The following is a 57,671-nucleotide window of genomic DNA, read 5'->3' on the forward strand; positions in this document are numbered from 1 at the left end:
CAGCTTGTCTGCACCTCTTTGCGCAATTGTGTTAGCTGGTACCATTGATCCACGCAGCTCCACCACTTCTTCAGCAGTATAAGGACGCTTTACATTTTTCCAGCGTGGGTTTGTTTCCCAATCTTTTTCTAAAGCTTCGATTTGTTGGCGGCGAGTTAGTCTCATGTTCATTCCCTCATTCTGTTAGTGGCTTACGCCCAGCTTTCCTTGTCACTCATGCTTTCCATGAAATTGTGTTGTGTGAAATCTCGTTGTTTTTAATCCAAATAGTTATAACCGGGTATGGTTAAAAAGTTGGTTAGCTCACTGCTGGTCGTTAGATCTGCCATCAACTTAGCAGCTTCCTCGAAACGACCAGTGTTAAACCTCGCTTCTCCTAACTCTTGCTTAACCACTTCAATTTCTTCAGTAAGATATTGGCTAAATAGCGCTTTGGTCACTATCTCTCCGTTGTCTAGACTCTTACCGTGTTTAATCCATTGCCAGATAGATGCGCGTGAAATTTCTGCGGTTGCCGCATCTTCCATCATTCCGTAGATTGGCACGCAGCCATTTCCTGAAATCCACGCTTCGATATATTGCAGCGCAACGCGAATATTGTGGCGCATCCCCTGCTCTGTGCGATCGCCTTCACAAGGCTCTAATAGATCGGCTGCTGTAATTTCATTGTCACTGGCACGAGAAATATCTAACTGATTGATACGATCTCCCAAAACCTGATCGAATACATTTCTCGCTGTGTCAGCCAGTCCCGGGTGAGCGACCCAAGTACCATCATGACCATTGTTGGCTTCAAGTGATTTATCTTTGTTGATCTTGTCGAGAACCTGTTGGTTCACCGTAGGATCTTTGGAAGGGATAAAGGCTGCCATTCCTCCCATCGCAAATGCGCCTCGTCTATGACAAGTTTTGACAAGCAATCTTGAATAAGCATTTAAAAACGGCTTGTCCATAGTCACAACTTGTCTATCAGGTAGAACTCGTTCAGGATAATTTCTCAATGTTTTGATATAGCTAAATATATAATCCCAACGACCACAATTTAGACCTACAATATGTTCTTTCAATGAGAATAGAATTTCATCCATCTCAAATACTGCGGGCAAGGTTTCAATTAAAACTGTCGCTTTAATGGTGCCAGTATCAAGACCAAAATAAGTTTCCGTGAAATGAAATACCTCACTCCACCATTTTGCTTCATGGTGAGACTGAAGTTTAGGTATATAAAAATAAGGTCCACTACCTTTCGCTAATAATGCTTTGTAGTTATTAAAGAAATAGACAGCAAAATCAAACAAGGCGCCAGGAATTATATTCCCTTCAAAAGTCACGTGCTTTTCTTTTAGATGTAAACCTCGAACACGGCAAATTAGCACGGCGGGGTCAGATGAAAGTTGGTATTGTTTACCGTTACTCGGGTTGGTGTAACTAATTGTCCCCTTAACTGCGTCCCTCAAGTTAATTTGACCATCGAGCACCTTATCCCAAGCTGGCGACAGTGAATCTTCAAAGTCAGCCATAAACACTTTTACGTTCGCGTTCAGAGCATTAATAACCATTTTTCTATCAGTTGGTCCGGTTATTTCTACTCGACGGTCTTTTAAATCATTTGGAATGCCCAAAATTTTCCAACTGCCTTCGCGGATATCTTGGGTCTCTTCTAGGAAGTTCGGTAGCTCTCCATTGTCAATTCGATGTTGACGCTCTTCTCTGGCCAAAAGTAATTCATCAACCTTACTGGCAAATTGCTCACACAGCTTAGTTAGGAAAGCTTGCGCCTCGGTAGGAAAGATAGCTGACTGTTCGCTCGTCAACTCCCCTTGTAGGGCCAGTTTACCTTGAGACAAGGTGTTTTTCTCAGAGGTTTGTGCAAGCATAATTCTCTTCCTTCGAAATAATTTCAAAACTACATTTGTAACAATCAAACCACAAATGCCCAGACTGACAGATTTCAGAATAATTGCACTATTAGAGATTAATAATTCAAATCACTATCAATGACATTTAATAAAATAATTCCAAAATTCCACTTAACTCTCTAATTAGCATTACTTAAACTACATCAACATTGCTGGATATAAAAGGTGAGAAATAATAAAAATCAGAAATTCAAAGTTTTATTCCGTTTGGTATATTTTCCTCAATTTAGCCAACAAAATAACTAAAATTACGTAATTAAATTACATGAAAGATTTTTAAATAAGTAAGAAGAAAACTAAATTCAAACGGTCATGAACAAAGATTAACCATCTAAAGCATTGCTATTGCATGCCTGACAGGTAAAGGTTAATCAGAAGAAGAGAGCTATTAGTGTAAAATTAGCTGTGTGAAGTTATGAAAAGTTATGAAAGGTTCAGTAATTAAAACTTGTGAAATTTTACAAGTCAAAAAATACTAACAAATAAATATTCCAATATTTTTATTAATAGCAGAATAAATCACTAGTTAAATTTCCGTTTCTTGGAGCTGATAAGCAAAAGTCCTACTTTAAGCACTAATTTACTAAAGTAAGCCACACACCACATCTGCAAGTCGATTAAATGTATCAACCCGAGACGAACTGGGACGCCAGACAAGCCCGATATCTCGATATGCTTGTTTTCCGGGCGGATCAATGATTGCAAGGTTTTGATTATCCAGCAGACCATGCTCAATCGCCATCTGCGGAATAAAGGTAGTACCCAGCCCGTTAGCCACCATTTGTACGAGTGTATGTAAGCTAGTCGCACTAAACGGGTTAATTTTCTCTTTTGCTGTCAACTGGCAGGCCGAAACGGCATGTTCAGTTAAACAATGCTCTTTCTCTAGCAGAAACACAGATTCGTCGGGCAAGTCTGCATACTTTATAGGAGTCGGGACACTTTTCGCCTGATCGTGGCTAATCACCATACGAAATGGATCTTGCCCAACCACTCGACTATCCATTTCACCAATATCAACCGGTAAAGCTAGGATAAGCACATCGAGTTCACCATGGCGAAGCGCAGCCAGTAAGTTGGTGGTGGTATCCTCTCGTAGCAATAAATTTAATTGCGGAAAGCGTGTGTTCACATCTTGAACTAGGTCACCTAACAAGAAAGGCGCAATAGTAGGAATACAGCCAACTCTCAGCTGCCCTTGCATACTGTCCCCTTTACATATGTTGCCAAGTTCAACGAGATCTTGCGCTTTGGCCAATAACTCTCTGCCTTGCAAAACCACTAACTCACCAGCTTGAGTAAATACCAGCGGGCTTTTCTTATCTTTCTTTTCATAAAGCGGACAACCTACAATTTCTTCTAGATTTTGAATCCCTTTACTCAAAGTCGATTGACTGACAAAACAGCGCTCAGCTGCATCACTAAAATGACGAGTTTCATGTAAAGTGATCAAGTAATGAAGTTGTTTTAAGCTAGGCCATTTAATCATATTTATTAACAAGTTGTTGCAAATTCATTATGGTTTCTAAGCAAGGAAAACAGGTAAAGTGTTTGAGCAATTTAATAATCGCTTTTTTCGATTAACTTAATCTATTTAATTCGCTTTTTTCTATACTACATTCTGTACTATAGTTTGTCTCGAATTAAAACGGACCAAGCAGAAAGCTCAGTTCTCTTGCTTGGAACTAACCATACTTTTTAGGAGCAAAAAAATGGTACTAGTAGGTCGTCAAGCCCCTGACTTTACTGCAGCGGCAGTTCTAGGTAACGGTGAAATCGTTGATAACTTCAACTTCGCAGAGTTCACTAAAGGTAAAAAAGCGGTTGTATTTTTCTACCCACTAGACTTCACGTTCGTTTGCCCATCTGAACTAATCGCATTCGACAACCGTTACGAAGACTTCAAAGCGAAAGGTGTTGAAGTAATCGGTGTTTCTATCGATTCTCAATTCTCTCACAATGCATGGCGTAACACTGCTATCGAAGATGGTGGCATCGGTCAAGTTAAGTACCCACTAATTGCTGACGTTAAGCACGAAATCTGTCAAGCATACGACGTTGAGCACCCAGAAGCTGGCGTTGCTTTCCGTGGTTCTTTCCTAATTGACGAAGAAGGTCTAGTTCGTCACCAAGTAGTTAACGATCTTCCTCTAGGTCGTAACATCGACGAAATGCTACGTATGGTTGACGCTCTAAACTTCCACACTAAGCACGGCGAAGTTTGCCCTGCACAATGGGAAGAAGGTAAAGCAGGTATGGACGCATCACCAAAAGGTGTTGCAGCGTTCCTATCTGAGCACGCTGAAGACCTAAGCAAGTAATTGCCACTTTAACTGCGCCCGCTCAACGGTTGCATTAAGGTTGGAAAATAATAAAGCAAATCATGCTAAAGCCAATCTGTTAAAGTAAAGTCTTAAAAGCCCGAAGCTAATAACGCTTCGGGCTTTTTATTTCTTTCCTTGAATAAAAATCATTTTCTTACGTTAGAGAAATATCTCTAAAAAGACAAAGCATATCATTTGACAGACTTTCTAATCGATCACACTTTAAACGTGACTCACGAGTCTCTATGATAAAAACCAATCGGATTTACCCAAACAATGGGTGCACAACATAATTTAAGTACGGGGATACATTATGGCCTTTTTCTCTCTAGCCTTTGGCACAGCAACTAAGAATCGTGATGGAAAAATCATTGAAGCATTTTTCCCTAACCCTGTTTTGCACCCAAGCGACACTCTTGTAGAGCAGCTTACCCAAGTAAGTGGTTATGAAGGTGGCAATCAGGTTATTGAAATTTCACCCTCTCAATGTGGTGATATCGCCTCTGCATTTGAAGCAAACGGTGACAGCACAAGTGCTTCATTTGCCAACAAAGCAGCAAGTTCTGTACAGCCATTAGTTTTAGTACTTTTGGCGACTGATGAAAAACCGCAGAATGTTGCTGAAGGATTTTTGAAACTACAGCTTATTTCTAACCGCTTAGTTAAGCCTCACGGCACGGTCCTCGATGGCATTTTTGGTCTATTACACAATATTGCTTGGACAAGCGAAGGCCCAATTGATTTACCAGAGCTAGCTGATCGCCAAATCGAAGCTCGTCTAGCTGGTCGTGCTCTTTCTGTAGATTGCGTTGATAAGTTCCCGAAAATGGTCGACTACGTTGTGCCTAACGGTGTTCGCATTGCGGATACTTCTCGCGTTCGCCTTGGTGCCCACGTTGGTGAAGGCACGACTGTTATGCACGAAGGCTTCATCAACTTTAACGCAGGTACTACAGGTGTCAGCATGGTTGAAGGTCGTATTTCCGCAGGCGTTGTTGTGGGCGATGGATCTGATATTGGTGGCGGTGCATCTATCATGGGTACGCTTTCTGGTGGCGGTACAGTCATCGTTTCTATCGGTGAAAACTCTCTGTTAGGAGCAAACGCAGGTCTAGGCTTCCCACTAGGCGATCGTTGTACTGTTGAGTCAGGCCTCTACGTAACAGCTGGCTCAAAAGTTCGTATGCTAGATTCTGATGGTAACGAAGTGGAAGTTGTTAAAGCTCGCGACCTTGCTGGTGTGTCTGATTTGCTATTCCGCCGCAACTCAGTAACAGGCCAAATTGAATGTTTAGCAAACAAAACTGCAGTTGAACTTAACAGCGAGCTACATAGCAATAACTAATTGTTCTATATAAGCTAAATCTTATAGGCCAGATAGATATCTGGCCTTTTTTGTCTCTATTTTTTTGTGATCTGACCGATTTGCTGTCTATGATTATATTACTCAATATAAAAATAATAAGTCAGGATCGGCCATGAAAAACTTCATAACAAACCTCCCTAAAGTAGAACTTCACCTACACATTGAAGGCTCCCTTGAGCCAGAATTAATGTTCGAACTAGCAAAAAGAAACAAGGTCAATATCCCATTTAACACCCCAGAAGAAGTCAGACGGGCTTACGAGTTTAATGACCTACAATCCTTTTTAGATATTTACTATAAAGGAGCGGAAGTCCTTATTCATGAGCAAGACTTTTTTGATCTTACTTGGGCTTACATGCTGCGCTGCCAAGAAGACAACGTTGTCCATACTGAAATCTTTTTTGACCCTCAGACTCATACTGAACGTGGTATCGCTTTTGAGACGGTGATTAATGGTATTTCAAGAGCATTGGATAAAGCCAACAAAGAAATGAATATAAGCAGTCAGCTCATCATGTGCTTTTTACGCCACTTAGATGAAGCGTCTGCGTTTGAAACCCTAGAGCAGGCTATGCCTTTTAAAGATAAAATTATTGCGATTGGACTCGATTCTTCAGAGCAAGGCCATCCACCAGAAAAGTTTGCCCGTGTATTTGCCAAAGCCTTAGATGAAGGGTTTCTTACCGTCGCTCATGCAGGGGAAGAAGGGCCCGCGCAAAATATATGGGATGCACTCGAGCTTCTAAAAACGTCTCGAATCGACCATGGCGTTCGGTGTGTTGAAGATCCTCACTTAGTAGAAACATTGGCCCAGCAGCAGATGCCTCTTACCGTTTGCCCACTCTCTAACATCAAGCTTAAAGTGTTTGAGAACATGCAACAGCACAACATAGTTTCACTGCTTCATTCTGGGGTATGCGTTACCATCAATTCGGATGACCCTGCCTATTTTGGTGGTTACATGAATGATAACTTTTGTGCCGTTGCAGACGCACATGAATTGACGAAACAAGATATCGCGCAATTTAGTATCAATGCAATCAACGCTAGCTTCATTGCGCCTATGGTAAAAGAAGATCTGATATCAGCAGTAAGGCTATACACAGCCAATAACTAGAGCACTCCCTAATATCGGGAGCCTAACGTCTTGCGCTAGACTCCCATTACTCTCATCCCGGATGTCCATCAGCCCTAGCGCTCACCAACATGTGTGTGAAATTAAATACAAATAAACCAAAAGCTAACACCCAAAAAACAGCACTGACGTCAATCCATATCATCATATAGCTAGGAAACAAAGGAACGCCTAGGCTTCGAATACATGCGGCGATAACGATGGAAGCAAACGCTACACCCATTCTCGGGCCTTTGTAAATATCTCGACCGGTGTGCCCCATAGTCACTCTCGCGATCATCGCTAAAATTACGCCGGCGAGTGCTCCGATAGCAAACAAATGCAGCAAATTATGTTGAGCAAAAGAATTATGCCAAACAGCGCGAAGAATCAGACTAGCAGGCAAACAAAAGTAGGCTAAATGCAGTGCCCAGACTAGCGGTTCTTTAACCGAACACTGTGGTTTCCATCGAACAACTCGAATGACCTGAAATACTCCAGCTACTAGCATCAGCATATTGCCGACCTGTGCCATCAGAGTAGTAGTAAAGCTGGCAACGAATAACGCGACTAAAGATCCGTTTGCCACCCACTCTACCCAAATAATCGGTTGAGATTTCTCAACTTGAAATCGTTTTGCAGTAAAAAACGGTATAACCCGTCCACCCATCACTGATATTAGCAAAGCAAACCACCAGAGCATGGCCTGCCAAACAGCGCTAGAGCTAAAAGGCACCACGCCCTTAAGTGCCGCGTAGCTCGCCAAGTTCGATAACAACGCTACCAGAAGCAAAGGAACAAAAAATAAATTACGCCACTTCTTCGCTTGAATAACACGCTTACCAAGCTCGAAAGCAACGAATAAATAAAACAAAGCTTCAATACAAGCTATCAAGGAAATTGGAGTAGAAGTCCAAAATAATACTCGTGGCACAAACCATAGTAAAACCAGTAGCAAGAGCCGCCAATGTTTTGTGCCAGAAATACCTGTCCAGTTTTGCACTGCGGTCAGCAAAAAGCCGACAACAATCGCCATTGCAAAGCCAAATAACATTTCATGGACATGCCACCAAAGACCCGGAACATGCAGCGCTGAAAATTGCCCATTTTGAAACATGTATACCCATAATGGGATTGCTACCAGTGCATATAGACTGCCCAAAAGAAAAAAAGGCCGAAAGGCCAACCTAAGATAAGGAGGAATCGACTCTTCCTTACTTTTATCCGTTATATTAAGCAAAATGTCACCCAGATCTTAATTTATAAATCAAAGACTCTCGGCAATTTTCATTCCAAAATTTAATTATTTATTTTTCATAAAGTTAGACTCATACAAGCCATCTATCGATGTAAAAAATACAACTTCATATTGTCATTTTTACATCAAACCCTTTTAAGTAGATGGTTTAATATTGGCTTACATTTGGCCATTGGCAAAAAATTTGATAATAATAACAATTGAGCAGTAACAGAAATTAGGTGCACTATGTATATATTTGGTTATGGCAGTTTAATGAATTCAGAGTCTCGCAGATTGACTGGGAAGACAGGGCCTGCGATACCAGTGTTTGCCAATGGCTTAGTGCGCCACTGGGGAAAACTAGAACACAGTAAGACTTTATCTCCTTTGATAGTCTCCCCTGGAGAAGGAAAGGTAAATGGAGTGCTTATCGAAGTCGAAGAATGTGAATTGCCTTACTTTGACGAAAGAGAAAGTGGTTACGACAGAATAATAATTGACCCTGCTCAAATTGAAACAGAGCACGCTTTCAACAAAAACTCACCGATCTGGGTATATGTAAAAGAGGGGCACCAGCCTCCATGCCAACTCATTCCTATTATGCAAAGCTATGTCGATACTGTGATAGCCGGCTGCTTAGATGTGTCTGAACATTTTGCAGAGCAATTTATTCAACATACGATGGGGTGGCACTACCCAAGAGAAAATGATCGACTTGTTCCCAAATACGATAATCTAGCTGGTGTCCAGTCCCATCATAAATTAATCATCGACGCTATGCTTGCAAAGGTAAATTAAAGCGTATTAACCAGCTCAAATTGATAGCGAGTCGAAAAACGATAAGTTTCGTCAGGCAGTAAGATACAGCTAGGCTGATCCCACTCCGGATGGTTTAGCGAATCAGGCAAAAATTGCGTTTCCAAAGCAAAGCCAGCGTAGTCTTGATAAGGCAGCCCTTGTCTATCTGGATTTCCAGCTAACCAATTTCCAGTATATAGCTGCATCGCAGGTTTATCTGTGTAAACACTCAACCGAACTTTATTGTCGGGTGAGATGACTTCAGCAGCCTTCTCTCCATTCAAACAACAAGAATTTAGCGCAAAGCTATGATCATAGCCTTTAGCTAGAATCTGTTGCTCATCAACCAAGAAGTCTTGTTCAATTGACTTCATCTTACGAAAATCAAAACCAGTCTCAGCGACATCAACAGGTTTATCTAGTGGTATTCCCACTTTGTTAGTTGGCAGATACTGGCTAGCGTTAATCCATACTTTATGCTGCCTACAATCTTGTTCATCGTTACCAAGATTAAAATAGCCATGGTTCGTCAGATTCACTGGCGTTGCAGTATCGGTATTCGCTTGATAGTCAATAGATACGGAGTTATCAGCTAGAACTTGATAAGTCACTAAAATATTCAGATTACCGGGAAAACCTTGATCCCCACTATCAGATTGCAGAGAGAAGATCACCTTATCATGGGTTTGCTCTTCAATATTCCAACGGCGTTTATCAAAGCCGTCCTCACCACCATGTAGGCAGTTGCCAGCTTGGTTTGTACTGACCTGATAGCTCTGTCCGTCAATAGTGAACTGACCTTTCGCTATACGATTTGCATAACGGCCAACGGTCGCCCCGAAATAACACTCTTGCGCGTAAAAATCTTGCATACTTGATACACCAAGAAGCAACTCACGCTTTTCGGCTTCACCTAGGTCAAGTTGGCAGCTCAACCAAGTTGCGCCGATATCCATTACCGCAATAGATAACCCGTGCTCATTGCCAAGAGTTATCACCTTAGCTGGCTCACCATCGTGAGCCGCTGTCTGTGTCATAGATTCTGCTAGCGATAAACTCATAACGCTTCAGACTCGATAAGGCCGGCCCCTTTGGATGCTTGGCATACATAAATTGAAGCTTCTAAGCCAGTAAGCGTTTGATATTTCTCATCAACAGCTGCTTTTACTGCATCAACCAACTGAGGCGGAACTAGAGCAACAATGCAGCCACCAAAACCGCCGCCAGTCATACGCACGCCGCCTTGCTCACCCACAACGTCTTTAACGATGTCGACTAATGCATCAATCTCATCCACTGTGATTTCAAAGTCATCACGCATAGAGGCGTGAGATTGCGCCATTAACTCCGCCATACGTTTAATGTTTCCTTCTGCCAACACTTTTGCCGCTTCTACGGTGCGGTCATTTTCAGTGATGACGTGACGAGCACGCATGGCAACGGTAGCATCAAGCTCTGACAGCTTAGCGTTGAGCATGTCTATGTTTGCATCGCGAAGAGCTTTCACACCAAGAATTTTTGCTGCTTCTTCACATTGCTCACGACGAGTGTTGTATTCACTGTCTACCAGACCACGTTTTTTGTTCGAGTTGATAATGACAACCGAAAGATCACTCGGCATTGCCACGGCTTGAGTTTCTAGAGAGCGGCAATCAAGAAGCAGAGAGTGGTTTTCATTGCCTTCTGCTGAAATCATTTGGTCCATAATGCCGCAGTTGCAACCCACAAATTCGTTTTCGGCTTTTTGCCCAATCAGTGCAATTTCTGCTTGGCTGATCTCTAAGCCATATAACACTTTAAATGTTTGCCCTATCACCACTTCTAATGCTGCAGAAGAGCTAAGACCTGCACCTTGAGGAACATTACCACTTACAGAAAGATCAACACCTTGAATGTTGTAACCTTTATCTACGAGGCATTTCACAACACCGCGAATGTAGTTTGCCCACATCTTATCTTGAGAAAACGTTATTTCTTCTTCAACATCAAATTCATCGATAGCATCTTGATAGTCCACTGAGACAACGCGAACGATACTATCGTCACGTTTGCTAGCTGCAACAACGGTTTGATAGTTAATCGCACACGGCAGAACAAAACCATCGTTGTAGTCGGTATGTTCACCGATAAGGTTAACGCGTCCAGGTGCTTGGATTAGATGAGATGCAGGATACTCGAATGCGTTTTGAAAACTCGTTTTCACATTTTGGATTAGTGTAGACATAATCAATACTCTATTTTGAATCGTTGTTTTGATTGGCAACCTTAAGTCGGCCTTGAGAAGCGACAAGACCAACTTAAGATGCGGGGGCCAACTGACGTTACGTTTATTCGGTGACTAAATTCGTTTTACTGCTCTTTGAAATGAATATCGCTCAGATCCCTTAAACGTTGAGCAGCTTGTTCTGCAGTCAGGTCGCGCTGAGTTTCAGCTAGCATTTCATAGCCCACCATGAACTTTCTAACAGTGGCTGAACGGAGCAATGGTGGGTAGAACATCGCGTGTAATTGCCAGTGCTCGATATCCGTACCTTCCTCAAAAAATGGCGCATAATGCCAGCCCATAGAGTAAGGGAAAGAACATTGGAACAAGTTGTCATAGCGACTTGTTAGCTTTTTCATCGCTAAAGCAAGATCATCACGCTGCTCATCACTGAGCTCATTCATGCGACGCACATGTGTTTTAGGTAATAGCATGGTTTCAAATGGCCACGCCGCCCAATAAGGCACAACTGCTAGCCAGTGCTCGGTTTCCACCACAGTGCGGCTGCCGTCTTCGATTTCTGCGTTGACGTAATCGACTAGCATGTTCGAATTGTGCTGCTCAAAGTACTCTTTTAAATGCTTTTCTTTGCGCTCAATTTCATTTGGCAAGAAGCTGTTCGCCCAAATTTGGCCATGAGGGTGTGGCTGTGAACAGCCCATTGTCTCGCCTTTGTTCTCAAACACTTGCACCCAAAGATACTCTTGACCTAGCTCTTCGATTTGGTCATTCCAAGTATCAATTACATTACGAATTTGGCTAACAGGTAGCTCAGGGAGAGTTTTGCTGTGATCGGGAGAGAAACAGATCACACGGCTTAACCCTCGCACACCTTGAGTTTTGAATAAAGGATTGTCAGATTCTGGCGCATCTGGCGAGTCTTGCATCAACGCGGCAAAATCATTATTGAAAACGTACGTTCCTTGGTAATCAGGATTAGAGTCTCCTGAAATACGATCATTCGTAGGACACAGGAAGCACTTGTCATCATAGGAAGGTAACTCTTCTACTGATGGCTTTTCATCTTGACCACTCCAAGGGCGCTTCGCGCGGTGTGGTGACACTAAAATCCACTGCCCTGTTAAAGGGTTATAACGGCGGTGAGGGTGATCTACAGGATTAAACTTCATAACAAACTACTCAAACCTTTAAGCCAAAACAGATACCCAAGCCAGAAGACACTTGGGTATCCAGACGATTAATTTTGTTCGTACCCAGTTGGGTTGTTGGACTGCCAATTCCAAGCATCTTTGGTCATATCAACCAACGTGCGCGTTGCTTTCCAGCCAAGATCTTTTTCAGCTTTAGCAGGGCTTGACCAACACTCGGCAATATCGCCAGGTCGACGCTCACAAATTTGATACGGCACTTCATGACCACATGCTTGGCTGAACGCATTGACCATTTCCAACACGCTAGAACCTTTGCCAGTTCCAAGGTTATAAATATGCAGGCCCGCTTTTTCACCCACTGAGTTGAGCGCAGCAATGTGGCCATCCGCTAAATCCAAAACGTGGATATAATCACGAACACCAGTGCCATCAGGAGTTGGGTAATCGTTGCCAAACACAGCCAAAGACTCACGGCGTCCCACGGCAACTTGCGCGATAAAAGGCATAAGATTATTTGGAATACCTTGTGGGTCTTCACCCATCAAACCAGATGGGTGTGCACCTACCGGATTGAAATAACGCAGTAAGGTGATGCTCCAATCGTTCTCTGCCTTATAAAAGTCGGATAGGCATTGTTCGACCATATACTTACTGCGGCCATACGGATTAGTCGTTGCGCCAGTTGGAGAGGTTTCGGTAATCGGCACTATTTCTGGGTCGCCATAAACTGTCGCTGAAGAGCTAAATACGATACTTTTTACACCCGCTTTTTTCATTGAGCGTGCGAGAACTAGCGAGCCGTTTACATTGTTATCGTAATATTCAAGTGGCATTGAAACCGATTCGCCTACTGCCTTTAGACCAGCAAAGTGGATAACGGATTGAATATTATGCTCCGCAAAAATGGAATCCAAAAAGGCTTCATCACGAACATCGCCTTGATAGAATACCGGTGTTTTTCCTGTTAACTCATTGATGCGATTTAATACTTCACTATTTGAGTTACACAAATTATCAACAATAATCGGCTCCATACCTGCTTCAATCATCTGAACGCAAGTGTGGCTCCCAATATATCCTGTTCCACCTGTTACTAGCACTTTCACGAGCTTACTCCCACTTAACTACATTATTAAATTCAACATGTAGTGAATATTGATGCTTGGGAGAAGTTTATCAATCAAGAAGGTTATCGTTCAGTGATCCAGATCACATTAGTGTAAACGTTTCCATTTAATGTATGAAACCGAGAGACTTGCTTATTTTTAACGATTTACTTTGACTTACATTAGACTTAATACATGATTAATTGAATGTCATCACGATTTTTATAACGAAGCTAACTCGAACTATTTGGAAACGTTTACAATTATTTCACTACACTAATAGCTAGGTGCCCATATTTATTGAGCACCCGAAACGAGTCTAGATTGAACAGAATGTCATAAAGGAAGGAGTTATAAGATAACTAAGAGGCATCGCTTAGAGGATCCTCATAAAGAACCACTCTAAATGGCCCTTCACCGGTACCTCCACCACTACCAAACGATCCATTAGGTACGTAACATTCTTGAACATATTCGCCGAATACTGGCTGCTTGCTACCATTACTTGTTGGCGCTTGCTGCAACAAAAAGAAACAGCCAATGGCTTCAACTGACAAAGTGGTAGTTCCTCCATCGGCACTGGAACAATCAACAATTGGTACCTGTACAATACGACGGTTTGATTTTCCATCAGCTCTACAATCTGAACTTGCGCTACAATCTGCAGACTCAGCCTGATAGTCAGAATAACTCCAACCATCTGTATAAGTGATAGTTCCGTCGTTTTCCAAAACAGCTGGGGTATCAGGCTCTTTCACGTAGATATCAGATGGATAATCAGTATCATTCAGCCCTCCGCCACTATACACATCGAAACGTGTGTTTAAGCCTTGGCCAACCGGACCAACATTATTACCGGGTTTAGTTGTCACGGTATCGCCAATAGTCACACACCCTGTGAAGTCACCGGCGAGGGCTTGACGAATAGTTGAAGCACCAGAACCAAAATCAAGTAACTGAAAGTTTCCAGGCCCCAGAGATGAATCACTAGGTGATGAAACTTTTAGAGAGTATAGATCTCCCGCCGTATAGCCGCTGGTACCACCGTCTGGACCAGCACACACCGCCATTGGAACTAAATTGCACACTACCTCAAGATTAGCACTTGGCCCAGCAACCGCGCTGGATTCTATAGCTTTATCCACACCAAACAAATCAACAAAATAATCTTCTAATTCATAGCTGGATACAGCAACTCGCACAAATACATCACCGTCAGCATCGAAAGAACCGTCTGGAAATGTTTCGGGGTCATTGGAAAATTGAATCGAAATGGTGGAAGTAGAAAAGTCCATTTCCGTGTTGCCTGTCGCATCCGCCATCCCTGTAAGGGTATTATTGGCAGCAATAGTAGCGTTGGCCGTTGTGCCTCCATTCGCGGCGACAACAGCGGCAGCTAGCGCAGCAGCATCAACGCTGTTTTGCAGTCGTGTTTGATTCATCAGAGCATGGTTAACATCCACTGAAAACGCAGCAACTCCAACCAAGGATAACATTGCTGCTGTTACCAATACTAAAACTAGCCCTTTCTGCTTGATTGGGCTTTTTGAGTTAAATCGCCTGCGATACATGTTGTCTTCCCTAACCTATTCCCCCGAAAGCAACACTACTTTCTTACTTAGTAATTATAGTATCGAATATCTCATTCAGCGCGTAAATTATTCAGTAATTACTCAATAAAAATTTATTTGATTTAAGGTTGGTAGGCATATTTCTTGACGAAAAGAATTTAGCTTTAAATATCAGATGGAAACATGTTGCCTCTATTTATTCGCACTTGAACAGATGACAGCACTTACTTGCTCTCTTAACCAACGATTCTTTGGGCTATTTTTCTGTGACTTTAAATAGATTAAATCAATATCAAAATTTTCTACTTCAATCGGCGGCGCTACGCAGGAAAGCTGTGAATAATCCACTGAGCGTTTCGGGACAATACAAATAAGCTTTCGACCTACAATTAAGCGTTGTATTGTCAAAAAATTCCTAGAAGAGACTGCCACTTTTCTATTCTTACCCAACTTTTTAAGCTGCCTATCGACGCCTGTTTCTAACCTTCCATCGGGGCTCACTAGCGCATGTTCAACTTGAGTAAATTCTTCTAAGGTCATCGGGTTACTAAATGAAAGATTGGTTGGATCAAATACGCATACGTGCTCTTCCTGATATAAATGCTGCGATGAATATTGGCTATCAAGATCCGAGATACTTCCAATCAGTAGATCCAACTGATGCGCTTTTGCGACTTGTGTATAGTTGGAACGATCAACGTGCATGAAGCTTACTTGAGAGTGAACAGACGCTTGCTTGAGGTGGTCATAAATCGTTGCCGAATACAATTGTTCGGCATAATCCGTTAACCCGATTTTCCATATGCCATCAAACTTTTCAACTAGAAAAGGCTTTTCCCTCAACAACTCATGTTCGACCGTCATTAGGATCCGATCGATATGGGGAGAAAGGTTGTGCGCTCTTTGAGTTGGTTGCATGTTGCCAGCGACCCGCTGAAACAGCGGATCAGAAAATAAGTTTCTTAACCGCTGTAAAGAGTGGCTCATCGCCGATTGACTGACATGGCAGTGTTTTGCAGCATCACTGACACTTTGCGTTTGATACAAAGCTTGAAATGAAACTAATAAATTGAGATCGACACTTTTCCAGTTAAATTTTTGCATATAATCCTATTTAATTCATATTAAATATTACATACATCAATTTGATTAATATTAGTTGATTACTTAGTCTACACACAACTAATTCAACGTGAGCGCAAAGGAATGTTTGCTATATTTGGAATTTTTTTTGGTTTAGGGTGCGTCAGCTTTGGTGGACCTGCTGCCCACATTGGTTATTTTCGAACAACATTTGTGGAAAAACTAAATTGGCTTTCAGAAAAAGAGTATGCCCAGTTAGTTGCATTGAGCCAATTCTTACCCGGCCCTGCGTCTAGCCAAGTTGGTTTTGCTCTGGGCTATCGAAAAGGAGGGCTTTCTGGGGCCATTGCGGCGTTTTTAGGCTTTACCTTACCTTCTGTCACATTAATGCTCGCCTTAGCGTTTGTTGCTCAGCAGCTTACTGGTTCCTCTTATTTTCATAATGTCGTGCATGGGCTCAAATTACTTGCCGTCGTTGTCGTTGCAGATGCAACATGGGCAATGTTTAAAAACTTCTGTAGATGCAAATTAACAACATTTCTGTGCTTTTTTACCGCTGCTGCTTTATTACTTATACCTTCAGTGAACACACAAATTTATATTCTGATATTTGCCGCAGTTATCGGCGGCATGTTTTTAAAAACAACCTTGGACACAGAGCTGCTTAATAACAAAACGGGATCTCTATACTCAATCATACCTTTGATTCTATTCGCCATATTACTCATTGCTCTACCGATGCTGCCTTTAAGCGCAAGTTTGTCGGTATTTAGCGATTTCTATCAGGCTGGAAGTTTAGTATTTGGTGGTGGGCACGTAGCGCTGCCTCTGCTTCAAAACATTGTGGGTGAGCAATTGTCCCAAAATAGTTTTTTAACAGGATACGCTGCAGCCCAAGCTGTCCCTGGCCCTATGTTCACATTTGCTACTTACCTTGGTTATGAGCTCTTGCCTAACTCACCGATTACAGGTGCTTTCTTGGCCACAGTTGCCATTTTCTTACCGGGATTTTTATTACTACTCGCAGCACTTCCTCACTGGCAAGCACTCTCACACAACAGAAGGCTTGTCGGTGTAATAAATGGCGTCAATGCCGCTGTAGTCGGTCTATTATTGGCCGCCTTGTATACGCCTATTTCCACTAGTGCCATTCTCTCTTCGATAGATATTGTATTTATATTTGCCATCTTCTTCTTGTTTAAAACAATAAAGCTTCCGGTTGGCTGGATAGTAAGCATCATCGTCATTTCAAGCGTGCTACTGACTATAATTTGATACGCATAGAATTTTCCTCAATGAATTAACTAAAATTCGGGATAAATAACCAAATGGTAACCTAGCAACTACTAGCATAATAAGTTCGGCTCAGCTATAGAGAGGTATAGTTATGTGCAAAATGGACTTTAACAGTATTCTAAAAAGTAGAAAATATAGAGATATTGTTTATGAAGCAGCGGATGAGTGCTCCATAAATGAGGGCGTTTTCTTTATTTCTGATACAGAAGATCTTTTTCGCGGAGCACGAAGACTGAAGCAAAAAACATCTAGATTTGGAGATATAGAATCCGTCACCTTCACACACAAAAGGGAAGTATTAGAGTACTTTAAAAATACTTACATAGGCCATAACAGTCGCTTCCCTATCAATATTCGAAGCGAGATGATCGGCAAATTAACACAGTGCAAAAGTTACTCTTCGTTTCTAAAGCTATTGTCTGAAACTCAGCAATCAGTATGTACGCATTACAGTAATGAGAATAGATTTAGAGATCTTGTAGAAATGAAAGTGCGTCTATTCCAAGAAATGAAACACTTAGTGATGCAAGCCTGTAAAACAAGCGGTAAACGCACTAAATACAGAAAGTGCCAAACACTCCAAGAATTGTGTTTTGTCGCATCGGTAGTACAGGCTCCAATCGTTAGAAATACAACAACAAGCGGCTTGAAATTGATCGAATGCCTAAATAATCATAAAAACAAATATTTTAAAGATAAAATTTGTCCAAATGGAGAAAGAGTCAGGTTTAGAGATATTCGCAGCTACGCTTTACATGGCAAACGTTCGTCTAATAAGCATCGATTGTTAAATACTCAAGATAGAAAAAATGAAGACTTCTTTAGGGTTTTTATGGATGTCTATGACTTTAATAGCGAATGGTATTTTGAGAGAGCATAATCACCCTCGGATTCAGGTAAGCTAGGCCACTTAAAAAGAGAAAGGCAATAAACGCCTTCCTCTTTCAAATGTTTTATTGCTTTTTCTTAGCAGATGCTTTCACTGTCTTTGCCCGAACTTCAGCCAGTGCTCGTTCGAGGTTTTCGTTGGCTACTTTGTAGTATGTGGGCTTTTTATCTATCGCTTGTTCAAGGTATGGAATGGCCTGCTCTGGTTTTCCTTGCAAGATTAAGAAATACCCAACATTGTTTAGCGCTTCAGCTGCATCCATTTGTCGCATAAACACGTTTATCGCTCGCTTTACTTCCCCTTTTGCTAAATAAATTAATGCGAGGTTGTTTTGAGCTTTTTCATTCTTAGGATCTTTTTCTAAAGCGGAGACGACAAACCTTTGCGCTTTCACATAGTCGCCAGACATATAATAGGAGTAGCCAATATTAATCAATGTTTTCACTGACTTCGGTTTTATCTCCAAAGATTTGGTATAAAACTCTTGGGCTAACAAGTGATCTCCTTTCAGATCAGTCAAAACACCGAGCCCCATATACGCGAGAGATGGAGAGCGCTTATCGACTTTCAGTGCGGCGACATCTTTTACTGTAACAATATCCCCCATATTCAATCTATTTGGGCTTTTTAAACGCTCTTGATCAGAATCTAGCGCGCGATAAAAATACGTATAGCCTTGCTCTACATCACCCGATCGACTATACAATACGCCTAGCTGCTCTAAAACCAGTACATTTTTGGGATCATATTCCAAAGACATTAGATACGCTTTTTCAGCCAAAGCCAGATTGCCGCGCATTTGGTGGATACGACCAATATTGTACAGTGTCTTCCCTTGATGGACGGCTTCAGGGTAAGAGAGCGAATTAATATATTCGTATAAAGCAAGATCCATATTTCCATTGGAAAGTGCTAAATCACCTCGACTAATAGCTTCTTGCTCATTTTCTGCTCGCTCTTCAGTTGTCAGCGTATCAATAGAACGCCCATCATAAAGTGAATGATCGAATTTGGGTTCTTCCTTTTTGCTGGCACACGCGCTCAGCATCAGTATCAGCGTCAGTGAAGTTAGTATTTTGAATCCTTTCATAAATGTCACCCTTATTGACCTAACGTTGCAGTGATAGACAACATAGAAGGCCCTATAGCAACGATAAAGAAGCAAGGCCAAATAAACAGCAACAACGGAAATATCATCTTAGTTGGGATTTTTGCAGCGATCTCTTCCACTTCTTGATTACGCTTATCACGAAAATCCTCGGTATACTCTCGCAAGGTTTGTGCAATACTGCCCCCCACTCTTGAAGCGTGAGCAAGCATATTTACAAGCCCAGTAATCTCTGTCACACCAGTACGTTTTACCAACTCAGCAAATGCATCTTGCATTTCGACTCCAGCCTTGATCTTGACACATACGGTATCCAGTTCATCAGCAAAATCAGGGTGCGAAATAACCAGTTCATCAGCCACACGCCTTAACGCTGAGTTGAAACCAAGCCCAGACTCTGTACATACCACCAACAAATCTAAAGCATCAGGGATCCCGCCTTTGATTTTGGATTGACGCTGATTAACGAACCGACCTAATATGACATTTGGTACAAACGTACCTACCGCAATACACAAGGCCATGAGAAAGACCAAATTACTCATGTTTGGTTGAAAGAAGTACAAGCCAGCAGCAACCATGGCACCGATAATAAATGAACAGAGTTTGATTGCATAAAAGATCGTTAAAGCATTAGCTTCATGAAAACCAGCGTGCATCAACTTGTGCCTTGCTGTTTCTCTCTCTTTGACACTTTTAGGCGCTAAAATTGGGGCAAGTGATTCTAAGGTATTATCAATTTTATGTGACTTAGCCAGTTTCATCCCACCCGCTTCGCTTTTAATTTCTTCAAGCTTTTTCTGTGTTGCAGACTTAGCACCAATAAAAATAAATGAAGCAGCCACGAAAACCAGTATGGTTGACACCATGATAAGGACAAGAAATACCATTTCTTCATCTAGATTCACTTGTGCAAATGAATTTAATATCTCGTTCATATCACACCTGAAAGTTGATTATATTTCGAATCCAGATTGAGCCGATAAACAAGCTAACAACCCCCCCACTCACAAGCGTCATGCCTCGTGGGTCAGTATACAGAGGGTCAACATAACCTGGGTTGACCACTGAGAGAGCTAAAAATAAAATAAATGGCGACAGAACAAGTATCCAAGCAGAAAGACGACTTTCAGCAGATATCGTTTTAATTTTCCTTGCTAACTTAAATCTAGCTCGAAGTACGTGAGACACCTTTTCTAGGTTTTCCGATAAGTTACCACCCGTTTCTTTTTGTAGAAGAACCGCACTAGAAAACGCTAGCATAGCCACTGTTGGCGTTCGCTCTGCCATCTGCATTATCGCGAGTCGCATGTCGTAACCATAGTTAAGTAAGTTAAAGGTATTTTTAAACTCGCTGCCTATTGGCTCTGGCATTTCGTTGCCAACTTCATTGAATGCTTGCGTGATTGGCTGACCTGCTTGCAACATTCGCCTCATGATATCGAGTGCATCTGGCAGCTGCTCCTCGAATGCCGCCAATCTATCTGATATGTTCTTTTGCAAGATAAAATGCATAATCACCCAAGTGCCCACAAACGCTGCAATCGATACAAACCAAGCTTGTCCGATTAACAGAGTAAAACCACTAAGGCCCACCGCGATCACCATTGTGACTGTTAGTGTCTGAGTTAAAGTCCAATCAAAACCTGAAAGCTCAATGGATTTCTTCAAATCTGAAAAAAGCTTAAACTCGACAAGCTTTCGATCGAGAGGCGTCAAGCTTTTTAAATAGTGTTCATGCAGTAATGAGCGACTTTCTTCATCAAGAGTGGATTGAGTCGCCTTTAGCCTTTCCGATAGCTCTTTGTGTTTTGCTTTGCTTCCTGCTGCTGGCAAAATTAATGCTTGAGAAATAAATACCACGGCAAAAAATAACAAAACAAAAAAGAGCGTTGCATCATCGCCCATAGCTTTGTCTCCTATTGGTATGTCTCGTTAAAAATCTCAAATGGTAAGTGCAAACCTTTTTTAGATAGGCCATCATGACACGCAGGGATCACACCTGTGGCGGTAAAATAACCGATGACATTGCCCTCTTCGTCTACACCTTGCCTTTGAAACTTAAATATTTCCGACATGGTGATGATTTCACCTTCCATGCCATTGATTTCGGAGATGCTCACCATACGGCGGCGACCATCTTCTTGTCTTTCCATCTGCACAACCAAATGAATCGCTGACGCAATTTGGGCGCGCAAGTTTTTGGTTGAGATATTCCACCCAGCCATCGCAAACATATTTTCTACACGGCTCAAGGCGTCTCGAGGTGTGTTGGCGTGAATTGTTGCCAGAGAACCGTCATGCCCGGTATTCATTGCAGCAAGCATATCCACAGCCTCACTGCCACGCACTTCCCCAAGCACCACTCTATCAGGTCTCATACGAAGGGAGTTTTTCACTAAATCTCGCTGTGTAATTTCCCCTTTACCTTCCAAGTTAGCAGGCCGAGTCTCTAGGCGAACAACATGAGGTTGTTGCAACTGTAATTCCGCCGAATCTTCTATAGTGATGATTCGGTCATCTTGAGGGATGAAACCAGAAAATATGTTTAGGGTGGTCGTTTTTCCAGAACCAGTACCACCCGCAATCAAAATGTTAAGCTCTCCCTGTACCGCCGCTTCGACAAACTTCGCCATTTGCTCAGATAACGAGTTGTAGCCAAGCAGATTTTCCATATTCAACTTTTCAACCGCAAAACGACGGATAGAAACGGAGGCTCCATCAAGAGCTAATGGTGGAATAATGGCGTTGACACGAGAGCCGTCCATAAGTCGGGCATCTACCATGGGAGAAGATTCATCAATACGTCGACCGACTTGGCTAACAATTCGGTCAATAATATTTCGTAGGTGGCGATCGTCTAAAAAGGTGTAGGGTGTTCTTTCAAGCTTGCCTCGCCTTTCAACGAAAATGCTTTTCGGGCCATTGACCAAAATATCAGATACGCTTGCATCATTTAGCAGTGGCTCTAAAGGGCCTAAACCAAAGACTTCATCTTCAATCTGTTTGATTATTCTCTTACGCCCTTCTGCACTGAGCGCTTTAGTTTGATCGTCCGCCATGAGCTGAACAATGGCTTCATGTAGGTCTTTTTTAGCTTTTTCTTTGTCTAAACTAGAAAGCAATCCTAAGTCTAGGGTTTCTAATAAACGCTGGTGGTAGTAATGCTTTGTCTCAAGCTCTTGTTCTATTTGCTTTTTAGCTTCATCAACCGCTTTGTCTCGCTCATGCGCTTCACGGCGTTTTCTTTCCGCGATACTTTCACCTTCTCGTGGGCTAGACTCATTTGACTGTATAGTTTGTTCTTCCTCAATCAAATAATGGGATGATGCGGAGGAATCATCGTGACCTTGCCCTTGAGACGAAGACGACTCCTGATCCTGAAAATCAGGATTAATATTTTTTCTTTTGAAGAACATGGATGCTCCCTATTTATTAGGAAAACAGACGACTAAAGAAACCCTGTTTTTTGTTTATTTCTTCTTGTGGTAAAAGTTTAGTAGTAAATTCTTTTACCGCCTTAGATATTGCACTTTTCTTCTTCGTTTCGACAAACGGTCTACCTAGGTTTGCACTTTCAAAAGCAACCTTGAAATCATTAGGTATGACATTCACATTGACCCCAACAATGGTTCCTTCTACATCAGCTACTTTTATTGACTGTCGTTTTTCATAACGATTTAAAACAACTTCTATATTGTCTTTACCTATACCAAACTCTAACGCTAATACTTTTGCAATTCGGGTGGTGTTTCTAATCGCCACTAGATTTTGTTGAGTCACTAGAAAGACTTTATTGGCTGGGGATATAACAGTAGAAAACAGTCGGTCAACACCACGTGACATATCGACAATAATGTACTCGTACACTTCCCTCAAAACAGGAAGTAATTTGCTAATTTGATGAGACTTCTCGTAATTTTCGTGACTATTTTCATGCTTAAAGCCCAAGAGGTGTAAGCCAGAGGAGTGCTTGGTCACTATCGCACCCAGTGATACCTCATCCATATCAGAGGCATTAGCAATGGCATCTGCAAGCGTGTATTTAGACGATAAATTGAGGTAGTCATCAATCACACCAAACTGCAAATCTAGGTCAAGAAGCAGCACTTTTTCTGGCTTAGATTTAGCAAGTGTGAGTGCAGTATTCATCGCCAATGTCGTGGCACCCGCACCACCTTTGGTATTAACAAAAACAAACAGCTCACCAAGATCTCGGCTCGCCACTTTGTCTTCAGCAACACTTTTGAGCATTGGCGTAAGATCAGAAAAGCTGCTTTTATCTGATACAAAATCTGCAGCCCCAATTCTCAGCGCAATTTTCAATGCTCCATTATCACTTTCATTGCCAAAGACGATAAGTGAAGCTTCGTGCCCTTCGTTGAAAGGCCCTTCAAACTGCTGCAATTCAACAATTTTCTGTGCCCAGTTAGGGCCAGTTTCAACAAATATCAAATCAGGTAAATTAAACTGAGATAGGTTGGATACAACTAAACTGTGTAATGAAATTGTTTCGAACGATATACTATCGCTATGAGCCAATTCGTTTGAGATATGAGTACGAAACTGATCACTAGAATAAAATACCCAAATGCTCAAATTGGTTTTCAACCTGAGTATGTTTTCTTCATTCATCGAAAGCTTCACTGCCTCTCCCATTTGCGTCCCCTTAACAATCCGTCAGCGAACCATCTGCATGAACGCCTAAGTTTTCAATTGGCAGCGTCGATTCAAACTCCGGAACGGCCAATGCTCCATCATCACCCATAAAACTTAGAAAGCCTGCAAATTGATATTCATAGTCAATGACTCTGGCTCTAACATATCGAATTGTAGTAAAAACATCGTTATCTGTAAGAGTTCCGGTAACTTCACTTCCTGCCGCGTCTAGGTAGTCAACGTCAATATTAGCCGCCGTAAAACCAGAGGGGACATTTGCAGCTATGGCTAAATCCGGGATATCACCTTGATCAGATACATGACAGACCGTCCCTAATCGAGCGGCTGTACGCGACACATCACTAAGCACTTGCATTGAATACACATAGTGACCAAAATTGATCACTCCCAATACCATCATCATTAAAGCTGAAGCAACTATAGTAAATTCGATAATACTCAACCCTGAGTTGCTTTTAATTCTCATGGTGTTGCCCCCCCTGTATACATCATAGCTGATGCATTTAAAGGGACTTCAAAATCCATTGCTGAGTTAAATGCTCCTACTATTGGTTGGTAGGTATAATTGACCGTTATTGTGACGTAATTTCCTGCCTCGGATATTGTCACATCTGAGGTTTCAAGATCCGGTACGGCAGCATCTCCTGACCCGGCACTATTGCCATAAACAACCATATTCCTAACAATGCTATAATCAGCGACATCAGAAGAGCCAGAGGTACCATAAACATCAACAACAGAATATCTAGCTGCATGTTGCACCATCTTGTTAATGGTGTTGTAGGTAAGAAAAGCATTGCCAATCTCTGTGATTCCTGCAAGTAGGATGAATAAGACAGGCACTGTAATTAGAAATTCTACAGCCGCTAGACCTTTCTGTTTAAAGCGCGTGAAGTTTTTTTTCAGTATCAACATGGCAACCCCCTCAAGTAATTTCTACTTAAGTCTGTTGCTGGCAATAGCAATGATTGGCATGAAGAGATTACGTTGTTAAAACCCGTTCGAAATTTACTCTCAATAGCTAGACAACCCAGTGCTATACATTTCACTGAGATAACAAACTGTTTCTCATTTCTTTCGAGTACATTTAATAGGTAGATTAATTTCAACAACATAGTTCATTCCTTGAGCACTAATTAGAAGTCTCCTCCAAAACTTGGCTTGACGTTCCTTCTAACTCAACTTCTTTAGCACTAGTATAAGTTTGGTATACATTTTCCAATCTTTCACCGTTACCCGGTGTAATAATTGCTAAATTATCTTTTGCTGCATCAGGGTCATAAGTTTGAGCCTGAACTAAACTGGTCACTGTGGAACCCAAGGGCGCATCGTTACTTGAGCAACCAACCAAGAATAAGCTAGCTAAAGCTAATGTAATTAGTGACTTATCCATGTTCATTTCCTTTAAAAGCTGTGTCCAAATGTCCCTTCTGTACCGCCATCAGGATATTCAATAAAGTCGGTAGCTGGGATTTCTTCATCAGATGCTGTGCCTTGGGCTGCAGCATGTGCTGCGATATAAGGACTTTTACCCAGCAAGTAATACTGCATATCCGTCGGCTCCATAAACAAATCGGTGGGCAGTACTACGCTTTCTCTATCAATGGCCTTTGCTAATCTCGCAGTGACCAAAATAACCAACTCAGTTTCACCTTTAATATAAGCTGAGCTATTAAATAGCTGCCCTAGAATTGGCAAATCACCCAGTCCAGGAAACTTTCTCGCTGCATCTTTTACGTTTTCACTCAACAATCCGGCAATACCGATAGTCTGACCATCAGCAAGCTCTAAAGTCGATGAAGCGCTCCGGCGTGTTATTGGATAAATTTGATAGCTGGCGTCGCTAATAACATCAATAGATAGAGAAGAAGAAGTGGTAATTTCGCTTACGTCCACAGCCATCTCTAAATTGATATTTTTGTTGCTCAGGATGGTTGGAATAAACGTCAGCCCGACACCGTATTCCTTATACTCAACAGTAACGGTATCGTTATCTTGCGATACTGGTATAGGGAATTCGCCGCCAGCTAACATCTCAGCTTTAGCACCACTTAATGCCGTTAAGTTAGGCTCTGCCAATACTTTTGCAGCTCCTTGTTCCTTTGCCATATCGAGGGCAAGTGACAAGGTATTTCTACTATCAACGAAACCTCCCAGAATTCCATAGTCCGAAGCATCAATAGTAGGTGCACCTAGAGTTGGTGTAATTCCGGATATTGATGAGGCTGTTGAAGCTATCCCTCCACCAAAGTGGTCACCGGTATTAAAAAATGCGATGTTCGCATCAAACTTTCTTATCAAAGATCGCTGAACTTCAGCTACCGTCACTTCAAGCATCACCTGCTGCGATCCTCCCACTGTCATCAAGTTGATGATGCCGGATTTTTGCACATTTTCGCTTATGGACTTAGTTTCTGCAGATGATCCACTCTGAGCTTTTTCTACAGACTGACCTGCTGCGTATGTTTCTGCGACTCTTAGAGCGACATTCATTTTAGATTGGCTGGAAACCATACCGCTTAAAATTAGACGGTTTTGAGAACTGTGAACTTCAATTTTTTCATCTGGCAAAAACTCATAAAGCTTAGATTTCAGGCTATTGAGATCATGTGTCACCTCAATATTGATCGCTTCTATCAAACGCCCGCGATAGTCCCAAGCCATCAAATTCGTTGTGCCCAGTTTCTTACCAATTAAAAACAGCTCATTGGATCTCAGCATTACGAAATCGAGAACTTCAGGATCACCGAGTGAAACACGTTTCGCTTTCCCTGCTAATTGAACATGAGTAGATTTGTGGTGAGGAACTTTTACGACTTTCCCCGTCTGTGTCGATGCCACTGCATAAAAACTGCTTGTCAGTAAGAGGCAAATTAAGATCATTATTCTTTTCATCTTACACCTCATTCCTTCACTCTAATATTCGAAGACTGAGTTCCTTTTATTACAGTGACACTAGGTGCTACGTAACGCTTCCGTGGAACTTCATCTGGTTCATGGGGATTTCTAAGCGCAAGCTGTATTTCACCTTTACTTTTCGCAGTCAGCAGTTTTTCTGCTTCTTTCGGTGAAACTTCTAAGGTAACGGCTCGTACTATGATGGGTTTGTTTTCTTGAGTTTTTGCGGTTTGGTCAACGGCCAAAACTTTGATGTCTTTCAAGACTGTAGATGTCGTAGCGTAACGTTGGTTGTATTTCACCGTACTTAAGATATCGACTTTATTCCCTGGTAGCAGGAAGCCTGCGACACCAATAACATCATTCACTCGAATGGTTACTGCTCGTTTATTTTCTTCAATCAGCGAAGCCAGCGTAGAGCCTTCTCCCGGCACAGTAACTCTTAGCGGGTGCACAATTTCGCCTGGATAAATTACATTGGCAGCCACTTTTCCGACTACTTCATCGGGCAAGCCAAATTGGTTTTCACTTCGCCAGTCTTTTTCCAATAACTTGGTGGTTAAATGTTGATCTTCAAGAATGGTCCCTGCGGGTATTTCTTGCGCAGCAATCACTACTGGTTCCCTTTCAACCACTTCGACTTCTACCTGTGGTTGTACTTGCCTATCCATCCATTGTTTGGCAAAAAATACCGCTCCTAAACCAAATATAATGGATAGCAAGAATAGTAAAATAGCTTGATTTCTACTCATCTTGCTCCTCCTCCTTTTCCATCAGCAGTGAAGTAAACTTCCCATGCTCGAGAGACTATCTCTGGAGTAATAGTAGGAGGTATTTCTTCAAATGCGATAATATCCCGGCTGATACCTATCATGTCTTTAGGCAAGCAGGGATAAAAGCCAACGCTATGCTGGCTATGTAATTCATTTAGTTTGTCAAATACAGATTCTTCAAGACTTAGCTGACGTCCACTGGCTACTTTTTGCCAGAGCGCTTTATATTCATGATCTTTCAGTGGATAAAACTGTATTTTATAACCAAGCCGACGTAAAAATGCCGGGTCTGCAATCGACTCCGGATCCAAGTTACTAGAAAATGCCAAAGTCAAAATGAACGGTATGGTGACTTGCTGACCATTAGGCAGAGCCAAATGATCGAAGAAGTATTCCATTGGAACAATCCAACGGTTGAGCAAAGTATCCACGGGCATTGGCTGACGACCCAAATCGTCAATAATAAAGATGCCGTTGTTTGCCATCATTTGTAACGGCGCAATCCATACCCGATTATGTTCAGTATGATTCACCTCAAGCATATCCATGGTAAGTTCACCACCAACTTGGATACTCGGCCTTTCACAAAGTGCCCAGCGGCGATCAAACTGCTCTTTAAAGACGAAGCTGCCTTCGTCTTCTGGACCAGTTAACCGTTTGTGGTGTTGGGGAGAAAAAACTTTAATGATGTTACCAGCGGCGTAGACCGCATAAGGAATATAAACAGATGTGTTTAGTGAGTTTAGAATTCTCGTTGCAACGAAGGTTTTACCTGTACCTGCGTCACCATAAAGTAAAAGAGCACGTCCTGAATTTATTGCGGGCCCAATCACACCGATTAAACGCTCTGCTCCATATACTTCCTGAAGTGCGTGGGTAACATCGTCTTTGGTTACGACACGAACTCGGACATCCTGTTCTTTCACCATGGCATCATAAGCCGTTAGTGAGACTGGTGCTGGACCTAAATAGGCATCTTTCGTAAATGCCGCATCCGCATCTTGCATTCCAGATTCGGAAAGCCCGTATCGAACTGCACCACCTCCAGAAGGTGCAGAGCCTTGAGATAGAAAGGCATCATGTGAAGCTTGAAACACTTCGACTTTAGATTTTTTTCGCAGGTTTGAAAGCATGTCTTCGATGAGATGGCTATTGATTCCCATAGAGCGTGTGAGCTGTAGAATATCGGATTTGGGGTACGCGGCAAGGTGCTTCAAAAGTAAGTTTTCTAACACGACTTTGGGCACACCCAAATCTTCGAAAGAAGTAGGAACTTTTGGTGCATCCGCTTGCGGTGTTAACTCTTCTCTATGTAATCCTTCCTGATAGGCCGCCGTCATAGAGACTCCTTGTTTTAAAATCCTTGGTGCAATGCCAATCCAATAACTACAACAGGTGCAAAAGGCATCCTTAATTTATTCGCCTTGGCTTTATCCGATCGTAAAGAGTCATTTAAAACAGCTCTATGACCTGATAACAATATAGTGTATTTACTCAATAATATTTTAGCTGAACCTGGCTCTTCAGCATGCCTAATTGCAGCATAGAAGCTTCCAACGATAACAGTAGCGATAGCAATCCAATAGGAAACGATAAGTAGTTGTCCCCAACCGATAACAAAGCCAACAACACCCAATAACTTTACGTCGCCGGGTGCCATTGCTCGTATCAGATAAAACAAAAATGAAAAGCCAAACATGGCTACCGCTCCAATTGAAGCGCTAACTAATAGTGAAACCGAGTGGGGAGAAAGTAGTTTGTCAATCACCGCTAAAGCAATTAAAACCACTAACACTACGTTAGGGATTCTATGTTCCTTTGCATCGAAAACCGCGACCGTTACAAAGCCCAACCATATTAAGTAATAAGTAAGCATCAGAGCTTAGCCAAGTTGGTGGATATGTAATTAGAATAGTGAATCAAATTCAACAGTCAGAATACCGGCCCAACCACCAAAAAAGATTGCTAGACCAGCAGCCAATAATCCAGCTCCGACAACGTACTCAACTGTAGTTAACCCTTCTTCATTACTTAAAAAGGCTTTACATTTATTAGTTATAATAGTCATTACCCGTCCTCCCAAAAAAACTATGTTACCGATCTATATTTAGAGGAGATTTCAAATAATTACTCTTCTAACTTAAACCAGTAACATAAATAGTAGACGGTGAATAAAATTTTGCTTGAAATTAACTAGTAAAGATTGTGGTTAATTGACCTTGAAGTGTAGAACCAAAGGCAGTGAATAAGCCACTAAGTCCAGTAACAAGTAGTCCTGCACCTACAACATATTCAACTACTGTTAAACCTTCTTCATCCTGAATAAATGCTTTAATGTGATGCATAAGTTTTTCCATTTTAGGTCTCCTTCCTTTATAAACGCAATTTCCGTAAATTGCTTACTCTATAATCTAGAATTTTACCCCAGAAATAGTTAGGATTTTTTTAATCACTTCTAGCACTTTCTTGCACTATAAAACACTGTATTAAATATTTTCACTGTAATTTTTATGTCAATTGATAAAATATTGTGCAACCTTAAAATCAAGAAAAACAAATAAATTTATCAATTAAAACCCAGATATCAAGACATTAAGATATTAACTCTTTAGATACACTAACAAAGCAATATTAAATCGCTACTTATTCTTAATTCTAATACTTGACAATTTTGAGCGCAATTTACAATGGGACATTGATCACAAAAAAACAATCAAAATGCAACTAATATCACTCAATCTCATCTTTACTCGCTCGTTCCTTGAGTACTTGCGCTTTAACATGATTCGCCTAACCTAAGTTGAGGAATAAATTCTTTATGGAATAAAGGTCGATGTTTTATGGATGTGCTACATACTGGTCATTGGATAGGGAAATCAATTTCTTACATTCCTAGAGATAGTTTAATCAGTATTGAAAATTATTTTAAGATTATTGAAAGTGGCCATGATGTATCAGTATTAAGTGAGCCAAAAATTGATTTCTGCTTTTTTTACTTTGACAAAAATCAGAATAACCCTCTGTTACTTACCTCAATAAAAATATGCCAGAACTTAAGTAAGTCATTGATTATAATTTATAAAGGTGAGATAGATGAGGAGATCTTAAATCTCGATGTTGTTGTAGAGAGTTTCAATATTGATAATAGTGATATATCTTCATGGGTTGAAAAATTAAGTACAAGTATTCATTATAATTTCACTTCACATCAAGAAGTTATCGAAATTCATAAAAATGAACCTCAACTTTCAAACCAAAACATAAGCAAAAACTTACTTGAAATATTAAGATATATTGAATCAAATCTTGCTAAGACAATAAAAGAAGAAGATATAGCAGAATATTGCCATTATTCTGTAACCTACTTCTCTAAAGTATTTCATAGCTCTGTTGGAATGAGTTTTAGAGATTATTTAACAATGAAAAGAATATCTTTGGCAAAGCAATTACTTATCGATGATAGAAAGTCGAAAATTGCCTTTATCGCCTACCAATGTGGCTATAAAGATGTCTCTTACTTCTCCCGTATTTTTAAGAAGAAAACTGGGGTTAGCCCAGGTCTATTCCGGCAAATACACTAACAAGATCACTCTATTGATCTGTTCAAGATAGCAATCTCTTCCCTGTATCAAAGTCTACTGTTATTGTTAACCATATATTAACATTTAAGGTATTGACCTTTGTTGGTTTACCAAACCTATCAGCATTAGCTTTTTACACGCTAAGTTGCACCACGGAAAGGTTATACTGTCGTAGAATAAATGGAGTTAGTCATGATTCAGCCCAACGAAATCAGTCAATCAAATACAACCTTACCAACCCCTGATCAAATGATACTCAAGTGGGCTGAAGAAAAACCCGATGATGTTTATCTAAAGCAAATAATCAACCGTCAATTTGTCGAATATACCTACGCAGAAGTTGCGGACAAAGCACTGAAGTTTGTCTCTGCTTTAAAAAAACTAGGCGTTCAGCCAGGAGATAAAGTCGCTCTGATTTCCAAAAATTGTGCTGAATGGTTCATATGCGATTTAGCTATGATGCATGGCAACTTCATCAGTGTACCTATTTTCCCGACAGCTGGAGAAGAAACTATTGAATATTGCTTAACTCATAGCGAAAGCAAGATACTTATCGCAGGTAAACTCGATGACTCAGCAGCGACTCAATCGGTACTATCCAAATTAACTAATATCACCAGTATCGCATTGCCTTACGACTCAGCCCCTTCTTGCAACCATACTTTTAATTTGCTCCTTGATGATGCTGAACCTAGTTCTGAGAGAGCAGCACACAGCGATGAAGATATCATGTCACTGGTGTATACATCTGGAACGTCAGGTCTACCGAAAGGAGCCATATTGACCTACGGTGGATTCAATTGGTCGGTTAAACAGTTAGTGGATCATGTAGGTATCGAACCAAATGACAGGCTTTTCTCATATTTGCCATTGGCACATATAACTGAGCGAGTGTATGTATTCGGTACTTCGGCGATGGGTGGAGTGGTTACTGCATTCCCAGAGTCATTAGAGACTTTCATTGAAGATGTGAAGATGCATAGCCCTACTATCTTCATCTCGGTTCCAAGGTTATGGACCCTATTCCAGCAACGTATTCAAGACAAGCTACCTCAAGCGAAGCTAAATATTTTACTCAAAATACCTTTTGTTAATTCTCTAATTAAGAAAAAAATTGCAACCGGACTCGGACTCCATCAAGCGCGCGTTTTAGGCTGTGGTTCAGCGCCAGTCTCACCAGCACTACTTGAATGGTATCACTCCGTCGGACTTAATATCACTGAAGCGTGGGGCATGACGGAGTCTTTTGCATACAGCACGCTTAACTATCCTTTCCGCGCCGATAAAATCGGTTCGGTTGGCAAGCCTGGGCCAGGAATCGATATTAAGATCGCCGAAGATGAAGAAATCTTAGTGCATAGTACCGGCATGTTCTCTGGTTACTATAAAAATGATATTGCCTCGCAAGATTCTTTTGGTAGCGAAGGATGGCTACATACAGGCGATATTGGTTACGTCGATGAAGACGGCTATTTATTTATTCAAGGTAGGAAAAAAGATACCTTCAAAACAGCCAAAGGTAAGTTTGTCGCTCCAGTGCCAATTGAGAAGAAACTGTTTGAATATAGCCGTGTTGAGATGATGTGCTTAATTGGTTTAGGACTTCCAGCACCTATTCTACTTGTTGTCCCTCACGATTTTCCTAACTTTGATCGCAAGCGTTATGAACGAACAACGCATAAAGTGATCGAAAAGATCAATGCCGATCTGGAGTCGCATGCCCAAATTCAGGGTGTTCTCATGATCAAAGAACCATGGAGCATCGAGAACGGAATCCTGACACCTACACTAAAGATCAAACGTCATGTTTTAGAACAGAAATATCATGAAGTGGGTCATGATTGGCCCAAAGATCAATTGGTCGTGTGGGAAGAATAATACGAAGTAGAATTTCTTATCCGAGCGACTAACAGTATCAAGCAATCCATCTCGTGTGCAGTGTGAATACGATGGTTCGAGCTTCGTACTCAAAACAGCACTTTCTGTACAAGTTGCCGCACTCGTTAGAGACTCAGTGCGGTACGTTTCATCGATGAAGGAAAACTTGTACGAATTGAGGAGCAGGTAATCAAGCCAAAATTTAAATACTTTTTTATGCACGCCAAACAGGTATTTTATCGACAGAAAGTTAGTGATTGTCATTCTTGGCTAAAAGGCGAAAAATGCTCAGATCATCGATGCTATCCTATCTAATCAGATACACTAAGCTCTTCCGAAAGTGAATAACTCCGCCAAAGTCAGTTGGATTATAAAAATCCTCTTCAGATACCCATCAATCGTACATTTGCTCTTAAAGTAGCTTGTCGTAACTCCGACCATTTGATTAATTGGTATACCCGAGTCACTGTATGCTTTACAACACGAAAGCCAAAAAACTCAATTTTAAGAAGCATCACCTGTCATCTCTGCTGGTATCTAACTAAGTTAGCCCACTTATATGGAGTAGAGCGCATATTTTAAAAAAAAACTCAAAAAATTTAATATATAATATTTTTAGTGCTACCTTTAAATTGTATAGTTCGCTAAGAGTTCCAAGTGAAATGAGTTAGTTAAAATATTGTCGAATTAAAACTAACTATATAGAAATAAATTAGATTAAAAATCTCCAATCTGTCTTGACTTTTTAATACTAGGATATTCACAACTCAAATCTACATTACATGCTGATGAAAAAACACCAATCAAAATATATATATATTCAATGGAAAGAAATAAAGAGAGATTTAGCTGAAGATAGGCTAATATATATATATGTGCTTGTAACCACTACTGCTTTGTTTTTAATATCAAAATCTTACCCAGTAAAAGCTGCATTAGATTACAACATTTTCACTTACCTACAAACCTTAATTACAATATGTCACGTCTCTTTTTTAGTATGGAGCTTAGCCTATTACATTTATCTTTTTTATAATAAGGAGCCACATCCAACCATAAGATATATTAAAACAATATTTAGTTTTTTCAACCCATTATCAAAAGTATCTAGCTTTATCCTTCTGGTTTTGGCTCTTAATTTAACTTTTTCATGTTACTCCTATTTAAAGTCGATAATACCATATATAAACTCTTTCAAGTACGATTATATATTTTATGAAATAGATAAATTTGTCCACTTTGGCATATCTCCTTGGCAACTGACCCATAGTATTTTTCCCATTTCATTCGCAACATATATGATTAACTTTTTGTACCACCTATGGTTTTTCCTAATGTGGGGGAGCATTCTTTTTTTTATCATTAGGAGAGATCTAAGTCACTTACGGAATCAATATTTACTCACATTTATGACTAGTTGGCTTTTTATAGGAGGTTTCACCGCTACACTGCTTTCTTCTGCTGGCCCCTGTTATATCCACCTCCTTGATATAGAACAAACGCAATATCTTCCGTTAATGGACAGACTTAGGGAGCAGAGTGAAGAGCTTGTTCAATATGGGTGGTTTCCAATTACGGCTTTAGATCTTCAAAATTCTTTATGGCTTAAATACTTAAAAGTAGAAAGTGGCATAGGAGTAGGTATATCTGCAATGCCTAGTATGCATGTATCTGTTGCCGTTTTAATGGCACTAGCAAGCTACCGGTTTAATAGAAAACTTGGTTATATAATGTGGCTCTATATGGCGTTGATTCAAATTGGTTCCGTACATTTGGCATGGCACTACGCTATAGATGGATATGTAAGCATAATTTTAACCATCATTATTTGGAAAATATGTGGGAAATTAACCTCCAAGTTTTCATGATTAATAGATTGTATCCCCGAACATGAGTCCCAGCCTAAATAGGCCACCAGCGCAAGAAGCTCCAACGAAGTCGTTTAAGTCGATATTTTAGTCAAGCTTTACAATTTTTTTTTCAAGGTAGTGAGTCCAACTCGTTAAACGATATAAATAATCCACATTCTAAACAAGTTAGCTTTGGGCGAATCGATACTTTAGCATTTACTTTATATGATATTGACGTATCAAAAGATATGAGAACCTCAATTATATCTACTCGTATTTTTTCCTCTTTGACTTCGCTAAAAATCAAGAGAGCATTTAGCATGGGTAGCATTACAGGCAAAGCCTCAATGGATGATAACCACCTACTGAAGTAGGTGGTTTAGGGCCGAAAACAAAAATAGAGCGCCAAGCGCTCTATTTCTTCTGTTAAATCAATTCCAAAAATATCTGTTTGCTTCTTCGTCAACTTGCCTTTTCGTTAAGCCGACATCTTGATAAAGATGCTCGGGCAATTCTGCTAGCTGCTGGCGAGTTTTGTAGTTTCGATACCAAACTAGAGTCTTCGAGTAGAAATTCTTAATCAAACTATTTAGGTTATCAAGACTCCCACCTTGTCCGTAATGTGTTGAGATTTGCATAGTAAGCTCCTTAACCTGTGTTTGTGTAGTTCAATAATTAACCATTATACTTATCTGTACAAACGATAGATTTTGACAATCAGTTAAGGAAAACTTAAGTGAAGCAAAAAATGCCTCCCTTACAAGGGATGTACTATTTCTACATTGCTGCTGAACAAGGTAGTCTAAAACAGGCAGCAGAAAAGCTGTTTGTTACTCCTGCAGCGATAAGCCAACAAATACGCATACTAGAACAATGGCTTGGCACTGATCTTTTTATTCGTCAGCACCGAAAAATAGTGTTAACCGATGAAGGTGTCGTGCTATTTGATCAAGCAGCGAAAGGGTTTGCCCACTTGCAAGAAGGTATTCGTTTGATTAATAGTGATCCTAATCCAAAGCAGCTCACGGTTTCTTCCTTACCCTCTTTTTCGCAACATTGGCTAATTCCAAGGTTAGGATCTTTTCGTGAAAAACATCCGCAGATCTCGATATTACTTGAACCTTCTAACGACCTTGTTAGCTACCAAAATTCTGCTGTCGATATCTGTATCCGATACGGTGGAGGGGAATACCCTAAACTCGAAAGCCATCTTTTGTTGGAAGATGCTTTGTTTGCCGTTTGTCACCCAATCTATCAGAAAACCCACCAGATCAATGGGTTCACTGATTTGCCTAGAGTTGAACTAATAGAAGATATGTGGCCCGATTTAAACTGGCAGGTATTTTTGCAAACCGTCGGCCAATCTGGAGGCCAGTCGACTATACAATACAGTGGCTCTCACATGGTGTTAGATGGGGCACTTGCTGTACAAGGTGTTGCACTTGTTCGACATTCCCTAGCTGCAAGATACATCTCAGAAGGTAAGCTTGTTGTGATTGGAGACATCGCTCTGCGTCCTAAGTTTCGCTATTACCTTTGTGCACCATCAAGTTATTTTAAGCGTGAAAAAGTTCAGCAATTTAAAAACTGGGTTGAAGTTGAGATAGACCGATTTCAGAAACAATACCCATTAGATATGACAATTCTCGAGGCTGAATTTGAAGGTACAAAGTGCTCTTTAAATTAATACCAATACCATTAATTAAATGAGCAAAATATTTGCGCAAAAAAAACCGTTCAGAACGAGGCAGCGTTTTTATAACTAGTAATTCTCATTACAAGAGGAAGAGTTTACGTTAGCCATTCACTTCCTCAAGGGTGTTGCGATTTATTTGAAGTAGGGGCTCCGTTGGATGCCCTCTCAATAAATACAAGCAAGTCCTTCACTTTTAAAGGTTTAGAGAAAAGATATCCTTGACCTAAAGAGCAACCATATTCTTTCAACCTTTGCTCTTGCTGCTTTGTCTCTATTCCCTCCGCAACAATCTTTGAGGAGTGAGCATGCCCTATCGCTACGATAGCCTTAATGAGCGTATCGCTTTGTACATTGTCTATCATTTTATCAACAAATGATTGGTCAATTTTAATCTCATTTATCGACAAGTTGTATAAGTAGCTCAATGATGAAAAGCCTGTACCAAAATCATCTAAAGAAATCGAAAAACCTGCTTTTCTTAGATCATTTAATATCGGTGTCACAGACTCAAGATCATCTATCAAGACATTTTCTGTTATTTCTAAAGTGATTCTAGAATGGTCTAGTTTTGCGTCGTCGACGATACGAATTAGATCTTCGATAAATCCATTACAAAGTTGGCTGGGAGATAGATTAATCGACAAGCCCAGCTCTGAATTGTGGAAGTTTTGATTAAAATCGCAACATGTTTTCTCAATAACAAATAACCCTACCTGATCAATGATGTCAATTTCTTCTGCTTTTTTAATAAGCTCCAGCGGAGAAACAGACCCGAGACTCGGGTTTTCCCAACGTAATAGTGCTTCGACTGATACGACTTTCTCGCTCTTAAGATCGACTTGTGGTTGATACATCACATACAGTTCATCATTAGCGATCGCTTTTCTTAGCTCTTTCTCCAACAGTAAATCATGCTGTGTTTTTTTCTGTATCTCATCGTCGTAAAAAAGTATCTGGCCTTTATGCCTTGATTTGGCTGTATATAAAGCCGTATCCGCTTTAGAAATGAGTTCGTCTGGCGTTGAGCCATCCTTTGGAAATAGAGATACCCCAATACTGCAACTGATATATATCAATTTTCCGTATACCCAAAATTGTTCTTGTAGCATATCTTTTATTTGATTGGCAATTTGCTGAACTACAATGGGATCAGCGAGCTTTGGAATACAGAATACAAATTCATCCCCCCCAAATCGAGCAACGATATGCTCTCTATCTAAAACATTTCCAAAACGTTCTCCGAGTAAGGTTAGCAATTTGTCGCCACTACGGTGCCCAAGAGAGTCATTCACTTTCTTGAAGTTATCCATATCAACGAACATGATCGTGACCATCTCATTTTTTTCAATCAAATCATTTAAGTACTCTTTCATATGGCGACGGTTTGGTAGCAAGGTTAGACTATCGTGGTGGGCTTGGTAGTGCAATTGATCTCGTGTGTCTTCTAACTCACCGATATTTTTTGCGACCCTTTCTTGCAAGCGTAAAAAACGTTGTCCAACAGCGCGCCCTATAATGAGTGAAAAGGCTGCTAATATCAGCAATACCACGGCACTTATGCTGCCAATCCGCTCCATTTCTCGCTCATTGCTCGCTGTCATACTTTTTGCTCTATGGGCTAAAAAGTTCTCTATTGGATTTAGATAAACCCCTGAACCTATGATCCAATCCCATTCTGGAAAATACTCTACGTAGCTTAGTTTATCCGACGTCGTAGCACCTGAAGGCTGATATGAGGAGAAGTAATTGACGTATCCACCACCACTCTTGGCTTTATTGATCAACTCTTTAATGTAAAGCTTTCCAGACTGATCTTTGACATCGAGTCTTTCAACACCAATCAGACTCTCGTTAGGGTGTACAAGTAACTCACCTTTACTGTTCATAACAAACACATAATCGCCGTTATCAAAGCGGTATTCAGAAATACTATCTAGCAATTTTTTCTTGTCGTCTTTTTCTACATCTTCGACATATTCACCAGTACCAATAAGCCAGTTGTAGGGTTCAAACTTTACAACGTAGCCAATTTTTTCGTATTGGCTTTTGAGATCATCAGGCTTTGGCCACCACCATCGATGATATCCGCTACCTTGAGACTGCGCAATGGTTACTAGATCTTTTATGACTAAGTTCCCCTTAGAGTCTTTGAGGTCAATCAGACTCTTACCCTCTAGGTTGGGAGAAATAGGATGCATCACGTTCACCCCATTAAGATCGTAGATAAAATAATACCCGCGACCTTCATTGTAACGAATGGGACGAATCGCTTCTAAAATGATGTTTTTAGTTAATTCAGAGGCGGATTGGTGGTGAAATTGATATAGGTTCCTCGCAATACTTGCTGCCTCGTTCAGCCTTTCTTTAATATTGCGTTGCAAGTTATTCTCTGTACGTCGCTTTTCTACTTTTATTTGCTCAACAACATTCATAACTCGGTTACGAATAGTGATTTTTTGATTGTCGTAAAAATTATTTCTCAGAGAACGGATGTCTTCTTGGAGAGAGGTTTTGTTTTCTCCTACGATGAGCACGGCTGCAATAAGGATAAACACCGACATAAGCACCAAAGGTAGGTACTTGATCATCCATAGGAGTTTCTTATCATTAAACTCACCCAATCGGCTTCTCCTTGAGCGTGGCGATTAAAATAGTGTTCCTTCTTGTTATTTATCAGACTTAAATTTGGACACCAAGTATTAAGTTGATGGGCGATATCACTCATTTTGACCTTCAAATTGTCACCATTAGAGTTTCTCTTCGAGGAAGTCTCACCCACCTAATTAATTTTAGTATAGTCGAGTAGACGACACCTGTTGGTTCCGTTGAAAAGTGGAAGTGTGATTGATTTATATGTTTATGCGGCAGTTTTTAACATCGCTTCACCAAGGCTTTGTTCTCCCCTATTTCAAATAAATCGCAACACCTTTGAGGAAGTAAATGACTACTGTAAACTCTTCCTCTTGTCGTTTCATTTTTGACAGTGAATGGTATCGTGGGCAAGCCTTCCCTTTTCAACTAAAGTTAGCCACATGTAGCCCATGACCACATTCAAAGTATTGGTAAGTCGCAAAGCCATTCCCTGCTGTTCCACACTTGAACATCTTGGTGATTTCTGAATGATAGTAGTCGTTGTTATAGCGAGGATAATTGGAGACAAATATTCCCCCACGCTTCAGTGAAAATACCCTTAAATCGGAATAGCTTGAATTCAATGCCCTTGAAATTCATTCGCATCACATATTGTTGCAACCACGCTAATATACCAAAGATGTGAAATAGCTCAAAGCCCCACCACATAAGGCCTCTGGGAGGAAATTCCTAGGGGAAATGAAAATTCGAACCCAGTGCTGGGCGATTTTAGCCCGCAAGAATGATGAAATAATTGATGGAATTGGTATATCGCAATCAAATTGCGCAACTCAACCTTTAATCTCTGCACTATCGCGATTTAAAGGCATAAAAAAACCCTCGAAACAATCGAGGGCTTTTACTCTAAAGCTTAAGAGAAAATTACTTGTTCTTCTCTTCGTTTACTTTAGCGATAACTTCTTCTGCCACATTTTGTGGGCATGGTGCGTAGTGAGCGAACTCCATAGAGAATTGACCACGACCAGAAGTGATAGTACGTAGGTGACCGATGTAGCCAAACATTTCTGATAGAGGAACGTCAGCTTTAATACGAACACCAGTAGTACCAGCTTGTTGGTCTTTGATCATACCACGACGACGGTTAAGGTCACCGATTACATCACCAACGTGATCTTCTGGAGTGAACACGTCAACGTTCATGATTGGCTCAAGAAGTTGCGCGCCAGCTTTAGGCATAGATTGACGGAATGCACCTTTCGCTGCGATTTCAAATGCGATTGCAGATGAGTCAACTGCGTGGAAGCCACCATCGAATAGTTCAATTTCAACGTCTAGAGTTGGGAAGCCAGCTAGAACACCCTCTTCCATCATAGATGCAAAGCCTTTTTCTACTGCAGGCCAGAATTCTTTAGGTACGTTACCACCAACAACTGTTGAAGAGAACGTGAAACCTGAGTTTGGCTCACCTGGCTTGATGCGGTAGTCGATCTTACCGAACTGACCAGAACCACCAGACTGTTTCTTATGCGTGTAGCTATCTTCAACTGCTTGAGTGATAGTTTCACGGTAAGCAACCTGAGGAGCACCAACAGTTAGTTCAACACCGTAAGTACGCTTAAGGATGTCTACTTTGATGTCTAGGTGAAGTTCACCCATACCTTTCAGGATAGTTTCACCTGAATCTTCGTCAGTCTCAACTTGGAAAGATGGATCTTCTGCAACCATTTTACCGATCGCGATACCCATTTTCTCAGTAGAACCTTTATCTTTCGGAGCAACCGCGATAGAGATTACTGGTTCTGGGAAGATCATTGGCTCAAGAGTACACTCGTGCTTAGGATCACATAGAGTGTGACCAGTTTGAACGTTCTTCATACCAACTACAGCGATGATGTCACCAGCTTGTGCAGTTGTTAGTTCGTTACGCTCGTCTGCCTGCATCTCAACCATACGGCCGATACGCTCAGTTTTACCTGTAGCAGCGTTAAGGATAGTGTCACCCTTGTTCATCACACCAGAGTAGATACGGATGAATGTTAGCGCGCCGAAACGGTCATCCATGATCTTAAATGCTAGAGCACGTAGTGGCTCTTCTGCAGATACTGTAGCAACTTCACCAGTTGGCTCACCAGTTTCTTTGTCAGTCAGTGGTTGAGGATCTACTTCAGTTGGAGCTGGTAGATAATCAACAACTGCGTCAAGAACTAGCTGAACACCTTTGTTCTTAAATGCAGAACCACAGAATGTTGGGAAGAACGCTAGGTCACGAGTACCTTTACGGATACAACGTTTGATGTCTTCGATAGAAGGCTCTTCACCTTCCATGTAAGCTTCCATTAGATCATCGTCTTGCTCTACAGCAGTTTCGATTAGCTCTTCACGGTAAGCTTCAACGTCATCCAACATATCCGCAGGGATGTCTTGGATTTCGTAGTTTTCAGGAAGACCAGAGTCATCCCATACGTATGCTTTACGGCTTAATAGGTCTACAACACCAACGAAATCGTCTTCACGACCGATTGGTAGAACCATAACTAGTGGGTTAGCACCTAGAACGTTTTTAACTTGGTCAACAACGTTGTAGAAGTCAGCACCCATACGGTCTAGCTTGTTCACGAAGATTAGACGAGATACTTCTGATTCGTTAGCGTAACGCCAGTTAGTCTCTGACTGAGGCTCAACACCACCAGAACCACAGAATACACCAACACCGCCGTCTAGTACTTTAAGAGAACGATATACTTCTACTGTGAAGTCAACGTGTCCAGGAGTATCGATAACGTTTAGGCGGTGATCGTTCCAGAAACAGCTTACCGCTGCAGACTGGATAGTAATACCGCGCTCAGCTTCCTGCTCCATGAAGTCAGTAGTTGATTCGCCATCGTGAACTTCACCTGTTTTGTGGATTTGACCAGTTAGCTTCAGGATACGTTCAGTGGTAGTTGTTTTACCCGCATCAACGTGCGCGAAAATACCAATGTTTCTGTATTTCGATAAATCTGCCATTGTTTTACTCTATTAATAGGATATAAAATGCGCGCAGAGTATACCACAATCTGTCAAGACTGATACCTTTGTGTGCTAGAGAAGGTAAAAAACTTTGTTAACCTTTGCTAAACCTAAGAAGTTCGCTAATTTTGTGCGATTTTTAGCAGATTATTGCTGCTTTTAACCGCACTACTAAACAAATGTAGTGAGTTATTCTGCTTTTGCCGTTTACAATTTTTGCTTTTTTATAACTCATCGAATGCTTGAATGGCTTCCGATAGCTTTTTAACCCCATGAATTTGCATACCTTCTATGCCATTTTTTGGCATATTGGCACTTGGAACAATCGCTCGTTTAAATCCGTGCTTAAACGCTTCCATCAGGCGTTCTTGCCCACTTGGTACTGGTCGAATTTCTCCTGCCAAACCTACTTCGCCAAAAATGACCACATCTTTTGCTAAAGCTCGGTCTTTAAAACTGGATAGCAATGCCATTATCAACGCTAGGTCAGCACTGGTTTCTGTGACCTTTACGCCACCAACCACATTAACAAACACATCTTGGTCTGCCATCTGCAACCCGCCATGCTTATGCAATACTGCCAACAAAAGAGACAAACGATTTTGCTCTAGACCTACCGCAACCCTGCGCGGGTTTGCGAGCTGAGAATAATCGACCAAAGCTTGTATCTCAACCAACAATGGACGAGTGCCTTCCCACACCACCATCACAGAGCTGCCAGACGTTTCCTCTTCTCCACGTGACAAGAAGATTGCAGAAGGATTACTGACTTCTCGAAGGCCTTGTCCCGTCATGGCAAATACACCCAGTTCATTAACAGCACCAAAACGGTTTTTGTGACTGCGTAAAGTTCTAAAGCGGCTGTCACTGCCACCGTCTAGCAGCACCGAACAATCAATAATATGCTCCAACACTTTTGGCCCTGCCAACGTACCATCTTTTGTAACGTGACCAACGATAAACACAGCGACATTGTTTTGTTTCGCGTAACGAGTTAACGCCGTCGCCGACTCTCTCACCTGAGCAACACTGCCGGGAGAAGATTGTACATCGCCAACGTGCATCACCTGAATGGAATCAATCACCATAATTTTCGGCTGTTCTTGCTCTGCAACTTGGCAAATCTTATCGACGTTCGTTTCTGAGAGCATTTTGAGGTTATCTTTTGGCAAGCCTAAGCGAGAAGCCCGCAAGGCCACTTGCTGCAATGACTCTTCGCCGGTGACATACAAAGTCGGCATTTGAGAAGCGAGAAAACACATAGCTTGGAGAAGCAGAGTGGATTTACCTGCACCAGGGTTACCTCCAATCAAGATTGCGGCACCCGGCACCACACCACCTCCCAGAACTCTATCGAGCTCTTTGAAGCCGCTGGTAAAACGAGGAACTTCTTGCAAGTCAATCTCTGATAAGACTTGTACTTTAGACTCAGAAGCAGCACCAGCATAACCAGACAAGCGCTCGTTACGAGCAACAGACGGAGAAGCTGCAAGTCTCACTTCAGTAATTGTATTCCACGCACCGCAAGCATTACATTGCCCCTGCCAACGTGGGAAATCGGCCCCACAATCGTTACACACGTACGCTCGTTTTGTCTTAGCCATGAAACCTCATTACCCTAACTCTGTGACCCATAATAAGTTTTATTGATAACCTGCTAATATTCGAGTTGATAACCCAGAACTTTTAGCCACACTTATTGGTAGGTCTGTATTAGACCTAACTACGCAAACACTAAAGAAAATACAGACTAGGTCGATTTATTATTTAACATTCACTTTAACAGAAAAGTATGCAGGAATCTGAAATTCTCTCTTTAGCAGAAAAGCTAATACCAGCTTATCAATCAGAAGATTTCGACAACCTTCTCACCATGATGACAGAGGGCGTATCTCCTTCGGTCAAGCTTTTGGTCAAAATGGAGCTCAACAAAATGATGGCTCCGTGCACCAAAAGTGTCGATTTAAGAGGAAGGGTTCAAGGTGAATGTAGAGAGTATGAATTAGATGGTCGCAAACATTGGCTAGATGACGTCGCATTTAATGAGTATCAAAAGGGTACCAAAAAGTTTGGAGGCTATACCGAAGGCGTTTGGAACAACCTTTGTAACACTCGCAATAACTTTCGAGTTATGCAGCAAAGAGGAGACGACAAAAAAGAAGGCTTAACCAGCCCTGATAGTCCTTTCGAAGTTGAGCCTGTTACGTTGGGCTATGACCTCAAAAGACGAGAAAGCCGATTACTGTTTACCACTCAAGTTGAAGTAAAGCTTCCAAGTGGCCAACTTGTGCATGGTGTCAGTGTCGATCTTTCCGCTTCCGGCGGACGGTTTAAAGTTCCCACCGCTTTCACCTACAAACAAGGTGAAGTGCTTGATATATTGTTTACCGAGCTCAGCAAATCAAGCAAGGTCGTTGGACTCAATGACCCAGTACAATATCGAGTGGTTGGTGTCGATGAATCTTACGAAAATGACGCGGTCAAATTTTTACGAGTTTTAAGAATCACTGATACCGATATAATTCAGCAGGTAATCGAAGAGTCTTTGCAAGATAAAAGCCGCAAATCAAAAAAAGACAATCAAGACAAAATAATTCGCGCAAAAACACGCTGTTATGAACATGCATATTTGAAGAATGCCTGCAGCTTGCCGTTATTCTTTAGCGACAATACTTTAAAACTGGTGCTTATCACCGACAATAACCAACCAATATGGCGATACTGGCACGACGAGCTTAATCAGCAAAACCTAAGCGGACTATTTAACCATCAACGAATGAATAGGCTACTGGATTCTAACCCTCGTCATCAGTCCAATGTCATTTATTCTTTTAAGCATGCCCATCAAGGAAAACAGTTATTTTTCTCAATGTTGGGCTCAGAAGGCTCTCCTGAGCACTTGAAGCTTTTTTGGCATGTCGGTGCAAAAAAGGAATCTTGGCGTGCATTTAGGTTTTCAATATATGAACTTACCGACAGAGAACGAGAAGCATTAAATGTCCATTCTGAAGAGCTCACCTTAACAACAGAAACGTTGACTCATTATGGCATTCTACAAGAGATAGCGAACAATACCGAAGGTCCAGAATACCTAGAAATCGGCAAACCCAAGTTGCCGAGCAAAGAACTCAACCCCTTTAGGCAAACCCGAAACAATAAAGTACGGCCAACTTGTTTATTTTTTGACTCCAAGTCGCCTCGCAAAGAAGTACGTTATTTATACCGAACTAAAATCGCTATTACCTTCGGACAACATAGCGTTAGAGGCGCGACAATAGACTTTTCCAAACACGGGTTGAACGTTTCACTAACGACAGCATTAACCATTAAAGCTGAAGATATGTGCGATGTGAGCTTTAGTGAGCTGCAAATGCACGATAAAAAATTAGCTTTGAGTAATATCCCTTACAAAGTCATTCGAGTCGCCGACAAAGGCAAGCATTTACAACTCGTTATCGAAGAAAATAGTCACACAGTTAAAACCATTGCATTCCTTAATCGACTGATTGAGTACAACCAACAAAAGCTCGTACCAATCAAAGAAATTTTACCGACAGATGAATTACTCAATGGAGTACATGATGTTCTGTTAGATAAGTTGCTCTGTTCTCCTGTTTTTGTCGACAACCGTAATGGGGGCTTGAAGCCAACAACGATAGGTGTGAGTTATCCCCTTTCTCCCTATCTTGGCTTTCTGGCTAAACTGGGCCACGAACAAAGAGTATCACTAGAGCCTATCTTTAAAGGGCGAAGTAATAGTCTTCTTTCCACACCAATGAAACATGTAGAAGGTGCTGAACCTCAGTATCATGAAGTTTATATCACAGTAGTAAAATACAACGATCGAATTCGCTCCTTTGAAACTGAACTCAGCAGCGATTTTTACAGCAACAATGATCGAATCACTTTTATCCAAAAGTCCCTGCTGATGGGAGAGTTCTACGCAGTAAGAGTTTCTGGTGTGCCCGTTTTTAATCCAGATGCTCAACTAATGAAAAGTGATATAGCAGAGCTCGCATTAGTCAGTTCCCATCAAGCTCGTAATTTAGAAAAAGAACTCTCAGCAATTGTTGGCTATAGTGAATTTGTCGATGTGACAGAAGAAGTGCTCTTAAGGCTTGGTATAGATAGTGATACCTCTTGACCTGCTTTTGTTTAGAAAACAAGTGATTCTCTACTTTCAAATTCACATACATAAAAGCTCGAGTCACTTTCGGATAATCAAGAAGCAAGCCAAAAAGACAATATATTCTTTCTACCGAACACAAGAAGAGTGCAAGTTTTAGCAAGGAAACGTAAAACCAAGGAGAGCCTTTTACACTCACTTTAATAAGAATTTATTCGTTACTACCAAGCAATTTTTTTCTGTTTAGCAAGACCAGCAGACAAAATGCACATGACTCCACCTAAACCAACAGAACGTACAGCAGCTTGCGCTTTTGCTTCCACTTTTGGCTTAGCATGATAAGCAATCCCTAGCCCTGCGGCATTCATCATTTCGAGATCATTTGCCCCATCACCTACCGCAACTGTATTGTGCAATTCAACTTCGTACTGCTCTGCTAATTCAATTAAAATTTCAGCTTTCGTTTGTGCTGAAACGACATCGCCAATGACTTGCCCGGTCAGCTTACTATTTTTAATTTCCAGCTGATTAGACCTAGCGTAGTCTAAACCTAATAGGTCTCTTAAATGATCTGAAAAATAGGTAAATCCACCTGATGCAATCGCTATTTTCCAACCGAAACTTTTAAGAGTATTCATTAACTCAACCAGATCTGGCATTAAAGGTAGTTGTTGTCGTACAGTTTCCAAAATCGACTCATCAGCATCCGTTAGCGTATCGACACGGGCTCTCAAACTCTCTTCAAAATCTAACTCCCCTTGCATCGCTTTTTCTGTCACCTCTGCTACTTGGTCACCAACGCCCGCTAATTTTGCGATTTCATCGATGCATTCTATTTGGATGACAGTAGAGTCCATATCGAAAACAATCACTCCAGGTGAAGACAAGTCGGGTACATCAGATATATTGGCATAATCTAAATTAAGCTGCTGCAGTACGCGCTCTTTACTCGGCGTTAGACTTCCATCCATTAAAGCCACTTCGTATTTCCCAACCTTCCATATATCGACAATTGAGTGAGAAAACCCAGAAGATTCATCCAAGATATTTAGCGCCTCGGCAGACAAATACTCTGCAAAAACAATCCAATTAGCTTTGTTTTTTTCTAGTACGCTTGATAAACGTGTTTCAGGAAAGCGTGAAATTAGAGAAGTATGCCGCTTAATCGGTAGATTTTTTAACGAACCCATAAGGTATAATCCATAATAATAATTACAACTAGTTAACCGATTGCAAAGCAAAAACGCAAGCCTCATTATGGCAATCACTCTAAAAAAAGGAGTAGAGTCAGTTGAATTCTTCACTGTTTTCTTTTCGCGTCACTATAAAAGCCATCGCCATGATATCGTTACTCGTCATGGTTGCAGTGATAGCAATCAATAGCGTTCAAATAACAAAAAGCAATGAGCAAATTCAAGCTAATCAAATTGAAACACTTACACAGGTCCTAATATCTCAAGCGGCATTGTCTGCCAGTGATATGGTTGTGCAGCAAGACCAAGAAGGCCTTCGCAAACTCGCCAACCACTTAGCGGACGACAAACTGGTGTTCGATGCCACAATCTATGACGCAGAGGGAGTAAAGCTGGCCGCAAGCAACCATGCTCTATCGGTAAGAGAGGTACTTGGCCTTGATACTCCGTTATCAACTGCGCGAATAGGTAAACAGCAGCTTGTCGCTCCGATTTATCAAGACAAAAGTATCATCGGTTTTGTTCGAATCACCTTTGAGACCGGAAAGCTAACGGCGATTTCAGATCACTTCTATCGCAAAAGTGATCGCTATATGTACTCCATGGTACTGATGAGTTTTATTAGCGGAGCCTTGCTGATGCTTTTACTACTGAGGCGCAAAAACCGAAATGGTGGCGAAAACTTGCTGCTAAAAGATGTCAACTAAGTAGACAAACGTCGAGCTGAAAGAAGAATGCCAGCCGCTTTCTAGAGCGACTGGCATTTTTACAAAAAATAGACAGGATAGATTTATAAGAAGTTCTTACCGTAGTCCATCGGAGAGGTAGAGAAATAACTCGCCAGACTTTGGCCGATATCCGCGAAGGTTTCTCTCCTACCCAAAGATCCAGCCGGTACTTTCTGTCCATACACGATTACTGGAATATGCTCGCGAGTATGATCTGTGCCTTGCCAAGTTGGGTCGCAACCATGATCGGCTGTTAAAATTAGCACGTCATCTTCCTGCATAATATCAATCACTTCATTGATACGACCATCGAAGTATTCTAGGGCTGCAGCGTAACCAGCAACATCTCTCCGATGACCATAAGCAGAATCGAAGTCAACAAAATTAGTAAAAACAATTGTGTTATCTTCAGCCTGATTGATCGCCTCCAACGTTGCATCAAATAAAGCAGGGATGCCTGTCGCTTTTACTTTCTTAGTAATTCCACAATGCGCATAGATATCCGCTATCTTACCTATTGAAACGACTTCACCTTGTTTTTCCTCAACCAATTTTTGCAACACCGTCGCCGCTGGCGGCTCTACCGATAGATCTCGACGATTGCCAGTACGGGCAAATTCACCCGCTTTCGGACCGATAAATGGACGAGCGATAACGCGACCAATATTATAATCCTCAAGCTCTTCTCGTACGATTTGGCAAAGCTCAAGAAGATTATCTAGGCCGTAGGTTTCTTCATGACAAGCTATTTGGAAAACAGAATCAGCAGAAGTGTAGAAAATTGGCTTGCCGGTTCTCATGTGTTCTTCTCCCAAGTCATCTAGAACTTGAGTACCAGAAGCATGGCAGTTGCCCAAATAACCTGGAAGATTTGCTCTTTCTACAATTCTATCCAATAGCTCTTGAGGGAAGCTGTTGGTTAGATCGGTAAAATATCCCCAATCAAATAGCACAGGCACACCAGCAATTTCCCAATGTCCAGAAGGTGTATCCTTACCAGATGACAACTCTTCAGCGTGGCCATAAGCACCAATAATCTCGACGTCAGATTCCAAGCCTAGTGCGAATTCACCAGTCGACTCTTTGTGAGCCATTGCTAGGCCTAATTTAGATAGGTTAGGTAACGTCAACGGACCTTTGCGCTCATTGTTGTCAGCTAACCCTTTATAACATTGCTCAGCGATGTGCCCCATTGTATCTGAGCCTACATCTCCAAACTTGTCTGCATCTGCAGTTGCTCCAATACCAAAGGAGTCTAAAACTAAAATAAACGCTCTTTTCATCATATTCTCCTTCACTATTAGGCGATATTTTCTGCGCGTACACTGCAATAGATATCTGGCGTCGCTTGATATTCTCCGCCGATTGTCATTGCCTCTTGTAATAAATTAGCAGCGTGTTGCCACTGTGATTCAGTTCTAGCATGAATTACCGCTAGAGGTTTATTGCTATCGGCTCGCTCACCCAGTCGAATTATTTGCTCAAATCCTACAGCGAAATCAATACTGTCGGTTGGAACACGTCGACCCCCTCCCATAGCCACAACAGCCATACCAATGGCTCGAGTATCCATAGCTGAAACTACTCCATCCTTAAGCGCATAAACCGGTTTTACAACTTCAGCATGTGGCAAATACTTCGTGTAGTTTTCAATGAAATCGTCGGGGCCACCTAACCCTGCTACCATTTTACTAAAGCACTCAGCAGCTTTGCCGTTTTCGAGAACTTGGCACAACTTATCTCTGGCATCTTCCGCGTTCTCGGCTAGGTTGCCTAGCAATAGCATTTCGCTACACAAAGCCATAGTGATTTCAAAAAGCCTTGGGTTGCGATATTCACCTGTTAAGAACTGTACTGCTTCTTTCACTTCAAGCGCATTGCCTGCTGAAGACGCAAGAACTTGGTTCATATCGGTTAAAATAGCGGTAGTTTTCACGCCAGCACCATTGGAAACAGCAACGATAGAGTTTGCCAACTCTTCTGATTTTTCATAGGTTGGCATAAAGGCGCCAGAACCCACTTTTACATCCATAACTAAAGAGTCTAGGCCAGCCGCAAGCTTCTTAGACAAGATAGAGGAGATAATTAAAGATAGGTTATCAATCGTAGCCGTGGTATCTCGAACGGAGTAAATACGCTTGTCGGCGGGAGCTAAGTTGTCGGTTTGGCCAATGATAGCTACGCCTGCATTTTTCGTCACTTGACCAAAAACGTCATTGCTCGGGGTAACATTGTAACCCGGTATCGACTCTAATTTGTCTAAAGTCCCGCCAGTATGGCCTAAGCCACGACCGGAGATCATAGGTACTACACCGCCACAAGCGGCTATCATCGGCCCAAGCATCAGTGATGTGACATCACCAACTCCACCTGTTGAGTGCTTATCAATAACAGGGCCAGCAAAGTTCATGTGGCTCCAGTCAATGACAGTGCCAGAATCGCGCATTGCACAAGTCAGATCGATACGCTCAGACATCGTCAAATCGTTAAAACAGATAGCCATTGCAAACGCTGCAACTTGCCCTTCAGACACAGTATTATTCGCAACCCCATTAACGAAAAATCGGATTTCATCTGAACTCAACTCATCTCCATCACGTTTTCGGCGAATGATTTCTTGGGGTAAAAAATGTCGATTCGAAGACATACACGCCTCCTTGAATTGCTAGAAATGTCATGTATAAGGAGCCTTCCAATTGGCTCCATCACCCAAATATATTTAGCTAATGCCCAAGCGTATTAGTACGCAGCAGGATCAGCCTTTTCGTCAGTCACTTCTAGCGAATTCAATAGGTTGGTGAGTAGGCTTGATGCGCCAAAACGGTAGTGGCGGCTATCCACCCAGTTGTCACCCAACACCTCATCTGCCATTTGCAAATAGATTGCAGCATCTTCAGCGGTTCTTACGCCACCAGCAGGTTTAAAGCCAACTTTCTGCGAAACACCCATATCACGAATCACTTCTAACATCATACGTGCATATTCTGGCGTCGCATTTACTGGCACTTTGCCTGTCGAGGTCTTGATAAAGTCAGCACCCGCTTCAATTGCGATTTGAGATGCTTTCTTAATTAAAGCTTCTTCTTTAAGCTCACCGGTTTCAATGATTACCTTGAGTAAAATATCTCCACATGCTTGTTTGCACTGCTTAACAAGTTCGAATCCAACTTCTTCATTGCCAGCAATCAATGCACGATATGGGAAAACCACATCCACTTCATCTGCACCGTATGCTACCGCGGCCTTTGTTTCGGCTACCGCGATTTCAATATCATCATTGCCGTGTGGAAAGTTTGTCACCGTAGCAATTTTTACTTCTGGAGTACCTTGCTGTTTTAAGGTCTTCTTCGCGATAGGAATAAAGCGAGGGTAAATGCAGATCGCAGCAGTATTACCAACTGCCGTTTTCGCGTTATGACACAATGCGATGACTTTTTCATCGGTATCGTCGTCATTCAGCGTTGTCAGATCCATTAGTTTAAGTGCGCGTAGTGCTGCTGTTTTTATATCGCTCATTTCTATCTCCGATCAATGTCATTACTTCTTGATGAACGGACTTGATCCTTGAAGACTGACTACTTTCGTAGCGACTACATCCATGTAACCGTTAGTCTCTGTGCAATTCTGTACATCCCAGAACTTGCATTCGCCCTATTTCTAGGCTTAGCCGATTATAAATAGGCAGAATAGATTCTCGATGCGTATTATCAATAATTTTATGAAAAGTGAAAGAGGTTCGCCATGCGCAAACGGTTTGTATCTCAATTCTTATTAGCTCTACTCAAAGAAGCAAAGAAGCTAATTCGCAAACTCCACTTCTTATGGGTGGATAAATCTATGAGCCAAAGAAATAGCCTTATTCCTACCATAAGCATAAAAGCACATATAAGGTAAGGTCCACTTGGAATTTATCCCTCAACATCTAAAGGAAATATGATGAAAAAAACACATATCGTTTCAATTGGCCTTAGCTCAATTGCTCTTATGTTTTCATTGAACTCATCTGCAGCAGAATCTCATTACTACAGCGGACCACTCAAAGGTGTTTCAAAAAATACTTTAAGAGCGGGAGGGTTTCAATATGGTTTTAATATTGGCTCTAACGAGTGTAATGGCTCAGAGTCGGTTTACGTAGACGACAACTCTCAAGGTCAATCATTCTATGACACGGCAAACGCTGCTTTTCGAAGTGATAAATACGTGGATATCACCTATTACTGCAATGCTTCAGAATCAAATACAGCAAAAATTACCAGCTTGAAGATTCAATAGAAATGAAAAAGCGCCCTGTATGCTTAGGGCGCTTTGAACAATTTTAAGCGTGTAAATATTTATTTGTTACAACGATAAGAAGAACCCAGCCAAAGTTGCTGCCATTAAGTTTGATAGGGTACCTGCCGCAACTGCTCTCATACCAAAGCGAGCAATATCATGACGACGATTTGGCGCGATGCCTCCCAAACCACCAAGCAGTATCGCTATCGAAGACAAGTTGGCAAATCCACATAATGCGAAGGATATAATAGCCTGAGTTTTCTGAGACATTACCTGTCCAGTTTCAGCAACAATCTGACCGGCATCCCCAACATAGGGTACGAAGTTTAAGTAAGCGACAAATTCGTTCACAACCAGCTTTTGGCCGATGAATGAACCGGCTAACGTCGCCTCATTCCAAGGAACCCCGATAACAAAAGCAAGTGGGGAGAAAACCCAACCTAGGATAATTTCAAGCGTGATGCCTGGATGGCCAAACCAGCCGCCGACCGCACCGATCACACCATTAATCAAAGCGATTAAACCAATAAAAGCGAGCAGCATCGCACCGATATTGAGAGCCAGTTGCATACCCATAGACGCACCACCAGCAGCTGCATCAATGACATTGGCAGGCTTGTCTTCTCCACCTTCAATATCTTCATCAATATGTTCGTTGGGCTTTTCGGTTTCTGGTTTGATTATTTTCGCAAATAAAAGACCACCAGGAGCAGCCATAAACGAAGCGGCAACTAAGTATTCCAATGGAACCCCCATCGCTGCATAACCTGCAAGGACACCACCTGCGACTGAGGCAAGGCCTCCACACATTACCGCGAATAGCTCTGATTGTGTCATACGTGAAACGAAAGGACGTACAACTAGTGGAGCTTCAGTTTGACCAACGAAAATGTTGGCGGCTGCAGACATAGATTCTGCTCTGGATGTTTTTAGCGCTTTTCTTAGGCCACCACCAAGGATCTTGATGACCCATTGCATGATGCCTAAGTAGTAGAGTACTGAAATAAGAGAGGAGAAGAAAACAACGGTTGGGAGTACCTGAAAAGCAAAAATAAATCCAATGCCATCTACCGAGAAATTAACTAAGCTACCAAATAAAAATTCGATGCCGTTTTTCCCATAGTCGATGACATTTTGAACTCCGGCTGAAAAGCCCGCAAGAAGGTTTCTACCCCAAGGTACGTAGAGTATAAAACCACCGAGGATAAACTGAATGGCAAACGCACATCCCACTGTCCTAAAATTAATGGCTTTACGATTGTCAGACAACAACACTGCTATGCCGAGCAATACCACAATGCCGACTAGGCTCATAAACACACTCATAGTTTATGGCTTCCTTATATAAGTTATATTGGCGTGTTACAAAAAGGAGCTATATATAGCGGAGGCAATTATACGCACCGTACATATCGTCAGGTAATGCTTCCATCACACTTTCCCACAAGTTCCATATCACAAACACACAAAAATGAGATAAGCATCACTAAATTCTATTTAATTTTACATAATAAGTAACAATTATTACTAATTTTAAACATAAATTTGGAATGTTTGATTGCTATTTGCCCAAATTGCGATCGCTATGCTTTCTTTTGCTTCACTTCTGAGCTGAGAAAGAGTTTCTAGGACTTTGGGTAAGTACTTAGGGTGATTGTGCTTTCCTTGTAAACCATAGAGAGGCATATCAGGAGCATCTGTTTCTAAAACGAGATCTTGTAAGCTAAGTCGAGAAACAGTATCTCTAGTCTTGTTAGCTCTTGGATAAGTGATGGTTCCACCAACTCCAATTTTGAACCCCTTTTCAACAAACGTCATTGCTTGTTGATAGCTGCCAGAAAATCCATGTAAGACCCCACCAACATCAATACGATGATTTTTTATAAGCTGCACCAACCTATTTTGAGCTTTGCGACAATGAAGAATAATAGGAAGCTGAAGGTTTTGTGCTATCGAAAGTTGCGCAGTGAGGAATTGCTCTTGGGTCTTAGAGTCCACATCAATAAGTGCATCCAAGCCACATTCTCCTATCGCAACGCATTTTTCATGCGCGTCCGCTAACTGCTTCTCTAAATCTGCAATGTTTTGCAAATGATAAGATTTAAGAAAATAGGGATGAAATCCTAATGCATAGAACACGTCGCTATAATCTTTTGATATCTCGCGGATCTTGTTCCAGTTTTCAGGGCCAATAGATGGAATTAAAAAACGGTGTACTTGATTCTGTTTCGCCCGCTCAAGGTGGGAGGCGATATCACCATCGAACTGATTAAAATCAAGATGGCAATGAGTATCAAAAAGCTGGATTCTAGAATTATCTTGCATCGCAATATCCATCGGTAGTCGCTATTAATTCTAGCGATAATACCGATGGTCAGTTAGTTTTAAAGCGATGTTCGAGAAAATACTATTGTTCTTCTCTCTTAAACACTAACTCCTTACTTGAAGAAGACGCTTCATCGAAATAATATCCAGCGCTATTGAATTGCGTTAGCTTTTCTACATTATCCACTTCATTTTCAATAATATAACGAGCCATCATGCCTCGAGCTTTTTTGGCGTAAAAGCTAATCACTTTATATTGACCATTCTTACAATCTTTAAATACTGGTGTAATGATCTGCCCTTCAACATCTTTAGCTTTCACGGATTTAAAGTATTCATTCGATGCTAGGTTAATTAAGTTAGGGGTTTCTTGCTCTCTCAATATCTTATTAATTTGATCAGTAATGATATTGCCCCAAAACTGATATAAATTGGCACCTCGAGTGTTAGATAGTTTAGTTCCCATTTCTAAACGGTATGGCTGCATAAGATCGAGAGGCTTCAATAAACCATATAAGCCGGACAAAAGGCGTAAATGATGCTGCGCATAATTGAAATTTTGCTCAGTAAACTTTTCAGCCTCTAAACCCGTGTAAACATCTCCTTTAAATGCCAAAATGGCTTGCCTAGAGTTATCTAGGGTGAACGTTTCGTCCCACTGCTCGAAACGCGCCACGTTGAGGCTGGCGATTTTATCACTGACTTTCATTAAGCTGGCAATATCGGCAGGTGTTAGCTTGCGACACTCTTTAATCAGTTCTTTCGAGTGCTCGACGAGTTCAGGCTGAGTATAGTGTTTTGTTGCTAGAGGAGACTCGTAGTCCAGCGTTTTAGCCGGAGATAATACGATGAGCATGGCTGACTTCCTGTTTCGTTAACTTTCTACCAAGGATATAAAAAAAACCATGCAAAGTCTGCATGGCTTTCAATATGTATCGTGTTCAATCTAAATGAGTGTAGAAACTATCTTTAATTTGTTTTTAGTCTCGCACTATCGATTGACACATCTTCTTCATTCTGCGGCGTTTCGGTTTTGTCCCAAATACCATCTTCTAACTGAGATTGCAGCTCAGGGTATTCGTTCGCATCGAAGGTTGGCAATTTTCCAGATTCTAATTGACGGTTGTAATCTCTTGCTAACTTAACTACTACACCAGATAAAAGAAGAATCGCTACTAAGTTAACGATAGCCATCATGCCCATAGACACATCAGCTAAATTCCAAACCGTTGGCAAAGCAGCAAGAGAGCCAAACATTACCATTCCAACAACGACCAGTCTCAACAAAAAGATCTTCTTCTTATCGTGCAGTTTTAAGAATATTAAGTTCGTTTCGGCATAAGAATAGTTGGCAATAATTGATGTAAATGCGAAGAAGAAGATTGCTACCGCAATAAATATTTCCCCCCAACTACCAACTTGCGCACTCAGTGCTTGTTGAGTTAGCTGAATACCTGTGATATCTCCATGTGGTATGTACTTACCCGACATAAGGATGATTGCCGCTGTACACGTACAAATAACTAAAGTATCGACAAATACACCAAGCATTTGCACGTAGCCTTGTGAAGCTGGGTGCGGCGGATACGGTGTCGCCGCTGCGGCTGCATTAGGAGCAGAACCCATACCGGCTTCATTCGAAAATAAGCCTCGTTTTACACCATTGATGACCGCTTGAGAAACCGCATAACCCACACCACCAGCTGCAGCTTCTTTAAAGCCAAGCGCACTCTTAATAATGAGTGCAAATACGCTAGGTAACTTATCGATGTTCGTGAAGACGATAAATAACGCCAATAACAAATATGCTAACGCCATGATAGGAACGATAAGCTCAGCCGTGCGAGCAATCTTTCTTATACCGCCAAAAATAATAAACGCTGTTAAGATAACAAGGGCAAAACCAACGTACATCGGTTTGATACCAAATGCACCGCTCATCGCACCTGCGATTGAGTTGGCTTGAACAGCATTAAATACAAAGCCAAATGCAATCATTAGGAATATTGAAAACAATACTCCCATCCAACGCATGCCTAAGCCTTTTTCCATGTAGTAAGCAGGACCACCACGGTAGTTGCCGTACACATCTTTAGTTTTATATAACTGTGCCAAAGCGCTTTCTGCGAATGCAGTGGACATACCTAACATCGCGATTAACCACATCCAAAATATCGCACCTGGACCTCCGGCGGTTAATGCAATCGCAACACCTGCCATATTCCCTGTCCCTACACGAGCGGCCAAACTGGTACACAATGCCTGAAAAGATGAAATACCGGAGTTATCCGCTCTGCGGCTGTTTTTTAGCACACTAAACATATGACCGAAATGGCGGAATTGCAGAAAGCCCAAACGTATTGTGAAATAAACGCCGACACCTACAAGTAAATAAACCAGCACCGATCCCCACAGGAGATCATTAACCAAGTTGATTAAATCTGTCACTAAAGCCTCTCTAGGTTAAAACGCCGCTCAAACCTACCTTGGTTGATGAGTTATATCGCTACTTAATTTCCATACGAGCAAAGCCTACCGATTTTAATTCAATCAGCATCAGCGATATAAGTTGAATTGTATTTCGATTCGACTGGCTTTCCCTAGCCAGTAAAAACAACACAGCGTGTTCTATGATGGGCGTGGATCATGCAGGTTGGTCAGAGAAAAATCAATAAGAAACCAAAGTCATAAAAGCATAATGAATACATATAACTTCAAACAATAAAAAAACATAAAAACACATAAATAAAACAAGCTTTATACATTTCAGTCGATATATGCTTTCGAAATAAGCTAAAATCCAATAGATATATAAAGGAAAACTGATTGTTAAGCCCATTGAATTACTACAATTAATGGATTCCTCTCAACCTAAGAG

General features: G+C 41.3%; 49 protein-coding genes (1 of these 49 only partly in view). 13 read left to right on the forward strand and 36 right to left on the reverse strand.

Features of this window, described 5'->3' with window-relative positions; all coding sequences use genetic code 11:
* From aceA to ACM2FC_RS14775, 3 genes are all read right to left on the reverse strand, one after another.
* Positions 1-165, reverse strand: the 5' portion of a protein-coding gene (gene aceA, locus ACM2FC_RS14765) for an isocitrate lyase (RefSeq protein ID WP_498481727.1). The gene continues 1,146 nt to the left of window position 1, outside the view; only the first 165 of its 1,311 coding nucleotides appear in the window; it begins with the start codon at positions 163-165; the stop codon falls past the left edge of the window.
* A 92-nt stretch (positions 166-257) separates the two neighbouring features.
* On the reverse strand, positions 258-1,877 hold the full coding sequence (aceB, locus tag ACM2FC_RS14770; RefSeq protein WP_498481728.1) for a malate synthase A: 1,620 nt from the start codon (positions 1,875-1,877) through the stop codon (positions 258-260).
* Between the two features lie 625 nt (positions 1,878-2,502).
* Complete coding sequence (locus tag ACM2FC_RS14775; RefSeq protein ID WP_498481729.1) at positions 2,503-3,408, reverse strand: hydrogen peroxide-inducible genes activator; 906 nt, start codon at positions 3,406-3,408, stop codon at positions 2,503-2,505.
* Between the two features lie 223 nt (positions 3,409-3,631).
* Here ACM2FC_RS14775 and ACM2FC_RS14780 point away from each other — a divergent pair, with 223 nt between their 5' ends.
* The 3 genes from ACM2FC_RS14780 to ACM2FC_RS14790 all read left to right on the forward strand — a co-directional run bounded on the left by ACM2FC_RS14780 (position 3,632) and on the right by ACM2FC_RS14790 (position 6,726).
* A complete protein-coding gene (locus ACM2FC_RS14780; protein WP_237362887.1) occupies positions 3,632-4,240 on the forward strand; it encodes a peroxiredoxin in 609 nt (202 codons plus the stop codon).
* A 316-nt stretch (positions 4,241-4,556) separates the two neighbouring features.
* Positions 4,557-5,588, forward strand: a complete 1,032-nt coding sequence (gene dapD, locus ACM2FC_RS14785; protein WP_498481730.1) for a 2,3,4,5-tetrahydropyridine-2,6-dicarboxylate N-succinyltransferase — start codon at positions 4,557-4,559, stop codon at positions 5,586-5,588.
* Positions 5,589-5,721: 133 nt separating this feature from the next.
* Positions 5,722-6,726, forward strand: coding sequence for an adenosine deaminase (locus ACM2FC_RS14790; protein ID WP_498481731.1), 1,005 nt, complete (start codon positions 5,722-5,724; stop codon positions 6,724-6,726).
* 52 nt (positions 6,727-6,778) lie between these two features.
* Here ACM2FC_RS14790 and ACM2FC_RS14795 read toward each other — a convergent pair whose 3' ends face one another.
* Positions 6,779-7,963, reverse strand: coding sequence for an NnrS family protein (locus ACM2FC_RS14795; RefSeq protein WP_498481732.1), 1,185 nt, complete (start codon positions 7,961-7,963; stop codon positions 6,779-6,781).
* Between the two features lie 246 nt (positions 7,964-8,209).
* On the opposite strand from ACM2FC_RS14795, the gene ACM2FC_RS14800 reads away from it, so the two are divergent.
* Entirely contained in the window at positions 8,210-8,761 is a 552-nt protein-coding gene (locus ACM2FC_RS14800; protein ID WP_498481733.1) for a gamma-glutamylcyclotransferase family protein, read from the forward strand.
* Here ACM2FC_RS14800 and galM read toward each other — a convergent pair.
* The 6 genes from galM to ACM2FC_RS14830 form a co-directional block, all read right to left on the reverse strand.
* Positions 8,758-9,822, reverse strand: a complete 1,065-nt coding sequence (gene galM, locus ACM2FC_RS14805; protein WP_498481734.1) for a galactose-1-epimerase — start codon at positions 9,820-9,822, stop codon at positions 8,758-8,760. The genes ACM2FC_RS14800 and galM overlap by 4 nt on opposite strands.
* Complete coding sequence (gene galK / locus ACM2FC_RS14810; protein ID WP_498481735.1) at positions 9,819-10,985, reverse strand: galactokinase; 1,167 nt, start codon at positions 10,983-10,985, stop codon at positions 9,819-9,821. The genes galM and galK overlap by 4 nt, the downstream gene beginning before the upstream one ends.
* Positions 10,986-11,110: 125 nt before the next feature.
* Complete coding sequence (locus ACM2FC_RS14815; RefSeq protein WP_498481736.1) at positions 11,111-12,154, reverse strand: UDP-glucose--hexose-1-phosphate uridylyltransferase; 1,044 nt, start codon at positions 12,152-12,154, stop codon at positions 11,111-11,113.
* Between the two features lie 68 nt (positions 12,155-12,222).
* Positions 12,223-13,242 carry a UDP-glucose 4-epimerase GalE gene (gene galE, locus ACM2FC_RS14820; protein WP_498481737.1) on the reverse strand — a complete coding sequence of 340 codons (1,020 nt, stop codon included), beginning with the start codon at positions 13,240-13,242 and terminating at the stop codon, positions 12,223-12,225.
* Between the two features lie 362 nt (positions 13,243-13,604).
* A complete protein-coding gene (locus ACM2FC_RS14825; protein ID WP_498481738.1) occupies positions 13,605-14,813 on the reverse strand; it encodes a pilus assembly protein TadG-related protein in 1,209 nt (402 codons plus the stop codon).
* Positions 14,814-15,005: 192 nt separating this feature from the next.
* Positions 15,006-15,917, reverse strand: a complete 912-nt coding sequence (locus ACM2FC_RS14830) for a LysR family transcriptional regulator (protein WP_498481739.1) — start codon at positions 15,915-15,917, stop codon at positions 15,006-15,008.
* Between the two features lie 102 nt (positions 15,918-16,019).
* On the opposite strand from ACM2FC_RS14830, the gene chrA reads away from it, so the two are divergent.
* Positions 16,020-17,171 (forward strand): chromate efflux transporter, encoded by a 1,152-nt coding sequence (gene chrA / locus ACM2FC_RS14835; RefSeq protein WP_498481740.1) that lies wholly within the window; start codon positions 16,020-16,022, stop codon positions 17,169-17,171.
* Positions 17,172-17,292: 121 nt separating this feature from the next.
* Positions 17,293-18,072 (forward strand): hypothetical protein, encoded by a 780-nt coding sequence (locus ACM2FC_RS14840; protein ID WP_498481741.1) that lies wholly within the window; start codon positions 17,293-17,295, stop codon positions 18,070-18,072.
* A 73-nt stretch (positions 18,073-18,145) separates the two neighbouring features.
* Here ACM2FC_RS14840 and ACM2FC_RS14845 read toward each other — a convergent pair whose 3' ends face one another.
* From ACM2FC_RS14845 to ACM2FC_RS14910, 14 genes are all read right to left on the reverse strand, one after another.
* Positions 18,146-19,171 (reverse strand): tetratricopeptide repeat protein, encoded by a 1,026-nt coding sequence (locus tag ACM2FC_RS14845; protein ID WP_498481742.1) that lies wholly within the window; start codon positions 19,169-19,171, stop codon positions 18,146-18,148.
* A gap of 11 nt (positions 19,172-19,182) precedes the next feature.
* A complete protein-coding gene (locus tag ACM2FC_RS14850; protein ID WP_498481743.1) occupies positions 19,183-20,127 on the reverse strand; it encodes a type II secretion system F family protein in 945 nt (314 codons plus the stop codon).
* Position 20,128: 1 nt separating this feature from the next.
* Complete coding sequence (locus ACM2FC_RS14855; RefSeq protein ID WP_498481744.1) at positions 20,129-21,097, reverse strand: type II secretion system F family protein; 969 nt, start codon at positions 21,095-21,097, stop codon at positions 20,129-20,131.
* A gap of 11 nt (positions 21,098-21,108) precedes the next feature.
* A complete protein-coding gene (locus ACM2FC_RS14860; protein ID WP_498481745.1) occupies positions 21,109-22,608 on the reverse strand; it encodes a TadA family conjugal transfer-associated ATPase in 1,500 nt (499 codons plus the stop codon).
* A gap of 16 nt (positions 22,609-22,624) precedes the next feature.
* Positions 22,625-23,848 carry a CpaE/TadZ family protein gene (locus ACM2FC_RS14865; RefSeq protein ID WP_498481746.1) on the reverse strand — a complete coding sequence of 408 codons (1,224 nt, stop codon included), beginning with the start codon at positions 23,846-23,848 and terminating at the stop codon, positions 22,625-22,627.
* Positions 23,849-23,858: 10 nt separating this feature from the next.
* Positions 23,859-24,335, reverse strand: a complete 477-nt coding sequence (locus ACM2FC_RS14870; protein ID WP_498481747.1) for a TadE/TadG family type IV pilus assembly protein — start codon at positions 24,333-24,335, stop codon at positions 23,859-23,861.
* A complete protein-coding gene (locus ACM2FC_RS14875) occupies positions 24,332-24,784 on the reverse strand; it encodes a TadE/TadG family type IV pilus assembly protein (protein ID WP_498481748.1) in 453 nt (150 codons plus the stop codon). The genes ACM2FC_RS14870 and ACM2FC_RS14875 overlap by 4 nt, the downstream gene beginning before the upstream one ends.
* A gap of 217 nt (positions 24,785-25,001) precedes the next feature.
* Entirely contained in the window at positions 25,002-25,262 is a 261-nt protein-coding gene (locus ACM2FC_RS14880) for a hypothetical protein (protein ID WP_498481749.1), read from the reverse strand.
* Positions 25,263-25,273: 11 nt separating this feature from the next.
* Positions 25,274-26,764, reverse strand: a complete 1,491-nt coding sequence (locus ACM2FC_RS14885) for a type II and III secretion system protein family protein (protein ID WP_498481750.1) — start codon at positions 26,762-26,764, stop codon at positions 25,274-25,276.
* An 8-nt stretch (positions 26,765-26,772) separates the two neighbouring features.
* Entirely contained in the window at positions 26,773-27,519 is a 747-nt protein-coding gene (gene cpaB / locus ACM2FC_RS14890; protein ID WP_498481751.1) for a Flp pilus assembly protein CpaB, read from the reverse strand.
* A complete protein-coding gene (locus tag ACM2FC_RS14895; RefSeq protein ID WP_498481752.1) occupies positions 27,516-28,880 on the reverse strand; it encodes an ATP-binding protein in 1,365 nt (454 codons plus the stop codon). The genes cpaB and ACM2FC_RS14895 overlap by 4 nt, the downstream gene beginning before the upstream one ends.
* Before the next feature lie 14 nt (positions 28,881-28,894).
* Positions 28,895-29,416 carry a prepilin peptidase gene (locus ACM2FC_RS14900; RefSeq protein ID WP_498481753.1) on the reverse strand — a complete coding sequence of 174 codons (522 nt, stop codon included), beginning with the start codon at positions 29,414-29,416 and terminating at the stop codon, positions 28,895-28,897.
* A 30-nt stretch (positions 29,417-29,446) separates the two neighbouring features.
* Entirely contained in the window at positions 29,447-29,608 is a 162-nt protein-coding gene (locus ACM2FC_RS14905) for a Flp family type IVb pilin (RefSeq protein ID WP_498481754.1), read from the reverse strand.
* 121 nt (positions 29,609-29,729) lie between these two features.
* Positions 29,730-29,897, reverse strand: coding sequence for a Flp family type IVb pilin (locus tag ACM2FC_RS14910; RefSeq protein ID WP_498481755.1), 168 nt, complete (start codon positions 29,895-29,897; stop codon positions 29,730-29,732).
* A 483-nt stretch (positions 29,898-30,380) separates the two neighbouring features.
* Between ACM2FC_RS14910 and ACM2FC_RS14915 the strand changes: the two genes are divergently transcribed.
* The 3 genes from ACM2FC_RS14915 to ACM2FC_RS14925 all read left to right on the forward strand — a co-directional run bounded on the left by ACM2FC_RS14915 (position 30,381) and on the right by ACM2FC_RS14925 (position 34,867).
* Positions 30,381-31,121: a helix-turn-helix domain-containing protein gene (locus tag ACM2FC_RS14915; protein ID WP_498481756.1), complete on the forward strand. Its 741-nt coding sequence runs from the start codon at positions 30,381-30,383 to the stop codon at positions 31,119-31,121.
* A gap of 192 nt (positions 31,122-31,313) precedes the next feature.
* Entirely contained in the window at positions 31,314-32,999 is a 1,686-nt protein-coding gene (locus ACM2FC_RS14920) for an AMP-binding protein (protein WP_498481757.1), read from the forward strand.
* A gap of 788 nt (positions 33,000-33,787) precedes the next feature.
* Positions 33,788-34,867, forward strand: a complete 1,080-nt coding sequence (locus tag ACM2FC_RS14925; protein ID WP_498481758.1) for a phosphatase PAP2 family protein — start codon at positions 33,788-33,790, stop codon at positions 34,865-34,867.
* A gap of 413 nt (positions 34,868-35,280) precedes the next feature.
* Here the strand turns inward: ACM2FC_RS14925 and ACM2FC_RS14930 are convergent, their stop codons facing one another.
* A complete protein-coding gene (locus tag ACM2FC_RS14930) occupies positions 35,281-35,487 on the reverse strand; it encodes a DUF1127 domain-containing protein (protein ID WP_498481759.1) in 207 nt (68 codons plus the stop codon).
* A 98-nt stretch (positions 35,488-35,585) separates the two neighbouring features.
* On the opposite strand from ACM2FC_RS14930, the gene ACM2FC_RS14935 reads away from it, so the two are divergent.
* Positions 35,586-36,536, forward strand: coding sequence for a LysR substrate-binding domain-containing protein (locus ACM2FC_RS14935; protein ID WP_498481760.1), 951 nt, complete (start codon positions 35,586-35,588; stop codon positions 36,534-36,536).
* 125 nt (positions 36,537-36,661) lie between these two features.
* On the opposite strand, the gene ACM2FC_RS14940 is transcribed toward ACM2FC_RS14935, so the two are convergent.
* The 3 genes from ACM2FC_RS14940 to radA all read right to left on the reverse strand — a co-directional run bounded on the left by ACM2FC_RS14940 (position 36,662) and on the right by radA (position 43,750).
* A complete protein-coding gene (locus tag ACM2FC_RS14940) occupies positions 36,662-39,166 on the reverse strand; it encodes a bifunctional diguanylate cyclase/phosphodiesterase (RefSeq protein ID WP_498481761.1) in 2,505 nt (834 codons plus the stop codon).
* Between the two features lie 892 nt (positions 39,167-40,058).
* On the reverse strand, positions 40,059-42,143 hold the full coding sequence (fusA, locus tag ACM2FC_RS14945; protein ID WP_498481762.1) for an elongation factor G: 2,085 nt from the start codon (positions 42,141-42,143) through the stop codon (positions 40,059-40,061).
* Between the two features lie 227 nt (positions 42,144-42,370).
* A complete protein-coding gene (gene radA / locus ACM2FC_RS14950) occupies positions 42,371-43,750 on the reverse strand; it encodes a DNA repair protein RadA (RefSeq protein WP_498481763.1) in 1,380 nt (459 codons plus the stop codon).
* 188 nt (positions 43,751-43,938) lie between these two features.
* Here radA and ACM2FC_RS14955 point away from each other — a divergent pair, with 188 nt between their 5' ends.
* Positions 43,939-46,290 (forward strand): PilZ domain-containing protein, encoded by a 2,352-nt coding sequence (locus tag ACM2FC_RS14955; RefSeq protein ID WP_498481764.1) that lies wholly within the window; start codon positions 43,939-43,941, stop codon positions 46,288-46,290.
* 203 nt (positions 46,291-46,493) lie between these two features.
* On the opposite strand, the gene serB is transcribed toward ACM2FC_RS14955, so the two are convergent.
* On the reverse strand, positions 46,494-47,462 hold the full coding sequence (gene serB, locus ACM2FC_RS14960; RefSeq protein WP_498481765.1) for a phosphoserine phosphatase: 969 nt from the start codon (positions 47,460-47,462) through the stop codon (positions 46,494-46,496).
* A gap of 101 nt (positions 47,463-47,563) precedes the next feature.
* Between serB and ACM2FC_RS14965 the strand changes: the two genes are divergently transcribed.
* Positions 47,564-48,172 carry a YtjB family periplasmic protein gene (locus ACM2FC_RS14965; protein WP_498481766.1) on the forward strand — a complete coding sequence of 203 codons (609 nt, stop codon included), beginning with the start codon at positions 47,564-47,566 and terminating at the stop codon, positions 48,170-48,172.
* Between the two features lie 83 nt (positions 48,173-48,255).
* Here the strand turns inward: ACM2FC_RS14965 and ACM2FC_RS14970 are convergent, their stop codons facing one another.
* The 3 genes from ACM2FC_RS14970 to deoC all read right to left on the reverse strand — a co-directional run bounded on the left by ACM2FC_RS14970 (position 48,256) and on the right by deoC (position 51,709).
* On the reverse strand, positions 48,256-49,476 hold the full coding sequence (locus tag ACM2FC_RS14970; protein WP_498481767.1) for a phosphopentomutase: 1,221 nt from the start codon (positions 49,474-49,476) through the stop codon (positions 48,256-48,258).
* Between the two features lie 17 nt (positions 49,477-49,493).
* Complete coding sequence (gene deoA / locus ACM2FC_RS14975) at positions 49,494-50,840, reverse strand: thymidine phosphorylase (protein WP_498481768.1); 1,347 nt, start codon at positions 50,838-50,840, stop codon at positions 49,494-49,496.
* Positions 50,841-50,932: 92 nt separating this feature from the next.
* Complete coding sequence (deoC, locus tag ACM2FC_RS14980; RefSeq protein WP_498481769.1) at positions 50,933-51,709, reverse strand: deoxyribose-phosphate aldolase; 777 nt, start codon at positions 51,707-51,709, stop codon at positions 50,933-50,935.
* A gap of 420 nt (positions 51,710-52,129) precedes the next feature.
* On the opposite strand from deoC, the gene ACM2FC_RS14985 reads away from it, so the two are divergent.
* Entirely contained in the window at positions 52,130-52,465 is a 336-nt protein-coding gene (locus ACM2FC_RS14985; RefSeq protein ID WP_498481770.1) for a hypothetical protein, read from the forward strand.
* A 66-nt stretch (positions 52,466-52,531) separates the two neighbouring features.
* On the opposite strand, the gene ACM2FC_RS14990 is transcribed toward ACM2FC_RS14985, so the two are convergent.
* The 4 genes from ACM2FC_RS14990 to ACM2FC_RS15005 all read right to left on the reverse strand — a co-directional run bounded on the left by ACM2FC_RS14990 (position 52,532) and on the right by ACM2FC_RS15005 (position 57,241).
* Positions 52,532-53,794 (reverse strand): NupC/NupG family nucleoside CNT transporter, encoded by a 1,263-nt coding sequence (locus tag ACM2FC_RS14990; RefSeq protein WP_498481771.1) that lies wholly within the window; start codon positions 53,792-53,794, stop codon positions 52,532-52,534.
* Between the two features lie 207 nt (positions 53,795-54,001).
* The gene (locus ACM2FC_RS14995) at positions 54,002-54,775 is read right to left on the reverse strand and encodes a TatD family hydrolase (protein ID WP_498481873.1); all 774 of its coding nucleotides are present in this window, start codon (positions 54,773-54,775) and stop codon (positions 54,002-54,004) included.
* A gap of 100 nt (positions 54,776-54,875) precedes the next feature.
* A complete protein-coding gene (gene yaaA, locus ACM2FC_RS15000; RefSeq protein WP_498481772.1) occupies positions 54,876-55,649 on the reverse strand; it encodes a peroxide stress protein YaaA in 774 nt (257 codons plus the stop codon).
* 113 nt (positions 55,650-55,762) lie between these two features.
* Positions 55,763-57,241 (reverse strand): alanine/glycine:cation symporter family protein, encoded by a 1,479-nt coding sequence (locus tag ACM2FC_RS15005; protein WP_498481773.1) that lies wholly within the window; start codon positions 57,239-57,241, stop codon positions 55,763-55,765.
* Positions 57,242-57,671: the final 430 nt, after the last annotated feature.

It is taken from the genome of Vibrio sp. A37 (assembly GCF_059777565.1).

Coding starts and splice junctions, on each gene's coding strand:
- aceB (WP_498481728.1), bottom strand. CDS start 1,877: ATGCTTGCACAAACCTCTGAGAAAAACACCTTGTCTCAAGGTAAACTG.
- ACM2FC_RS14775 (WP_498481729.1), bottom strand. CDS start 3,408: ATGATTAAATGGCCTAGCTTAAAACAACTTCATTACTTGATCACTTTA.
- ACM2FC_RS14780 (WP_237362887.1), top strand. CDS start 3,632: ATGGTACTAGTAGGTCGTCAAGCCCCTGACTTTACTGCAGCGGCAGTT.
- dapD (WP_498481730.1), top strand. CDS start 4,557: ATGGCCTTTTTCTCTCTAGCCTTTGGCACAGCAACTAAGAATCGTGAT.
- ACM2FC_RS14790 (WP_498481731.1), top strand. CDS start 5,722: ATGAAAAACTTCATAACAAACCTCCCTAAAGTAGAACTTCACCTACAC.
- ACM2FC_RS14800 (WP_498481733.1), top strand. CDS start 8,210: ATGTATATATTTGGTTATGGCAGTTTAATGAATTCAGAGTCTCGCAGA.
- galM (WP_498481734.1), bottom strand. CDS start 9,822: ATGAGTTTATCGCTAGCAGAATCTATGACACAGACAGCGGCTCACGAT.
- galK (WP_498481735.1), bottom strand. CDS start 10,985: ATGTCTACACTAATCCAAAATGTGAAAACGAGTTTTCAAAACGCATTC.
- ACM2FC_RS14815 (WP_498481736.1), bottom strand. CDS start 12,154: ATGAAGTTTAATCCTGTAGATCACCCTCACCGCCGTTATAACCCTTTA.
- ACM2FC_RS14825 (WP_498481738.1), bottom strand. CDS start 14,813: ATGTATCGCAGGCGATTTAACTCAAAAAGCCCAATCAAGCAGAAAGGG.
- ACM2FC_RS14830 (WP_498481739.1), bottom strand. CDS start 15,917: ATGCAAAAATTTAACTGGAAAAGTGTCGATCTCAATTTATTAGTTTCA.
- chrA (WP_498481740.1), top strand. CDS start 16,020: ATGTTTGCTATATTTGGAATTTTTTTTGGTTTAGGGTGCGTCAGCTTT.
- ACM2FC_RS14840 (WP_498481741.1), top strand. CDS start 17,293: ATGGACTTTAACAGTATTCTAAAAAGTAGAAAATATAGAGATATTGTT.
- ACM2FC_RS14845 (WP_498481742.1), bottom strand. CDS start 19,171: ATGAAAGGATTCAAAATACTAACTTCACTGACGCTGATACTGATGCTG.
- ACM2FC_RS14850 (WP_498481743.1), bottom strand. CDS start 20,127: ATGAACGAGATATTAAATTCATTTGCACAAGTGAATCTAGATGAAGAA.
- ACM2FC_RS14855 (WP_498481744.1), bottom strand. CDS start 21,097: ATGGGCGATGATGCAACGCTCTTTTTTGTTTTGTTATTTTTTGCCGTG.
- ACM2FC_RS14860 (WP_498481745.1), bottom strand. CDS start 22,608: ATGTTCTTCAAAAGAAAAAATATTAATCCTGATTTTCAGGATCAGGAG.
- ACM2FC_RS14865 (WP_498481746.1), bottom strand. CDS start 23,848: ATGGGAGAGGCAGTGAAGCTTTCGATGAATGAAGAAAACATACTCAGG.
- ACM2FC_RS14870 (WP_498481747.1), bottom strand. CDS start 24,335: ATGAGAATTAAAAGCAACTCAGGGTTGAGTATTATCGAATTTACTATA.
- ACM2FC_RS14875 (WP_498481748.1), bottom strand. CDS start 24,784: ATGTTGATACTGAAAAAAAACTTCACGCGCTTTAAACAGAAAGGTCTA.
- ACM2FC_RS14880 (WP_498481749.1), bottom strand. CDS start 25,262: ATGGATAAGTCACTAATTACATTAGCTTTAGCTAGCTTATTCTTGGTT.
- ACM2FC_RS14885 (WP_498481750.1), bottom strand. CDS start 26,764: ATGAAAAGAATAATGATCTTAATTTGCCTCTTACTGACAAGCAGTTTT.
- cpaB (WP_498481751.1), bottom strand. CDS start 27,519: ATGAGTAGAAATCAAGCTATTTTACTATTCTTGCTATCCATTATATTT.
- ACM2FC_RS14895 (WP_498481752.1), bottom strand. CDS start 28,880: ATGACGGCGGCCTATCAGGAAGGATTACATAGAGAAGAGTTAACACCG.
- ACM2FC_RS14900 (WP_498481753.1), bottom strand. CDS start 29,416: ATGCTTACTTATTACTTAATATGGTTGGGCTTTGTAACGGTCGCGGTT.
- ACM2FC_RS14905 (WP_498481754.1), bottom strand. CDS start 29,608: ATGACTATTATAACTAATAAATGTAAAGCCTTTTTAAGTAATGAAGAA.
- ACM2FC_RS14910 (WP_498481755.1), bottom strand. CDS start 29,897: ATGGAAAAACTTATGCATCACATTAAAGCATTTATTCAGGATGAAGAA.
- ACM2FC_RS14915 (WP_498481756.1), top strand. CDS start 30,381: ATGGATGTGCTACATACTGGTCATTGGATAGGGAAATCAATTTCTTAC.
- ACM2FC_RS14920 (WP_498481757.1), top strand. CDS start 31,314: ATGATTCAGCCCAACGAAATCAGTCAATCAAATACAACCTTACCAACC.
- ACM2FC_RS14925 (WP_498481758.1), top strand. CDS start 33,788: ATGAAAAAACACCAATCAAAATATATATATATTCAATGGAAAGAAATA.
- ACM2FC_RS14930 (WP_498481759.1), bottom strand. CDS start 35,487: ATGCAAATCTCAACACATTACGGACAAGGTGGGAGTCTTGATAACCTA.
- fusA (WP_498481762.1), bottom strand. CDS start 42,143: ATGGCAGATTTATCGAAATACAGAAACATTGGTATTTTCGCGCACGTT.
- radA (WP_498481763.1), bottom strand. CDS start 43,750: ATGGCTAAGACAAAACGAGCGTACGTGTGTAACGATTGTGGGGCCGAT.
- ACM2FC_RS14955 (WP_498481764.1), top strand. CDS start 43,939: ATGCAGGAATCTGAAATTCTCTCTTTAGCAGAAAAGCTAATACCAGCT.
- serB (WP_498481765.1), bottom strand. CDS start 47,462: ATGGGTTCGTTAAAAAATCTACCGATTAAGCGGCATACTTCTCTAATT.
- ACM2FC_RS14970 (WP_498481767.1), bottom strand. CDS start 49,476: ATGAAAAGAGCGTTTATTTTAGTTTTAGACTCCTTTGGTATTGGAGCA.
- deoA (WP_498481768.1), bottom strand. CDS start 50,840: ATGTCTTCGAATCGACATTTTTTACCCCAAGAAATCATTCGCCGAAAA.
- deoC (WP_498481769.1), bottom strand. CDS start 51,709: ATGAGCGATATAAAAACAGCAGCACTACGCGCACTTAAACTAATGGAT.
- ACM2FC_RS14985 (WP_498481770.1), top strand. CDS start 52,130: ATGAAAAAAACACATATCGTTTCAATTGGCCTTAGCTCAATTGCTCTT.
- ACM2FC_RS14990 (WP_498481771.1), bottom strand. CDS start 53,794: ATGAGTGTGTTTATGAGCCTAGTCGGCATTGTGGTATTGCTCGGCATA.
- yaaA (WP_498481772.1), bottom strand. CDS start 55,649: ATGCTCATCGTATTATCTCCGGCTAAAACGCTGGACTACGAGTCTCCT.